Genomic DNA, 57070 nt, shown 5'->3' on the forward strand with positions numbered 1-57070 from the left:
TGGTAGGCAAGGATCAGGTCGCAGGTGCCTTCGCGCAGCGAATGCACCGCCTCACCGACGTTGGTCGCCACCAGCCGGGTGGTCAGCGGCAGGCCGTCACGACGCAGGCGGGCGATCCACTCCGGGAAGAAGCCGAACACCAGGGAGTGGGCGGCGGCGATCTGCAGGGCCTCGCCCTGCTGCCCCTCGAGATGATGCAGGTGGCGCACCACCTCCCCCAGCTGCTCGACCATGCTGCGCGCGGTGAGCAGGAACAGCTGGCCGGACTCGGTCAGCTCGACCGGTGTGCGCGAGCGGTTGACCAGGGTCAGGCCAAGCGCCGCCTCGAGACTCTGGATGCGGCGGCTGAACGCCGGCTGGGTCACGAAACGCTTTTGCGCCGCGGCCGAAAAGCTGCGGGTGGCGGCCAGGGTGACGAAGTCTTCCAGCCATTTGGTTTCCAGGTTCATGGGCGTCCTCGACTCGCACAGCGCGATGCACACGCTTGGTGCAAAGGATTGGTCACGACCACATTATGCCGATTATGCATAGGCCAGCAAACAACAGCATTGGCCGCCACAGTCCTCCAGCCCTTACCATTTGGCCCATCGCGGCATCTTCCGCGCCTTTACGAGAATCCAGACATCATGTCCGCTGCTGCATCGTTCCGCGTCGAAAAAGACCTGCTCGGCACCCTCGAAGTCCCGGCAGAAGCCTATTACGGCATCCAGACACTGCGTGCGCTGAACAACTTCCGCCTCTCCGGCGTGCCCCTGGCCCACTACCCGAAACTGGTGGTGGCCCTGGCCATGGTCAAGCAGGCCGCCGCCGACGCCAACCGTGAGCTGGGCCACCTGCCCGCTGCAAAACACGCGGCGATCAGCGAAGCCTGTGCGCGCATCATCCGCGGCGATTTCCACGAGCAGTTCGTGGTGGACATGATTCAGGGTGGTGCCGGCACCTCGACCAACATGAACGCCAACGAGGTGATCGCCAACATCGCCCTGGAAGCCATGGGCCATGCCAAGGGTGAATACAAGCATCTGCATCCGAACAACGACGTGAACATGGCGCAGTCGACCAACGACGCCTACCCGACCGCCATTCGCCTGGGCCTGCTGCTCGGCCACGACACCCTGCTGGCCAGCCTCGACAGCCTGATCCAGTCGTTCGCGGCCAAGGGCGAAGAATTCGCCCACGTCCTGAAGATGGGCCGCACCCAGCTGCAGGACGCCGTGCCGATGACCCTCGGCCAGGAATTCCGCGCCTTCGCCACCACCCTCGGTGAAGACCTGGCACGCCTGCGCAGCCTGGCGCCGGAACTGCTCACCGAAGTGAACCTGGGCGGTACCGCCATCGGTACCGGCATCAACGCCGACCCCGGCTACCAGCACCTGGCCGTGCAGCGCCTGGCCCTGATCAGCGGCCAGCCGCTGGTGCCGGCTGCCGACCTGATCGAAGCCACCTCCGACATGGGCGCCTTCGTGCTGTTCTCCGGCATGCTCAAGCGCACCGCGGTCAAGCTGTCGAAGATCTGCAACGACCTGCGTCTGCTGTCCAGCGGCCCGCGCACCGGCATCAACGAGATCAACCTGCCGGCGCGTCAGCCGGGCAGCTCGATCATGCCCGGCAAGGTCAACCCGGTGATCCCGGAAGCGGTCAACCAGGTGGCCTTCGAGATCATCGGCAACGACCTGGCGCTGACCATGGCAGCCGAAGGCGGCCAGCTGCAGCTCAACGTGATGGAGCCGCTGATCGCCTACAAGATCTTCGACTCGATCCGCCTGCTGCAGCGCGCCATGGACATGCTGCGCGAGCATTGCATCAACGGCATCACCGCCAACGAAGCCCACTGCCGCGCGTTGATGGAAAACTCCATCGGCCTGATCACCGCGCTGAACCCCTACATCGGCTACGAGAACTCCACCCGTATCGCCAAGGACGCCCTGGTCAGCGGCCGCGGCGTGCTGGAACTGGTACGTGAAGAGCAGCTGCTGGACGACAGCACCCTGGCCGAGATCCTGCGCCCGGAAAACATGATCGCCCCCCACCAGCTCAAGCCCCTCACCCCACCGGTCAAAGAGGCCGTCGAGCAGCAGCGCTAAGCGCCTACAGACCCGAAGCCCCGTACCGCTCAGCGCTACGGGGCTTGGCTTTATCCAAGGACCGATTGCCGTTTGCCTGCGCGCAGGCTAAAAGGGCAGCAGTCCTAATAAAGAGAAGTCGCCCCATGACCGTCAAAACCGCATGGCTGCTGTGCTTGCTGTCCCTTACAGGTGCCGTCGCACTCCCCGCCCAGGCCGAATTGCCGGCCGGCTACCAGGTTGTGTTACAAACGGAAAACTTTCCGCCGTTCAACATGGCCGACAACGACAAGAACTTCGCCCGTGACGCCAACATCCAGGGCGTCAGCACCACCATCGTGCGCGAGATGTTCAAGCGCGCCGGCATCGACTACACCCTGACCCTGCGTTTCCCCTGGAGCCGGGTCTACGATGCCACCCTGGCCAACGCCAACCATGGCCTGTTCTCCACCTCGATGAACGAGGCGCGGCGCCCGCTGTTCAAGTGGGTCGGCCCGATCGCCAAGGTCGAGCGCGTGCTGCTCGCTGCGCCCGGCTCCGCCATTCCCAACCTGACGAGCCTCGAGCAGGCGCGCCAGTACCGCATCGGCAGCTACAAGGACAGCGCCGCCGCCCAGGCCCTGGAAAAGGCCGGGCTGCAGCCGAACAACGCCCTGCGCGACCAGGAGAACATCGCCAAGCTCACCGGTGGCAAGATCGACCTGTGGGGCACCACCGACCCGGTGTGGCGCTACCAGGCTCGCCAGGCAGGCGTCACCGGCCTGCGCAACGTGTTGACCTTCGACCGCGCCGACCTCTACCTGGCGCTCAACCTCGATACCCCGGACGAAGTCGTCTCGCGCCTGCAACAGGCGCTGGACCAGATGAAGACCGAGGGCTACGGCACCTGCAACAAGCATCCGGAACTGTGCTGAGCCGCGAACGCCTCGGCCCGCACTCTGGAACGGCCGCGGCCTGCAAAAGCCCCAGACCGGTTCACAGTCTGGGGCTCTGCTCATCACGACTCATTGCCGTTTACGCGGCGGCACGCTAAAAGGGCAGCGGCCTAACAAGGAGTCGTTCCAATGAGTGTCAACGCCGCATGGTTTGCCGGCCTGCTTGCCGTTTCCAGCCTGTTCGCCCTGCCTGCCCAGGCCGAGTTGCCGCCTGACTACAAGGTGGTGCTGCAGACCGAAAACTTCCCGCCCTTCAACATGGCCGAGCAGAACAAGAATTTCGCCCGCGATGCCAATATCCAGGGCGTCAGCACCACCATCGTGCGCGAGATGTTCAAGCGCGCCGGCATCGACTACACCATGACCCTGCGCTTCCCGTGGAGCCGCGTGTACGACGACACCCTGGCCCATGCCAACTACGGCCTGTTCTCCACGTCCATGAGCGAGGCGCGCCGGCCACTGTTCAAGTGGGTGGGCCCGATCGCCAAGGTCGAGGGCGTGCTGGTGGCGGCCGACCCGAAGATCGGCAACCTGGCGAGCCTCGATCAGGCGCGCCAGTACCGCATCGGCAGCTACAAGGACGGCGCGGTCAGCCAGGCCCTGGAGCGGGCGGGTCTGCAACCGAGCAATGCCCTGCGTGACCAGGAGAATATCGCCAAGCTCACCGGCGGCAAGATCGACCTGTGGGCCACCACCGACCCGGTGTGGCGCTATCACGCCAACCAGGCCGGCGTCAGCGGGCTGCGCACGGTGCTGATCGTCGATCGCTCGGACATGTACCTGGCGCTCAACCTCGAGACCCCGGACGAAGTGGTCAGCCGCCTGCAACAGGCGCTGGAGCAGATGAAGAACGAAGGCTACGGCACCTGCGGCAAACACCCGGAGCTGTGCTGATAGCGGCAGCACGGCCATGCCTTTACAGATGAAGGCTATGAGCAGCCGTTCGCCGATCCACTGTGGGAGCGCGCCGTGCGCGCGAAAATTCGCGGGCATGGCCTGGGCGTCCCCGCCCGCTCCCACAGGTAATGCACCAACGACCGCTCTTGCCTTGAAGCAGCCGTCCATTAGGTCGTCACACTCTACTCACTCCACCTCGAACAACCCCTCACGAACCGGCGCCTGGGCCAGGCGCTGGCGGATGTCCTCGTCGATGCGCGGGTCGTCCGGCTGGTAGAGCATCACCTGGCGGTAGGTGCTGATGCGGTTGATCTCGGTACCGAGAAACTCCCATACCACCCGGGTGCAGGCCGGCGTACGGCGGTCGCCGCTGGACACCCCGGTCTTCAGGCCGTTGAGACGGGTGATGCGGCTCTTGAAGCTGGGAATCAGGATGGTCTGGCTCATCTCGTTGACGGTCAGCGACTCGTAGTCGATGAGAAACAAGCGGTCCTGCAACTGGAAGGCGGCGCCCAGGTAGCGACAGCGCGCCGAGTCCTCGGCCAGCCCGCCGGTGGACAGCACCTGACGCTCCTGGCGCTCGAACAGGAAATTGCCACCCTCCTCGCGCACATGCACCAGCGACAGCAGGATGGTGCCCGGCACCGACATGCAGTTGGCGTACTCGAAGTAATACCCGCAATAACGCGACAGGTCACCGGAGTTTTCACGCAGTGGCTGTAACAATGCGTGTAACGGATCCTGCTCGGCAGGCGCGCCGATCTGCGTGCCACGGGCGCCGATCAGCCGGGCGAACTGATCGCCCGGCAGGCCCAGTTCGTAACCCTCGACGCCGAAGAAATCCCCGATCCGCTTGAGGTTATAGGCCGTGGGCTGGCTCTCTCCCGCCAGATACTTGTTGAACTGGGCGCGATTGATGCCGACCTTGCGGCACACCTCCGCAATCGAGCGGTAGTGGCTGCACAGCAGCCGGAGATTCTCACCGAGGTGACTGGACATGAGCGGCTCAGATGATGCGAGTGACGCCAGTATAGCATCAGGTCGCGTCACCTAGGATCGACCCGCGAAATTGTTCCGGTGGCCACCTTGCTCAAACATTAGCCACCGCATCTCGCGTCAGCGTTCGCCTGCGAACAATCACAATAAGAATCGAGGATTCTCATCATGCTCGAAGTATTGAACGACTTCCTTTCCGGGAAAGTGTTGATCGTGCTTATCGTCGGCCTGGGTAGTTACTTCACCCTGCGCTCGCGCTTCGTCCAGTTCCGCCATTTCATCCACATGTTCAGCGTATTCAAGGAATCGCTGCGCAGCAGTGGTGGCCAGCTCAGCTCGTTCCAGGCCCTGATGCTCAGCCTCGCCGGCCGGGTTGGCGCGGGTAACATCGCCGGTGTCGGCATCGCCGTGACCCTCGGCGGCCCGGGCGCCGTGTTCTGGATGTGGGTGACGGCCCTGTTCGGCATGTCCAGCAGCTTCTTCGAATGTACCCTGGCCCAGGTCTACAAGCGCAGCGACGGCGACGGCCTGTACCGCGGCGGCCCGGCCTACTACATCCAGCATGGCCTGAAGCTGCGCTGGATGGCGATGACCTTCGCCGTGCTGCTGCTGGTCACCTACGGCTTCGCCTTCAACGGCCTGCAGTCGTTCACCGTGACTCACTCGCTGCAAAACGCCTTCGACATCCCGGTGCAATACAGCGGCATCGCCCTGGCCGTGCTGCTGGGCCTGGTGTTCATCGGTGGCATCAAGCGCATCGCCTCGGTGTCCGACCTGCTGGTACCGGTCAAGACCCTGGCCTACATCGCCGTCACCGTGTACGTGATCATCAGCCAGATCGAGCTGGTGCCGGACATGCTGGCGACCATCGTCAAGAGCGCCTTCGGCCTCGAGCCCGCGTTCGCCGGCCTGCTGGGCAGCGCCATCGTGATGGGCGTGAAGCGTGGCGTGTTCGCCAACGAAGCCGGCCTGGGCAGCGCACCGAACGTGGCCGCCGTGGCCTCGGTCAGGCACCCGGCCGCCCAGGGCGTGGTGCAGGCGTTCAGCGTGTTCCTCGACACCTTCGTGATCTGCACCTGCACCGCGCTGCTGATTCTGCTGTCGGGCTTCTACACCCCGGGCTTCGAGGGTGACGGCATCGTCCTGACCCAGAACTCCCTGGCCGCCGTGGTCGGTGACTGGGGTCGCACCTTCATCAGCGTCGCCCTGAGCCTGTTCGTGTTCACCTGCATCCTCTACAACTACTACCTTGGCGAGAACGCCCTGCAGTTCCTGGTCGGCCGCAGCAAGGTCGCCCTGCTGACCTACCGTGGCCTGGTGCTGGCGCTGATCTGCTGGGGCTCGATGCAGAACCTGGGCACCGTGTTCGCCTTCGCCGACATCACCATGACCTGCCTGGCGTTCGTCAACCTGACGGCCCTGGCCATGCTGATCAAGGTCGGCCTGCGGGTCATGAAGGACTACGACGAACAGCGCAAGGCCGGCATCGCTCAGCCGGTGTTCGACGGCTCCAAGTTCGCTGACCTGGATCTCGATCGCGCCTCCTGGCCGACCGCCAAGGCGACCGCTGACGCTCAACCGCAGAGCGCGCCGGACCTGCTGCCGACTCAGCGCTGAGTCGTCCTGCCTGATCGGGTGACGCGCCTGGCGTCACCCGATCCCGCCGCCCGCTGGCGGCTCCCCTTTGCTGCCGCTGCCCTTGCCCGATGACGAGCGAGCCGGGATCGGCTTGGCCTGGGGATTGCTTCGCAGTCTTCATGAGCGGCGATCGGATGTATCCTGCCCCCTTTCCATACCCATTCTTTCAATAAGGAAAAAGGCATGCCTGCCGTACAAAAACTCCTCGTGCTGTATACCGGCGGCACCATCGGTATGCAGGCCAGCGCCAGCGGCCTGGCCCCTGCCTCCGGTTTCGAGGCACGCCTGCGTGCGCAGCAGACCGAGCAGCGCGAACAGGTGCCGACCTGGGTATTCCGCGAGCTGCTGCCGCCCATCGACAGCGCCAACATGAGCCAGGCCAACTGGCTGGCGATGGTCGCGGCGATCCGCCAGGGCATTCAGGACGGCTGCGACGGCGTGCTGGTGCTGCACGGCACCGACACCCTGGCCTACAGCGCCGCCGCCCTGAGCTTCCTGTTGCTGGGTCTGCCGGCGCCGGTGGTGCTGACCGGCTCGATGCTGCCGGCAGGCGCCGAGAACAGCGACGCCTGGCCCAACCTGTTCGGTGCCATGCAGGCCCTGCACGACGGCGTGGTGGCGGGCGTACACCTGTACTTCAACGGTGCCCTGATGCATGGCGCCCGGGTCAGCAAGCTGAGCAGCGACGCCTTCGATGCCTTCCAGGTGGTGCCCCGCCTGCGTCAGGGCGAGCGCCTGGCCGAACTGCCCGCGCACATCGACTTCCGCCAGAGCCGCCAGGCGGTCAACCTGCTCGCCCTGCCGCTGGTGCCGGGCCTGCGCGCCAGCCACCTGCGCGCCCTGCTGGACAGCGGCGTGCAGGGCCTGGTGCTGGAATGCTACGGCAGCGGCACCGGGCCGTCGGACAACGCCGAACTGCTCGACGTGCTGCGCGAGGCCCACGGCCGCGGCGTGGTGCTGGCGGCGATCAGCCAGTGCGCACGCGGGCACGTGGAGTTCGGCGTCTACGCCGCCGGCAGCCAGCTGGCTTCGGCAGGGCTGATCTCGGCGGGCGGCATGACCCGCGAGGCAGCCCTGGGCAAGCTGTTCGCCCTGCTCGGGGCCGGCCTGGCGCAGGACGAGGTGGAGCGTCTGTTCAGCCTCGACCTGTGTGGTGAGCGTGTGGAGTAATACCCGCCGGGATCGAAGTGTGCTTCGATCCCGCTCGCTCAGAACACCGACCAGCCGATCCGCTCGCTGAGCACTTCCAGGGCCGCCATTCCCGCCAGGGAATTGCCCGCCTTGTTGAGCTCCGGCGACCACACGCAGATGGTGTACTGCCCCGGCACGATGGCGACGATGCCGCCACCGACGCCGCTCTTGCCCGGCAGGCCGACGCGGTAGGCGAAGTTGCCGGCCTCGTCGTACAGCCCGCTGGTGGCCATGATCGAGTTGACCTGCTGGGTCTGCCGGGCGCTGAGGATCTGCTCGCCGCTGTGCTTGCAGAATCCGTCGCGAGCCAGGAAGCAGAACGCCTTGACCAGGTCCACGCAACTCATGCTCAGGGCGCAGTAGCTGAAGTAATTGCGCAGCACCATCTCGACATCGTTGTGAAAGTTGCCGAACGACTGCATCAGGTAGGCCATGGCCGCGTTGCGCGCGCGGTGCTGGTATTCGGAGTCGGCGATATGCCGGTCGATCAGCACGTGGGGGTTGCCCGACAAACGCCGCACGAAGTCGCGCATCGACAGCGCCGGGGCGGCGAAGCGCGACTGGTTGATGTCACTGATCACCAGCGCGCCGGCATTGATGAACGGGTTGCGTGGCCGGCCGTTTTCCAGCTCCAGCTGCAACAGGGAATTGAACGGTTGGCCCGACGGCTCGTGGCCCAGGCGCTCCCAGATGCTCTCGCCGGAATGCTGGATGGCCTGCACCAGGCTGAACACCTTGGAGATGCTCTGGATCGAGAACGGCGTATGCGCATCACCGGCGGTGAACAGCTCACCGTCGTTACCGTAGACGGCGATACCCAGCTGGTTCGCCGAGACCTCGGCCAGGGCCGGGATATAGCTGGCGACCTTGCCCTGACCAATCAGCGGGCGAACCTGGTCGAGGATTTCATTCAACAACGCTTGCATGGACACGCTCGCAATCCGGCCCGGCGGCTGCCGGGCTCAATCAGCCATAGACGCCACGACTGACCCGCAAAGCACAGCGACGTTCAGAGGCGCTGTGCCAGGATCGCGATATGCTCCGGGCCGATGCCGCAGCAACCGCCCAGGTGGCTGGCCCCGCGCGCGCGCCAGTCGGCGACCCAGCGCAGATAGCCGGGCGGGTCGAGGTCCTCGCGCAGCGGGTCGAGGCCATCGTTGGCGGTGGCTTCCTGCGGTTGCGGCGGGAAGGCGTTGGCGTAGGCGCCGATGGCCACATTCACACCCAGGCTGGCGAAGGTGTCGCGGGCCGCGTCGATGGCCGCGCCGATCACCTCCGGCTGGCTGCAGTTGAACAGCAGCACCTCGACGCCCAGCTCGGCGGCCGCGCGGGCCGCCTCGGCCACCGGCTCGCCGGAGCGCAGCCGTGGCACCTCGTCGACATCCTCGTCGCGCAGGGTGAAGGACAGCCAGAACGGCTTGCCGTCCTTTGGCAGGTGGGCGTGAATGGCCCGCGCCTCGGCGATGGCGCTCTGGGTTTCCGCCAGCCACAGGTCGACGTGGGGCGCCAGGCCATCGAGCAGCGGGGTCAGCACTTCGGCCACGCGCGCGGGCTGGAACAGGTCCGGTCGGTAGGAGCCGAACAGCGGCGGCAGCGAGCCGGCGACCCGGGCTCCACCGCCGGCCTTGTTCGCCGCACTGCGGGCCAATTGCCCGGCGCGTTCGGCCAGGGCGCGGCCTTCGGCGGCGAAGCGCTGTTCACCGATATGAAAGGGCACCACGGCGTAGCTGTTGCTGGTGATCACCTGGCTGCCGCTGGCGATATAGGCGGCGTGCACGGCTTCCACCTGCTCCGGCGCCTCGGTCAAGGCCAGGGCCGACCACTCCGGCTGGCGAAACGGCGCGCCGCGGCGCTGCAGCTCCCGGCCCATGCCGCCGTCCAGCAGAATCAGAGATCGCTCGCTCATATAAGCTCCAGTCATATCTATATGCATTCAATTCATTTGGATGCCGATGTTTATAACTATTTAATACGCCCGAATTGCCGCTCACAACCTTTTTCGCGCCCAAGGATTTCCGTGAAAGCCACCCTGCTCGCCGCCCTCGGCCTGACCCTCGCCGCCGTCTGCAACCTGGCCCTGGCCGGCCCCACCCTCGATCGCATCGAGAAGAATGGCGAGCTGGTCAACGTGCTGATGGAGAACTACCCGCCGTTCTCCTTTCTCAATGACCAGAACCAGCTCGACGGCTTCGACGTCGATGTCGCCAAGGCCGTGGCCGACAAGCTGGGCGTCAGGCTGCGCCTGGAAACGCCGTCCTGGGACGTGATCGCCGCCGGCCGCTGGAACGGCCGCTACGACATCTGCATCTGCTCGATGACGCCCAGCCAGGCGCGCGCCCAGGTGTTCGACTTCCCGGTGACCTATTACGCCTCCCCGGCGGTGATCGTGGTCAACGCCAGCGACGAGCGCATCCACTCGGCCAAGGACCTGTCCGGCCTCAAGGTCGGCGTCACCAGCGCCTCCTCCTACGAGGGCTACCTGAACAAGGACCTGGTCATCGAAGGCGCCGAAGACAAGCCGCTGGTCTACCCCTTCGACGCCGTACAGGTCGCGCCCTACGACAACGACACCGTGGCCTTCCATGACCTGGCCCTGGGTGCCGGCGTGCGCCTGGACGCGATCCTCACCAACCTGGTGACCGCCCAGCCGCGCATCGACCAGGACAAGCGCTTCAAGCTGGCCGGCGACGCGCTGTACGCCGAGCCGAACGCCGTGGCCATCGAGAAAGATGACGCCGAGTGGCGCGCCAAGGTCGAGCGCGTGTTCGCCGAGCTGCGCCAGGACGGTACCCTGGCGGCCATCTCCAAGAAGTGGATCGGTTCCGATATCAGCCAATGACGCCGCCACCTGAACCCCCTCGCCCGCCGCCCCAGGCGGGCGAGTCGTTGCTGCAGCGCCTGTTCGGCTTTCGCACTCGCCTGTACCTTACCTGGGCGACCCTGTTCGCCCTGTGCGTGGCGTTCTTCCTGAGCTTCGACCTGAAGTTCTCGATCATCCTCGACAAGCTGCCCAACCTGCTCGGCACCAGCCTGGCGCCCAATGGCTTCCTGCAGGGCGCGGCGCTGACCCTGTTCCTGTGCTTCTGCTCGATCTGGGCGTCCCTGGCGCTGGGCTTCGTCACCGCCCTGGCACGCCTGTCGAAAAGCGCCGTGGCCTTTGGCATCGCCAGCTTCTACGCCTCGTTCTTTCGCGGCACGCCGCTGCTGATCCAGATCCTGCTGATCTACCTGGGCCTGCCGCAGCTGGGCCTGGTACCCGGTGCGATCACCGCCGGGATCATCGCCCTGTCGCTGAACTACGGCGCCTACCTGAGCGAGATCTTCCGCGCCGGCCTGCTCGGCGTGCCGCCCGGCCAGCGCGAGGCGTCCCTGGCCCTGGGCCTCAAGCCGGTGGTGATCTTCTGGCGGGTGACCCTGCCCCAGGCGATGCGCACCATCATCCCACCGACCACCAGCCAGTTCATCTCGATGCTCAAGGACTCGTCGCTGATCTCGGTGATGGGCGTCTGGGAGGTGATGTTCCTGGCCCAGTCCTACGGCCGCTCGTCGTACCGCTACATCGAGATGCTGACCACCGCGGCGGTGATCTACTGGCTGCTGTCGATCGGCCTGGAGCTGATCCAGGCGCGCCTGGAGCGGCACTATGGCAAGGCCTACCTGAACGGACGATGAGCATGCAGATACCCGCCGCCGCCATCGAGCGCCTGCTGCGCATCGACTGGTTCGCCAACATCGGCAAAGCCTCATCGCTGCCTGGCGTGCGCCAGATCGACCGAGGCGAGCTGGGCTCGTCGCTGGCCAGCGACGCCTGGGAAGCCACCACGCTGGAGGCGCGCAACGCCATCACCGGGCGCCTGGCGCGGCTGCATCCGGGCCAGTATCAGCGCTGGAACGAACTGGCCGGCCAGGCCAAGGCGGCGCTGCAACCACTGTGGCAGAAATTGCCGGTCACCCTCGCCGATAACGCCACCCTCGCCGACCTGCAGTGGATCCTGCACGCCTACCTGATGGAGGCCGCCTACCGCGACGCGCTGCTGCAGCCGCTGTTCTTCGACAGCCTGGTCCAGGTCTACGAGGCCGGGCATGTCCCCTGCGGCTGGGACGGCGAATGGCCGAACGGGCAGTTGGTCATCTGCTGAGCCACGCGCTTGCGGTGAGCGGCGCCACCACGCAGGATGACCCTCGACCGACTTTCAGGAGACCTGCCGATGACCGTTCGCATTCCCGTGGACATCCGCGCTGTCAGCGCCGCCGACCATGCCGCCTGGCTGCCGCTCTGGCAGGGCTACCAGCGCTTCTACATGACCGAGATCGATACCGCGACCAGCGACCTGACCTGGCAGCGCTTTCTCGAACCAAGCGAGCCGATGTTCGCCGCCCTGGCCTGGCGCGACGGCGAGGCCATCGGCCTGGTGCACTGGATCTACCATCGCTCCTGCTGGACCACCGGCGACTACTGCTACCTGCAGGACCTGTTCATCGGCAAGGACGTGCGCGGCAACGGAATCGGCCGCCAGCTGATCGAACACGTCTACGCCGAGGCCGCACAAGCCGGCTGCTCACGGGTGCACTGGCTGACCCACGAAACCAACGCCAAGGCCAAGCTGCTCTACGAGCGCATCGGCGAACGCTCGGGCTTCGAGCAGTACCGCAAGCTGCTCTGAGCGACGGCTGGCACACAATCCGCATCTCTGTCGGCTCAACCACCGACAGAGTGAGCCATGAACAAACTCGACAATGCGCTGCTGAATATCCTGATCAAGGATTCACGCACCTCCTTCGCCGATATCGCCCGCCAGTTGAACATTTCCCGCGCCCACGCCCGTAGCCGGGTACAGGCGCTGGTGGAGACCGGGGTGATCGAGAAATTCACCGCGGTGGTCAACCCGGAGAAACTCGGCAAGGGCATCTCCACCTTCGTCGACCTGACCGTGGCCCCCCACGCCATCGAGGCGGTCGCCGAACGGCTCTCGGCCACCCGCGAAGTGGTCAGCCTGTACATCATGAGCGACCTGAAAAGCCTGCATATCCACACCCTGACCGACAGTTACGAGACCTTCGACGCCTTCGTGCGCCAGCACATCTTCAACCACCCGGAGATCCTCACGGTGGATTGCAAGGCGCTGATGACCCGGGTCAAGCATCGCCGTGGCGGTGCCCGGCTGTAAGCCGGAAACCGTCGTTCATCGAACCCTGTGGGAGCGGGCAGGTACGCCTAGCCCGAGCCCGTGATTTCACGCGCATCGCGCGCTCCCCCAAGAGCGGCTCGCTGCCGTTACGGCAGCGACGGTGGCTACCGTCAGCGGCTAAGGCTGCGTTAAAAGCGTGCCGGCGACGCGTTTTGGTGCACAACTGACATTCGGCCGCTCACCGCGCCCCGGCTTACCGCTATGAACCTGAGCAACCGCCGCGACCTGTCAAATGTTCAGTAATCAGGGTTCTGGTTGCCGTTTCGTCAGCGCTGCGCCTGCAGTCACGCTTGTTTTTTGTGCGCCGAGCCATCCCGGCGAAAACCTCAAGCTTGAATAAATATCTTCAAGATCAACGAGTTAAAAATAATTTCTCCTGGCATGGCAGTTGCTCAAGGCATCTGGCAGCGACTTTACATCCGGCAGGCGCAGGCCCGCCGCCATGGCCAGAGCGACAGGAGAATCCCATGAGCCTCAATCGACGCAATTTCATTGGCGCCGGCGCCCTTGCAGCCGGCGCGGGCCTGGCACTGGGTGCCAGCGGCGTGGCCAGTGCCGCGGTGAGCAGCAAGACCTTCAACTGGAAGATGACCAACGCCTACGCGCCGGGCTCGCCCTTCTACGTGCAGGGCCCGGGCAGCCCCACCGACTTCTGCAAACGTGTCGAGGACATGTCCGGCGGGCGCCTGAAGATCCAGCACTTCGCGGCTGGCGAGCTGATCCCGGCACTGGAGGGCTTCGACGCGGTGGCCAGCGGCATGGTGGAAATGAACGCCGCCAACGCCTTCTTCTGGGCCGGAAAGATTCCCGCCGCACAGTTCTTCACCGCCGTGCCGTTCGGCATGAACACCCAGGGCATGAACGCCTGGCTGTACAACGGTGGCGGCCTGAAGCTCTGGGAAGAACTCTACGAGCCCCATGGCCTGGTGCCGATGCCCATGGGCAACACCGGTACGCAGATGACCGGCTGGTTCCGCCAGCCCCTGGAGAACGCCGACAGCCTCAAGGGCCTGAAGATGCGTATCGCCGGCCTGGCCGGCAAGGTCTACAGCGAACTGGGCGTGGCCGTGCGCCTGCTGCCGGGCGGCGAGATCTTTCCGGCGCTGGAGCGTGGGGTGATCGACGCCGCCGAGTTCGTCGGCCCCTATCAGGATCGCCGCATGGGCCTGCACAAGGCGGCCAAGAACTACTACACCACCGGCTGGCACGAGCCGACCAACGTCACCGAGCTGATCATCAACAAGCAGGCCTGGGACAGCCTGCCCGCCGACCTGCAGGCCATCGTGAGGGTCTGCGCCCAGGCCTGCAACACCGACAGCTGGTCCTGGTGCGACGCGGTCAACGCCGAGGCCCTGCAGGATCTGGTGGGCAACCAGGGGGTGATCGCCCGGCCACTGCCAGGCGACATCATCAAGCGCCTGCATGAGGTCACCCGCGACACCCTGTCGAGCATGGCGGCGGGCGATCCAGCGACCAGGAAGATCTACGAGCATTTCTTCGTCTTCCGCAAGCAGTACATCTCCTGGGCCTCGGTCGGCGAGAAGGCGTTCATGGACATCGGGATGGACGCGTCATGATGGCCCTCGTCACTCGCATCGAAGGGCTGGTCGAGGCACTGGGCTCCCTTGCCCGGGCCTGCGTACTGCTGCTGGTGCTGCTGGTGTCGTTCGACGTGCTGATGCGCTACCTGTTCGACTTCAGCCCCGTCGCCTTGCAGGAACTGGAGTGGTACCTGATCTCGCCCATCGCCCTGCTCGGCATCGCCTACACCCTCAAGCACCGCCAGGACGTGCGCGTGGATTTTCTCTACGAGAAATTCAGCGTGAAGACCAAGGCTGCCGTCGACCTGTTCAGCGGCATCGCCACCGCGGCCATCGGTTTCTACATCGCCCACCTGGCGTTCAAGTACACCCTGCAGTCCTACCACATGGGTGAAGGCTCGCCTGACCCGGGCGGCCTGCCCTATCGCTTTCTGGTCAAGGCTTTCCTGCCCCTGGGTTTCGGCCTGTTCGGTTTGCAGGGGGTGGCCGATAGCCTGCGCGCGTTGTGCGTGCTGCTGCAGCCCGCCTCCGCTCGGGAGGTGCGCGCATGAGCCCCAACGAATGGCTGGCCATCGCCATGGTGTTCGGTTTCTTCGCCATGATGATGGCGGGGGTGCCGGTGGCCATTTCCCTGGCCGTGTCCGGCTTCGTCGCCGGCATGGTCGGCTTCGGCCCGATGCTCTTCGCTCTGCTGCCGGCGCGCATGTTCGGGGTGGTCAGCAACTACACGCTGCTGGCGATACCGCTGTTCACCTTCATGGGGGTGATGCTGGAGAAATCCCGGGTCGCCGAGGACATGCTCGACACCATCGGCCGCGCCATGGGCGGTCTGAACGGCGGCATGGGCCTGGCGATCATTCTGGTCGGCGTACTGCTGGGCGCCTCCACCGGTATCGTCGGCGCCACGGTGGTGACCATCGGTTTGCTGACCCTGCCCACGCTGCTGCGCCGTGGCTACAACAAGACCGTGGCCTGCGGCACCATCTGCGCCTCCGGCACCCTGGGGCAGATCATTCCGCCGAGCCTGGTGCTGATCCTGCTGGCCGACATCCTCGGCCAGTCGGTGGGTTCGATCTTCGCCGCGGCCTTCATTCCCAGCCTGGTGCTGGCGCTGATCTACGTCGCCTACATGCTGCTGCTCGGCTGGCTGCGCCCGGATTGGGTGCCGGCGATTCCCGCCGAGGAACGCGCCCTGACCAGCCGCAAGCAATTGCTCAAGGACATGGCACGCAGCGTGCTGCCACCGCTGCTGCTGGTGATGGCGGTGCTCGGCTCGATCATCGGCGGCGTCGCCGCGCCCACCGAGGCGGCCTCCATGGGTGCCCTCGGCGCCCTGCTGATCGCCGCGCTTTCAGGCCGGCTGAGCTGGTCGACGCTCAAGGCCACGCTGCACGGCACCCTGACCATCAGCGCGATGATCTTCCTGATCCTGCTCTGCTCGCAGCCCTTCTCCCTGGCCTTCCGTGGCCTGGGTGGCGAAGCCCTGGTACACGAGCTGTTCACCCTGCTGCCGGGTGGCGAGCTGGGGGCGATCCTGTTCCTGATGGCGGTGCTGTTCGTGCTCGGCTTCTTCCTCGAGTGGATCGAGATTTCCTATATCGCCCTGCCGATGTTCCTGCCGGTGTTCATCGCCTACGACACCGACCTGGTGTGGCTGGGCATTCTGGTCGCCCTGAACCTGCAGATGTCCTTCCTCACTCCACCCTTCGGCTGGGCGCTGTTCTTTCTCAAGGGCGTGGCGCCGCCGGGGATCACCACCAAGGACATCTACATCGGCGCGCTGCCTTACGTGTTCCTGCAGATGCTCGCCGTGGCGGTGGTGTTCTGCTTCCCGCAACTGGCCACCTGGCTGCCGGAGGCCATCGGTTGGTAGTACATCGAACCCGGGCCGCGCCGGCTATGATCGCGGCCTGACAACAACAAGGAATTCGCACCCATGCTCAAGAGCACCCACGCCACCGGCGGCCTGTTCGTCGCTCCCCACCATCTTGCCGCCCAGGCCGGGCGCGACGTGCTCAAGGCCGGCGGCAGCGCCGTGGAAGCGATGGTCGCCGCGGCGGCCACCATCGCCGTGGTCTACCCGCACATGAACGCCATTGGTAGCGACGGCTTCTGGCTGATCCACGAGCCGGGCAAGCGGCCCATCGCCATCGATGCCTGCGGCAGCAGTGCGGCGCTGGCCAACCGCGATTTCTACGCCGGCCATACGCAGATTCCCAGCCGCGGCCCCCTGGCCGCGCTGACCGTGGCCGGTACCGTCGGTGGCTGGGCCGAGGCGCTGACGCAGACCGCTCACTGGCAGCCGCAAAAGGCCCTGCCCGAGCTGCTCGCCGATGCCATTAGCCATGCCCGCCGCGGCATGGTGGTCAGCCGCAGCCAGGCGCAACTGACCCGGGGCAAACTGGCGGAACTGCAGGATGTGCCGGGCTTCGCCGAGGTTTATCTGCCCGGTGGCCAGCCGCCACGCGAAGGCGATCTGCTGCGCCAGCCGGCCCTGGCCGACACCCTGCAGCGCCTGGCCGACGCCGGCCTGGATGACTTCTACCGCGGTGAGCTGGCCGAACGCATGGCCGCCGATCTCGAACGCCTGGGCAGCCCGCTGCGCCTGGCCGACCTGCAGGGCTACCGGGCCCGCGCCGTCGCACCGCTGAGCGTGCGCCTGCACGACGCCACCCTCTACAACATGCCGCCGCCGACCCAGGGCCTGGCCTCGCTGCTGATCCTCGGCATCTTCGACAAGCTCGACGTCCAGCAGGCCGAAGGCTTCGCCCATGTGCACGGGCTGGTGGAGTCGACCAAGCAGGCCTTTCTGATTCGCGACCGCGTGGTGACCGACCCCGGCCGCGTGCCGGAGGACCCACAGGGCCTGCTGGCCGACGCCAACCTGCAGCGCCTGGCCGCCGCCATCGACCCGCAGCAGGCACTGGCCTGGCCGCGACCGGCGCAGCCGGGCGATACCATCTGGATGGGCTGCATCGACGATCAGGGCCGCGCCGTCAGCTTTATCCAGAGCGTCTACTGGGAGTTCGGCTCCGGCGTGGTGCTGCCGTCCACTGGCGTGGCCTGGCAGAACCGCGGGATCAGTTTCTCTCTGGACCCGACCGCGCTGCAGGCCCTGGAGCCGGGGCGCAAACCGTTCCACACCCTCAACCCGGCCCTGGCCCTGTTCGACGACGGTCGCACCCTGAGCTACGGCACCATGGGTGGCGAAGGCCAGCCGCAGACCCAGGCGGCGATTCTCAGCCGCTATCGCCTGGGCAGCGACCTGCAGGCCGCCGTCAGCGCGCCGCGCTGGCTGCTCGGCCGCACCTGGGGCGACGTGAGCACCACGCTCAAGCTGGAAAGCCGCTTCCCCAGCGAACTGGTCGAAGAGCTGCGTAAAGCGGGGCATATCGTCGAGCAACTGGACGAAGCCTTCAGCGACACCATGGGCCATGCCGGCGCGCTGCTGCGGCATCCCAACGGCGTGCTGGAAGGCGCCGCCGACCCGCGCAGCGACGGCAGCGTTTGCGGCTTGTAAACCTGAGCCGCAGAATGAAAACGCCCCGCTAGTGCGGGGCGTTTTCATTGGCGAGCGAGGTATCAGGTCTTGCAGCCTCGTAGGGTGGACGTCGCTTTTCACGTCCACCGCAACGGTGGATCGATGAAGCGTGATCCACCCTGCAGTCTGTGGGCGCGCGCCCGCACTGAATCGCGGAAGGCCGGCAGCGGCAGCTGATCAGTCCTCGGTCTTCCAGTTCTTGCGGCTCATGTAGTCGCGGGTTTCCTTGACCACGATACCGGAGAGCAGCAACAGGCCGATCAGGTTGGGCAGCGCCATCAGGCCGTTGGCGATATCGGAAAAGGTCCATACCACCTCCAGCGAGGTGACCGCACCGACAAACACCACCACCGAGAAGATCAGCCGGTACGGCATCACCGCCACCCGGCCCATCAGCCGCTCCATGCAGCGCTCGCCGTAGTACGACCAGCCGAGGATGGTGGTGAAGGCATACACCAGCACGCCGATGGTCACCGTATAGATGCCCCAGCCGCCGCCCAGGCCCTGCTCCAGCGCCCAGGCGGTCATGGGCGCGCCCTTCAGGCCTTCCTGGGTCCAGGCGCCGGTGACGATGATCGCCAGCGCGGTGAAGGTGACCATCACCAGGGTGTCGAGAAAGGTCTGGGTCATCGACACCATGGCCTGGCGCACCGGCTTGTCGGTCTTCGCCGCGGCCGCCGCGATCGCGCCGGTACCCAGGCCCGACTCGTTGGAGAAGATGCCGCGGGCCACGCCCATCTGCACCGCCAGGATGATGCTCGAACCGAGGAAACCACCGGCTGCCGCGCTGCCGCTGAAGGCATCGGTGAAGATCAGGGTGATGGCGTCCGGCAGGCGGTCGGCGAACACCACCAGCACCGCGACGTTGCTGATGATGTACAGCACGATCATCACCGGCACCACGCCAGCGGCGAAACGGCCGATGCTTTTGATGCCGCCGATGATCACCACCGCCGTGCCGACCGCCAGCACCAGGCCGCTGAGCGTTGGCGAGATGCCCCAGGTGTCCTGCAACTGATGGGCGGCGGTGTTGGCCTGCACCATGTTGCCGATGCCGAAGGAGGCCACCGCGCCGAAGATCGCGAAGGCGATGCCCAGGGTCTTGCCCAAGGTGCCGCCGACGCCGTTGGTGAGGTAGTACATCGGCCCGCCGCTCTGCTCGCCTTTGGCGTCGGTGACCCGGTACTTCACGCCCAGCAGCGCTTCGGAATACTTGGTGGCCATGCCCACCAGGCCGGTCATCCACATCCAGAACAGCGCACCGGGCCCGCCGATGCCGATGGCGGTGGCCACCCCGGCGATATTGCCGACGCCGATGGTCGCCGCCAGCGCGGTGGCCAGGGCCTGGTAGTGGGAGACGTCACCGGGCACATCGCCCTTTTCCGAACGCTTGATAAAGGCGAGCCAGAAGGCATGGCCAAGTACGCGAAACTGGATGCCACGCAGGCGGATGGTCAGGTACAGGCCGGTCAGCAACAGCAGGGGTATCAGCAGAAACGGCCCCCAGATAAAGCTGCTGATGGCCGTGAGCAAAGCGAGAAATTGGTCCATGGCGGTATCCTTGTCTTGCTGTCCAGTGCGGCTCGTGGCCGGCAGGAACGGCGCCCAGGCCGGTAGAGCCGAAGTGCCGAGCGAGTGAACGCAAACGCGTCCGTGCAAACATCGGAGGTCTGTCGCAGGCCCCAAGGGCGTAACAAAATGTCAGGCGAATCAATCGATTGCAACGCGGGCGATTGGTGCCAGGAGGGCAAGGCTATAACAACTTGGCCGTCAATGGCCGGAAAAAACGTGCCATTCAGTTGCCTGGATGAATCGAGTCAGGTGTTCGGCGCGCCAGGGCGCCAGCCAGCGGGGCGATCAGTTACCGCACTGAAGCGGCCGAGACTGCCAGTGTGCCCATGCCTGCCCCCAGCCTGCGTGGTGCGATACCTGCGGCAGCTGGACCACCTGCACGCAGCGCGCTTCGCCGAGGCCGCCCAGGTAGTGATGCAACACCGCGACCGGCACCACGCCATCCCCGTCGCCGGCCAGGTGACGCTGGGTAACGCTCCGCAGCCGCTCGCGGTAATCCAGCGGCTCCAGTGAGCCCTCGAGCGGGCTCAGTTGCAGCAGGCCCGCCCAGTAACGGGGGCTGAGATTGCCGGCGAGGGTCTGCACGCTGGTGACGTCATCGCGCCGCGCGGCCAGCAACAACGCCAGTGCGGCGCCGCCGGAATAGCCAACCAGTTCGAACGTCTGGTTGCCATAGCGCGCCTTGATCAGGTCGAGGGCCCCGTCGAGGCTGGCCAGCACTTCGCTGCCGAAGCGCCGACTTGTCCACAGGCTGTTGGTACAACCAGGGGCCGTGACGAACTGACAGGGCCGCGCCAGGTACAGGCTGGGTGTCGGGTCGCCGAACGCCAGGCGCGCCACCAGCAGATCACGCGGGGACGGGTCCAGGCTGGGCTGCAAGGGTGTCGCCCAGGCATGGCCGTCGCCTTCCAGATAAACGCGCAGGTGCGCCGCGGCCGGTGCATGGGCCGGTGCACCGAGCAGCAACGGGAAAGGCGTGCTGTCGAGAATCTGCAGTCGCTGGTCGTGCTGGCCAGCCAGTTCGCCGAGCCGCTGTTGCGGTGACTGGCAGCCGCCCAGTGCAAGGGTCAGCAGCGCGCCGAGAAGCAGCGCTGCCGGCCTTGCACGGCGGGCGATCAGCATCCGCTCAGCTTCGCCTCGCGGCGTTCACCAGGGAAAAAGAACGGCCGCAGGCGCACGCCCACACCGTTACCGACGAATGCAGCGACCAGCCACAACCAGCCGTGCAGGCTGCCGGAGGCGATACCGCTGAAGTAGGCGCCGATGTTGCAACCGTAGGCCAGGCGCGAGCCGTAGCCGAGCAGCAGGCCACCGATCACCGCGGCCACCAGCGAACGCAGCGGGATGTTCAGGTTTGGCGCAAAGCGCCCGGCCAGGCCAGCGGCCAGCAGCGCGCCGATGACGATGCCGATGTCCATCACCGTGGTGATGTCTTCCCACAGCGGCGCAGCGAGCGCCTGGGCATTGCCCGGCTGCTGCCAGAACGCCCAGCTGGAAACGTCGACACCGGTGCCCTGCAGCACCTTGGCGCCCCACAGCGCGAACGCCGAGGTGATGCCCCAGGGACGACCGGCCAGGGCCAGGGTGGCGAAGTTGAGCAGCGCCAGCAGCACTGCACCCCAGATCAGCGGCCAGGGGCCACGCAGAAACCGCTGCCAGCCCTGGTGTTCACTGGGCGCCGCGCGTTCCAGGCTGCCATGGCGGCGCAGCTCCAGGCGCGCGCTGATGGCCGCGATGGCGGCGAACAGCGCCAGGCTGACGATCAGTGCCGGCACCAGGCCCAGGCTGCTGACGATGGAGGTCGGCGGCAGGCTCGGCAACGCCGACCACCATTGCAGATGGTGAGTGGCGATCACCCCGCCGATGATGAAGAACAGCAACGTCACCAGCATCCGTGCGTTGCCGCCACCCACGGTGAACAGCGTGCCGGAAGCACAACCACCGCCCAGCTGCATGCCGATGCCGAAGATGAACGCGCCGACGATCACCGAGGTGCCCGCCGGCGCCACCAGGCCCCTGACCGGCTCACCGAACAGCGTGCCGGCCGACAACGCCGGGAAGAACAGCAGCACGGCGATGGCCAGCATCACCATCTGTGCCCGCAGGCCGGCGCCGCGGCGCTCGTTGAGCAGCACGCGCCAGGCCGACGTGAAGCCGAATGCCGCGTGATAGAGCACCAGGCCCAGCGCGCCACCGACGATGAATAACAGTGCCTGACGACCACTCACCGCAAAGGTCAGCGCCAGGGCGCCAGCCAGCAGCAGCGCCACGGCCATCAGCGGCGTACCCGAGCGATTGGCCGGCGCCGCAGCAGGGATGGAAAGATTCATATAGACCTTCGAATAACCAATTGAAACGGTCGGCTATTCTAGCCCGTCCCAGCTGTCCGGGTATGCCGCTGCTTAGAACGATTACTGAAAAGGTTATGCCATCAGGCGGCAGTGATCAGGACACGCAATCAGGCAATGGGCGGCGTGAGCATACCGGCCGAGATACGCTGAATGCATTGTGGGAGGGGGCCATGCGCCCGAAAAGATTCGCGGGCATAACTGGGCGCCCCCGCCCGCACCCACAGGGGAGCCTGGTCGGCGGGGCCGGGTTGTAGTGAGTCGTGAGCTGAGCCGGCCTTAAGCAACGCCAGGCAAAAAAAGGGGCCTTGCGGCCCCCAGAGGTTAATCGGTAACCGTCAGGCTTCGACTTCGATCAGCACTTCGCCCGGGTTGACCCGGTCGCCCTTGGCCACGTGCACGGCCTTGACGGTGCCGGCGATCGGCGCCTGCACTTCGGTTTCCATCTTCATGGCTTCGGTGATCAGCACCGCCTGGCCGGCCTTGACGGTGTCGCCCTCCTTGACCAGCACGTCGACGATATTGCCCGGCATGCTGGTGCTCACGTCACCCGGTGCGCTGGCGCTGCGACGCTTGCTGCCGCTGCCGCCGGCCACGTAATCGTTGAGCGCCTCGAACACCACTTCTTCGGGCATGCCGTCGATGGACAGGTAGAAGTGCCGCTTGCCCTCGCCCTTGACGCCGACGCCGGTGATGTCCACGCGGTAGCTCTCGCCGTGCACGTCGATGATGAACTCGGTCGGCACGCCCGCGCCGCCGACGGCTGCCACGCCAGTCCCATCCGGGATCGGCAGCAGCACTTCCGGTTGCAGGGTGCCGGCTTCGCGCTCTTCGAGGAACTTGCGGCCGATGTCCGGGAACATGGCGAAGGTCAGCACGTCCTCTTCGGACTTGGCCAGCTCGCCGATCTGCCCGCGCAGCTTGTCCATCTCCGGCTTGAGCAGGTCGGCCGGGCGCACGTCGATCGCATCGATGTTGCCGATGGCCTGCTTGCGCAGCTGCTCGTTGACCCTGCCCGGCGCCTGGCCGTAGCCACCCTGCAGGTAGAGCTTCACCTCGTTGGTGATGGTCTTGTAACGCTCACCGGCCAGCACGTTGAAGAACGCCTGGGTACCGACGATCTGCGAGGTCGGCGTGACCAGCGGCGGGAAGCCGAGGTCTTCGCGCACCCGCGGAATCTCCGCCAGCACTTCGTTCATGCGGTTCAGCGCGCCCTGCTCCTTGAGCTGGTTGGCCAGGTTGGAAATCATCCCGCCCGGCACCTGGTTGACCTGCACCCGGGTGTCGACGGCGGTGAATTCGCTTTCGAACTGGTGGTACTTCTTGCGCACCGCGTGGAAGTACATGCCGATCTCCTGGATCAGCGACAGATCCAGGCCGGTGTCGTATTCGCTGCCCTTGAGCGCGGCGACCATCGACTCGGTGCCCGGGTGGCTGGTACCCCAGGCGAAGCTGGAGATGGCCGTGTCGATATGGTCAGCGCCCGCCTCGACGGCCTTGAGCTGGCACATGGCGCCCAGGCCGGCGGTGTCGTGGCTGTGGATGAATACCGGCAGGTCGATCTCGGCCTTCAGCGCCTTGACCAGCTCGAAGGTGGCGTAGGGCGTGAGCAGGCCGGCCATGTCCTTGATGGCGATGGAGTCGATGCCCATGGCCTGCATGGCCTTGCCCTGGGCGACGAAGGCTTTGACGGTGTGCACCGGGCTGGTGGTGTAGGCGATGGTGCCCTGGGCATGCTTGCCGCTGGCCTTCACTGCCTCGATGGCCACCTGCAGGTTACGCACGTCGTTCATGGCGTCGAAGATGCGGAACACGTCGATGCCGTTTTCCGCCGCCTTGGCGACGAAGGCGCTGACCACGTCGTCGCTGTAGTGGCGGTAGCCGAGCAGGTTCTGGCCGCGCAGGAGCATCTGCAGGCGGGTGTTGGGCAGCGCCGCGCGCAGCTGGCGCAGGCGCTCCCACGGGTCCTCCTTGAGAAAGCGCACGCAGGCGTCGAAGGTCGCGCCGCCCCAGACTTCCAGCGACCAGTAGCCGACCTTGTCGAGCTTGTCGCAGATCGGCAGCATGTCCTCGGTGCGCATGCGCGTGGCCAGCAGGGACTGGTGGGCGTCGCGCAGGATGGTGTCGGTAACCGTGATCTTTCTTGTCATGGTGCGTTCCTCACAGGCCGGCATGGGCGGCGATGGCGGCGGCGATGGCCAGGGCCAGTTCGCCCGGCTTGCGTTTGATCGAGTAGTTCAACAGCTCGGGGTGGTTGTCGACGAAGCTGGTGTTGAAGCGCCCGCTGCGAAATTCGTCGTTGGCGAGAATCTGCTGGTAGTAGGTGGCCGTGGTCTTCACGCCCTGCACGCGCATGTCGTCCAGGGCGCGGGAGCCGCGGGCCAGGGCTTCTTCCCAGGTCAGCGCCCAGACGATCAGCTTCAGGCACATGGAGTCGTAGTACGGCGGAATGGTGTAGCCGGTGTAGATCGCCGTGTCGGTGCGCACCCCAGGGCCGCCGGGGGCGTAGTAGCGGGTGATCTTGCCGAACGAGGGCAGGAAGTTGTTGCGCGGGTCCTCGGCGTTGATGCGGAACTGCAGGGCGAAGCCGCGGTACTGGATGTCTTCCTGCTTGATCGACAGCGCCAGACCGGAGGCGATGCGGATCTGCTCGCGGACGATGTCGATACCGGTGATTTCCTCGGTGATGGTGTGCTCCACCTGCACCCGGGTGTTCATCTCCATGAAGTACACCTCGCCCTCGGCGAGCAGGAACTCCACGGTGCCGGCGTTCTCGTAGCCCACGGCCTGGGCGGCGCGCACCGCCAGGTCACCGATGTAGGCGCGCTGCTCGGGGGTGAGCTGCGGGCTCGGGGCGATCTCGATCAGCTTCTGGTTGCGGCGCTGGATCGAGCAGTCACGCTCGTACAGGTGCACGGTGTTGCCGAAGCTGTCGGCGAGAATCTGCGCCTCGATGTGCTTGGGGTTGACGATGCATTTTTCCAGGAACACTTCCGCACTGCCGAAGGCCTTGGTGGCTTCGGAGATCACCCGCGGGAACGCCTGCTCCAGCTCGGAGCGCGAGTTGCAGCGGCGAATGCCGCGGCCGCCACCACCGGAGGTGGCCTTGAGCATCACCGGGTAGCCGATGCGGTCGCCTTCGCGCAGCGCCTCGGCGATGTCCGCGACGTTGCCCTCGGTGCCCGGCGTCACCGGTACACCGGCCTTGATCATGCTGCGCCGGGCTTCGGTCTTGTCGCCCATGCGACGGATGACCTCGGCGCTCGGGCCGATGAACTTGATGCCGCGCTCGGCACAGATGTCCGCCAGCTCGGCATTCTCGGAGAGAAAGCCATAGCCGGGGTGCAGGGCGTCGCAACCGGTTTCCACGGCCAGGTTCACCAGCTTGCGCGGATTGAGATAGCCGGCCAGGGGGTCGTCACCGATGCCGTAGGCTTCATCGGCACGCTTGACGTGCAGCGCCTGGCGGTCGGCATCCGAATAGATGGCCACTGAACGGATGTTCATTTCGGCACAGGCCCGCACGATGCGCACCGCAATCTCGCCACGGTTGGCGATCAGGATTTTCTTGATCACGAGCCAGCATCCTCGATCACGTGAACAGGCAACCCTTGGAGGGTCGAGATATGACCGGATATGTCCGCCCGGCCTTATGAGCAACCCTACGCCGCTGTAACAATTAACCAAAATCAATATTTGTTGGGTTCTGCATAAGTAAAAACTTATGCTTCGCGAACAAGAAACCACCAGAGTGGTGAATGAAATTCGCAAGTCATTGTTACGCATGACCTTTCGGCAACTGCAGGTGTTTCGCTCGGTGTGCGACCAGCGCTCCTACAGCCGCGCCGCCGAGGAAATGGCCCTGACCCAGCCGGCGGTGAGCCTGCAGATCCGCCAGCTCGAGGAGCTGCTCGGCCAGCCGCTGTTCGACTACGTGGGCAAGAAGCTCTACCTGACCGAGGCCGCCGAAGCGCTGCAGGTGGCCAGCGAGGATATCTTCGGGCGCCTGGAGAGCCTCGACATGCAGCTCGCCGACCTCAAGGGCGCGCTGCAGGGGCAGTTGAGCCTGGCCATCGAATCCAGCGCCAAGTACTTCGTTCCCCACCTGTTCGCCGCCTTCCGCCGCGAACACCCGGAAGTCAGCCTGCAACTCACGGTGGTCAACCACACCCAGGCGGTCAGGCGGCTGAGCGCCAACCGCGACGACCTGTTGATCATGTCCCAGGTGCCATCGGACATGGCCCTGGAATTTCTGCCCTTTCTGAACAACCCGATCATCGCCGTGGCGCCCCCGGACCACCCACTTAGCCGGGCCGAGACCCTGCAATTGCAGGACCTGTGCGACTGGCCGCTGCTGGTGCGCGAGCCGGGCTCGGGTACGCGGCGCGCCTGCGAGGAGTACTGCCACCAGAAGCGCGCGCACTTCGCGCAGATCCAGGAAGTCGGCTCCATGGAGGGCCAGCGCGAGGGCGTGCTGGCCGGCCTGGGCCTGGCGCTGATCCCGCGCCACGCGGTGCGCCGCGAGCTGCAACTGGGCCTGCTGCGCGAGCTGCCGGTGGCCGAGCTGCCGCTGCTGCGCAGCTGGTGCGTGATGCACCCGCGCGGCAAATACCTGTCGCCCGTGGCCCAGGCGTTCTTCAACTTCGTGCGCGACCAGCGCAAGCAGATCGGTGCGCTGGCCGAGCAGTTCAGTGGCGTGGGCAATTCGCTGTAGGGCTTTCGTATATGATGGCCAGAGCTATTGTTTGGCAGGTGCCAATTGCCCTTATCCCCTGAAAATGCGCCCAATCTGGGTATCGTGCCGTCCACGTCGGAGGTGATCACCCGGCACCTGCGCGACGCCATCGTCGCCGGGCGTTTCGCCGAGGACGAGCCGATCCGCCAGGACGAGATCGCCCGGCTGTTCAACGTCAGCAAGATTCCCGTGCGCGAGGCGCTCAAGCGCCTGGAAGCCGAGGGCCTGGTGGTGTTCCAGCGCAACCGCGGGGCGATGGTCACGCGTATCGCCGAGGCCGAGCTGGCGCAGATGTTCGAGGTGCGCATCCTGCTCGAGGACAAGGCGCTGCGCCTGGCGATCCCCAATATGACCGACGTGACCTTCGCCGAAGCCGAGCGCATCTGCACGGCGTTCATCGGCGAGCACGACGTCGGCCGCTGGGCTGCACTCAACTGGGCGCTGCACGCCTGCCTTTACGAGCCGGCGCAGCGGCCCTATCTGGTCAACCTGATCCGCTCGATCCACGACAAGCTGGAGCGCTACCTGCGCCTGCAGATGAGCCTGTCCGAGGGCAAGGATCGCGCCGATCTCGAACACCGCGAGATCATCGCCGCCTGCCAGGCCGGGAACGTGGAACGCGCCGCGGCGCTACTGGAGCAGCACATTACCGGCGTGTGCCGGAGCTTGTTCGAGCATTTGCCTGGGCGGCGGTGAGTCGGCAGCCCGTAAGGCAGAGCCATATTTTGTGGGAGCGGGCCATGCCCGCGAAAGAATCGCGGGCATGGCCTGGGCGTCCCCGCCCGCTCCCACAGGATCATTCGCTAAATCCGATTCGACGCCTCCAGCGCCTTGAGCAAGCGCGCGTCGTGCCCGTAGATGTCCGGGCGGAACTGCACCGTCCCGTCAGCGCCGACCTGGGCCGTCCAGTAGGCCATCAGGATCGGCACCGGCTGCGGCAGGTCGGCGCGCAGGGTGCGGCCGCTGTCCCACTGCTTGGTAATCCGCGCCCGCTCGCCGGGCGAGGCGCTGGCGAGCAGTTGGTCGACCAGCTCGGTGACCCGCTCGACCCGCACGCAACCCGAGCTGAACAAGCGCGGCAGGTTGTCGAACAGGCGCTGGCTCGGGGTGTCGTGCAGGTACACCGAGAACGGGTTGGGGAAGCGGATCGCCACCTTGCCCAGCGGGCTGTGGGCGCCTGCCGACTGACGCACCATCACCCGCCCGGGGCGCTCCCAGTCGACGCCCCGCGGGTCCACCGGATTGCCTTCGTAGTCGATCACCTGCATATGGTTGGCGGCCAGGTAGCCGGCGGCGTCACGGCGCAGCTCGGGCAGCTTGTCCTCCTTCAGGATGGTCGGCGGAATGGTCCAGGTCGGGTTGAGCGTCAGGTGGGTGATGCGCGAGCGCAGCAGCGGCGTCGGCCGGGCCGGGCGACCGACCTGGGTGCGCGCCTGCCAGGTGACGGCGTGGTCACGCAGGAACATCACCTCGGCACCCGCCACGTCGATCAGCACGCTGGTTGGCTCGATCTCGTGGGACAGCCAGCGCAGGCGCTCCAGGTTGATGCGGATCTGGTCCATGCGCTCGCTGGCCGACCGGTTCAGCTCGGCCAGGGTCCCGGGGCCGACCACGCCGTCGGGCTTGAGCAGGTGGTTGCGCTGGAAGGCCTTGACCGCCTCCACCAACGCCGTGGAATACACCGAGGTTTCCTCGACGACCAGCGCCGGCGCGCCCTGGGACAGATCACCATGCAGTTGCAGGCGCTGCTCCAGCAAGGGCACCCGGCCATCCACGGCGCCAGGCTTGAGCAGCGTACCGCCGGGAATCGCCAGCCACTGCGGCAGCTCCTGGCGGCGTAGTTCGGCGTAGCGCTGGCGCAATTGCTGGTAGGGACCGAAGTCCGGCCGCGCCTGGGCAAAGGCCTGCGCCGGATCACCCAGCCCCGCCTGGGCGACGGCCAGCAGCGGCGCCTGGCTCTGCTGGACGGCCATGCTCTCGGGCTCCCACAGCGGCTCGACCTTGGCCTGCTCCAGGCGCCCGTAGGCCAGGTCCCGCAGGGCCTGCAGATACGCCGTGGTGGCGAGCACCTCGACACAGGCCGCGAGGCGTGGCGACGGGTCGCCGACCGCCGCCAGCTCGCGCAGCGGCTCCAGGTGATAGGCACGGGGCTCCAGGCCATCGTCGGCCAATGCCTCCAGCTGGATGAACAACAGGGGCAGATTGTCCCTGTTCCACACCGGCTGGGCGCCACGTAGCAGGTAGAACGGCTCCAGCCACTCGCGATCCTTGGCGGACAGCTGGAGCATGGGCGTCACACAGCTCAGCCCAGGCTCGGCAAGCTGCTCCTGAAGCGGGCTGGGCGGCGGCGCATCGGCCAGCGCCAGGGGTGCCGTCAGGGCCAGGGCCCAGGCAGCGGTTACAGAGGGAGAAAACAAGGCGCCGCTCCAATTTACGACAGAGTGAATGACAGCCCGTCGGAACGGCCCACGGGACAAGGGAACTCGGCTGCTAGAATCGCGGGCTTTGTTGTGCCCGCATCGCCTGGCGAAGGCGCGTCCCCTCGATGGCCGAAGCGTCCATCGAGGGCTGAAGCTCTGAGACTTGAAATGATGACCACGATTCAGCGAATTTGCTTAGCCTTTCTTTGCCTGGCGTTGCCCGTTCCATCGGTGATCGCCGCTACCCTGGCGCCGGATCCCCTGCTCGAGGGGCTGTCGGCTCAGGCCCCGGCGCTCGACCGTAAGGTCCTCAATCACGCCCTCGATGCGATGCGCTGCGCCATCAACAATGGTGCCGTGCCGGCCCAGCGTCTGGCCGTGATCGACTTCTCCAAACCCTCCAGCGACCGCCGCCTGTGGATCTTCGACCTGTCTAGCAAGCGCGTGCTGCTCCACGACTTGGTCGCCCACGGCCAGCAGTCCGGCGACAACTTCGCCACGCGTTTCTCCAACCGCGAAGGCAGCCATCAGTCCAGCATCGGCCTGTTCCGCACCAGCGAAAGCTACACCGGCAAACACGGCTACTCGCTGCGCATGGATGGCCTGGAGCCCGGCTTCAACGACCTGGCCCGTCAACGCGCCATCGTCATCCACCCCGCCGACTACGTGAACCCCGCCTGGATCAAGACCCAGGGCCGCATCGGCCGCAGCCAGGGCTGCCCGGCGGTACGCCCGGAAGTGGCGCGCATGGTGGTAGACAGCCTCAAGGGTGGGCAATTCATGTTTTCGTATTACCCGGACAAGCGTTGGCTAAAGGGCTCGGCGTTCATCAACTGCAAGCCGGCCCTGGTCGCCGGGATCGTCAGCGCCAAAGAGGGCTGAAATTCGATAGCGCGACCGAATTGGTGGGCTAGAGCCCACCTTACGGGGCGCAATAGATGTTTCCACCCAAGCGTGACGAAAGGCCTGGATCACTATGCCGATTTCGTCATCGCACCCGCGCAAATCCTTCAAGCCGGATGGCCCGCCTCGCGTCACCCTGTAGCCATTCAATCGGCATACAGGCGCAGCGCCCATGAAACGCATCGAAGTGATCGACTCCCACACCGGCGGCGAGCCGACGCGGCTGGTGATAAACGGCTTTCCTGACCTGGGCTCCGGCAGCATGGCCGAGCGCAAACAGCTGCTGGCCAGCGAGCATGATCACTGGCGCGCCGCGGCGGTGCTCGAGCCGCGGGGCAGCGACGTGCTGGTCGGCGCCCTGCTCTGCGAGCCGGTGGACCCTGCCGCCTGTGCCGGGGTGATCTTCTTCAACAACACCGGCTACCTCGGCATGTGCGGCCACGGCACCATCGGCCTGGTGGTGTCGCTGGCCCATATGGGCCGCATCGGGCCCGGTGTGCACCGGATCGAAACGCCGGTGGGCACCGTGGAGGCGACCCTGCATGGGGACCGCTCGGTGAGCGTGCGCAACGTGCCGTCCTACCGCTATCGCCAGGCCGTCGAGCTGCAGGTGCCGGGCTACGGCCTGGTGCGCGGCGATATCGCCTGGGGCGGCAATTGGTTCTTCCTGATCGCCGACCACGGCCAACGCATCGCCGGCGACAACGTCGAAGCGCTGACCGCCTACACCCACGCGGTGCAGAAAGCGCTGCAAGACCAGGGCATTGGCGGTGAAGACGGCGGCCTGATCGACCATATCGAGCTGTTTGCCGAAAATGAACAGCCGGAAGGCTCGCAGCCAAGCGTCGCGAGCGAAGAGGAGGCAAGGCGGGAGCTGGCGAAAAAGCGCAGTTTACTGGCCGTAAATGAGCATTTTTCGCCAGTTCCCAACGCCGCATCATCGAGCGCAGCAGCTTCGCTGCGAGCCCACAGCAGGAATTTCGTGCTGTGTCCGGGCAAGGCTTACGACCGTTCTCCGTGTGGCACCGGCACCAGTGCCAAGCTGGCCTGCCTGGCCGCCGATGGCAAGCTGCAGCCCGGCGAAATCTGGCGCCAGGCCAGCGTGATCGGCAGCCTGTTCGAAGGCTCGTACCAGTGGCTGGGCGACAAGGTGATTCCGACCATCCGCGGTCGCGCCCATATCAGCGCCGAGGCCACCCTGCTGCTCGAACAGGACGACCCGTTCGCCTGGGGCATCCGCCCGTGACGCCGACGCGGGTCGCCGATGTGATCGTCATCGGCGCCGGCATCATCGGCGCCGCCTGCGCCCGCGAACTGGCCTGCCGCGGCCAGCAGGTGCTGGTGATCGACGCCGGCCTGCACGGCGCCACCGCCGCCGGCATGGGCCACCTGCTGGTGCTCGACGACAACCAGGCCGAACTGGACATCAGCCGCTACTCGGTGCGCCGCTGGCGCGAGCTGGGCCCGCAACTGCCCGACGACTGCGCGTATCGCAACAACGGCACGCTGTGGCTGGCCGCCAACGAAGAAGAACTGGCGAGCGCGCAAGCCAAGTGCATCAACCTGCGCGGTGAAGGTATCCGCTGCGAGATGGTGCCCGGCCACGCGCTGCAGGCGCTGGAGCCGATCCTGCGCGAAGGCCTGCATGGCGCCCTGCGCCTGCCGGACGACGGCATTCTCTACGCGCCGAATACCGCGCGCTGGCTGCTCGACGAGCCGCGCATACGCCAGCGCCGCGCACGGGTGGTCGAGCTGGCCGGCAACCGCGTGCGCCTGGAAGACGGCCACTGGCTGGGCGCCGATGCCGTGCTGCTGGCCAACGGCATCCAGGCCGTGGAGCTATGCCCGGCGCTGCCCATCACGGCGAAGAAAGGCCACCTGCTGATCACCGACCGCTACCCGCACCCGGTCACCCACACCATTACCGAGCTGAGCTACCTGACCAGTGTGCACAACAGCAGTGGCGCCTCGGTGGCCTGCAATATCCAGCCTCGGCCGACCGGCCAGCTGTTCATCGGCACCTCACGGCAGTTCGACAACCAGGACCCCGAGGTGGATGGCTGGCTGCTGGCGCGCATGCTCAAGCACGCCGCGAGCTACGCGCCGGGGCTGGCACGACTCAATGGCATCCGCGCCTGGGCGGGCTTTCGCGCCGCCACGCCCGACGGCATGCCGCTGATCGGCGAGCACCCGGCGCAGCCTGGCCTGTGGCTGGCGGTCGGCCACGAAGGGCTGGGTGTTACCGCTGCGCCGGGTACTGCCGATCTGCTCGCCGCCCTGCTGTTCAACGAGGCCACGCCGATACCCGCGGCCGCCTATTCACCGCTGCGTTACCTCGGAGCACCCGCCCATGCCTGACCTGCATCTCGACGGCCGACCGCTCAGGGTGGCGCCCGGTACCACGGTGGCCGCCGCCCTGGCGCTGGGCGGCGATGGCAGTGCGCGCACCTCGGTGAGCGGCGGGCGGCGGGCGCCGCTGTGCGGCATGGGCGTGTGCCAGGAATGCCGGGTGACCATCGACGGCCTGCGTCGCCTGGCCTGCCAGACCCTGTGCCGCGACGGCATGCAAGTGGAGACCCGGCCATGAACCGCAGCACCGAGGTGCTGATCATCGGTGCGGGCCCGGCCGGCCTGTCCGCCGCCCTGGCCGCGGCCAGGGATGGCGCCCGGGTGGTGCTGATCGACGACAACCCACTGCCCGGCGGGCAGATCTGGCGTCAGGGCGCTGGGGCCAGGGTGCCCGCCCAGGCGCACCGGCTGCGCGACGCTGTGGATAACCACGCCACCATCGAGCGCCATGCCGCCACGCGCGTGGTGGCCAGAGCCGGCAGCGCCGCCTTGCTGGTCGAGGATGCCGGGCGCGGCTGGGTGATCGGCTACCAGCGGTTGATCCTGTGCACCGGCGCGCGGGAGTTGTTACTGCCCTTTCCCGGCTGGACGCTGCCCGGTGTTACCGGCGCCGGCGGCTTGCAGGCGCTGATCAAGGGCGGGTTGCCGGTGGCAGGCGAGCGCACCGTGATCGCCGGTAGCGGCCCGCTGCTGCTGGCCAGCGCAAGCAGCGCAAAACAGGCTGGCGGCCGCGTGCTGCGCATTGCCGAGCAGGCGCCCGCCGCTGCCGTCGCTGCCTTCGCCCTGCAACTGCCGCGCTGGCCGCACAAATGGCTGCAGTCCTTCGGCCTGTTCGATCGCGGCTATCGCCCCGGCACGCGAGTCATCGCTGCGCTGGGCACGGAGCGCCTGGAAGGCGTGCGCCTGCAGCGTGGCAGCCAGGTCGAGGAGTTGGCATGCGAGCGGCTGGCCTGCGGCTTCGGCCTGATCGCCAACACCGAGCTGGGACAGGCCCTTGGCTGTGCACTGGGTAACAACGCCATTGCCGTGGATACCTGGCAGGCGACCAGCGTGGCGGGCATCCATGCAGCCGGCGAATGCACCGGCTTCGGTGGCAGCGAGCTGGCGCTGGTCGAGGGGCGCATCGCCGGGCATGTCGCGGCCGGCAACCGCGAGGCCGCGCGGCGGCTGTGGCCGGCCCGCGCCCGCTGGCAGCGTTTTGCCGCTGCGTTGCTGCGCTACTTCGCCCTCGATCCGGCCATCAAGCGCCTGGCCGAACCGAACACCCTGCTCTGTCGCTGCGAAGACGTGCCCTATGGTGCCGTGCACACGCATGGCAGCTGGCGCGAGGCGAAACTGGCAACCCGCTGCGGCATGGGCGCCTGCCAGGGCCGGGTATGCGGTGCCGCTGCCCAACATCTGTTCGGCTGGCAGCCAACGGCGCCCCGGCCGCCCTACAGCCCGGCACGCATCGACACCCTCATCAGGCTGGAAGAAGCGTCCCAGAGCGGCTGAGATGGGAATGAATCCTGTTTTCTCCCCTTCCGCCCGGGCAGCACACATCAAACGGTAACAAAACGGGTAGTGCGGTAACGCTTTTGTGCTCCGAAGCCCATTCTGAAAAACGCAGAAAACACTAAGTGATTGATAAATATAGATATTCTAAAACTGGCACAGGTTATGCTCTATGTCTCGCACAACAAAAATAACAAGACACATCTGATAACAAGAACAAGACAACGGCTCTAGCATAAGAAAGACAAGAACGCAGAGACGCAGCTAACTGATTTCTTTGGAGAGGACCGCCCTCGGGCTTGTACCGCAACCGGGTCGAGAACAATAAAACTGCTTTGCAAGGCAGCGACAGACGGGTTGGATCTCAGGATCACGGCAACATCAGCGTCCAAACAAATCCGTTCGCTCTTGGCCTCCTTTGGAGGCCTCGGCTAAAACAAGAACAACAGGCCGGTAGCACTAATAAGAACGATGATTCGAACAAGATTTGGGGGAGCTTCGGCTCCCCCTTCTGCTATCTGGCGTTCAGCCTTTCTTCCCGTTGCCCTTCATCCCATTTCGCCTCGAATCATCCACAGGATGCTGCTCTCCGGCACCCGGCTGGCGGTGACGCGCAGCTGCTGGTCAACCTGCATCGCAGCGCGTGCCTGGCAATCGCTGATCTGACGCGATCCTGCAGAAGCCGCGACCTTGCGGCAAATGGCCCGCGCCGAGGTTTTGCCGGGTAACCACCGTCGCTTCGCCCGGGATCAGGGCTCCCGCCGGGTGTGGATAACCCGATTGCCTGTGCTTAGGGGCAGAGCACCCGACCTTACCCGCCCATGAAGCGCCGACATGAAAAAGGCCGCATCCCGTCAGGGATGCGGCCTCTGTTAACACGCCGGCGAACTTACGGCAGCGCGTAGGCGATCACGTAGTCGCCGCGGTCCGGCGACTGGCGGGCGCCGCCGGCGGTCACCACGATGAACTGCTTGCCGGTCCTGGGTGAGACATAGGTCATCGGCGTGCCCTGGCTGCCCACCGGCAGGCGCTGTTTCCAGACTTCCTTGCCGGTGCCGCTATCGAAGGCGCGCAGGTAGTAATCCTGGGTGCCGGCGAAGAACACCAGGCCCGACTGGGTGGCCAGGGAGCCGCCCAGGGTCGGCATGCCGACCGGCATGGGCAGGCGCATCTTGATGCCCAGCGGACCGGTGTCCTCGACGGTGCCGACCGGTACCTGCCAGGCGATCTTGCGGGTCTTCATGTCGATGGCGGTCAGGGTGCCGAACGGCGGCGCCTGGCAGGGAATACCGGCCAGCGACAGGAAGCGGTTCTTGTTGACTGCATAGGGCGTGCCCTTGAGCGGTACCGCGCCCATACCGGTGTTCACCGCCTCGCCGCCGGACGAGGCCGGGCCACGGTTCTCTGCCGGGATCATCTGCACCCAAAGGCCCAGGCGCATGTCGTTGACGAAGATGTAGTCATTGACCGGGTCGGTGGACAGGCTGCCCCAGTTCATTCCGCCCAGGGAGCCGGGGAAGCTCAGCGACACGTCGGTACCCGGCGCGGTGTACAGGCCCTCGTAACGCATCTGCTTGAAGCTGATGCGGCAGAGCATCAGGTCGAAGGGCGTGGCGCCCCACATGTCCGATTCGGTCAGGGTCTGCGCGCCGATCTGCGGCATGCCCACCGACAGCGGCTGCTCCAGCGCGTACTGCTCGCCCTTGATGTCCGCCGCCTTGACGGGCACGTTGCGCACCTCGGTCAGCGGCTGGCCAGTGGCGCGGTCGAGCACGTAGATCTGCCCGGCCTTGGTGCCGATCACCACGGCCGGCACCTTGCTGCCGTCGGCCTGGGGGAAGTCGATCAGGCTGGGCTGCATCGGCAGGTCGAAGTCCCAGAGGTCGTTGTGCACGGTCTGGTAGACCCACTTCTCCGCGCCGGTGGTGGCGTCCAGCGCGAGGATGGACGCGCCGTACCTGTGGTTCAGCTCGGTACGCTCGGCGCCATAGAGGTCGGTCGAGGAACTGCCCATGGGCAGGAATACGGTGTTCATCGCCGGATCGTAGGACATCGGCGCCCAGGCGTTCGGCGTGCTGCGCACGTAGCTCTGGCCGTCGGCCGGTGCCTGGCGATCCTCGGGATTGCCAGGGTCGAATGCCCAGCGCATGGCGCCGGTCACCACGTCGAAACCGCGGATCACGCCGCCCGGCATGTCGGTCTGCACGTTGTCGGCCACGCGGCCACCCACCACCACGGTGGTACCGGCCAGCAGCGGTGGCGAGGTGAGCTGGTAATGCGGATCCGGCGCAGCGCCCAGGCCGGCCTTGAGGTCGACCTGGCCGTTGTCGCCAAAGCCTTCGCACAGCGCGCCGGTGTCGGCATCCACTGCGATCAGGCGGGCATCGATGGTATTGGTCAGCAGACGACGGCGGCAGTTGGCACCCTCCGCGATAGCCACGCTCGGCACCGCGGCGGCACCGGCAGCGCTGGGCTGCTGCAGCGGCGCGTCGGCATCGAAGTAGGCCAGGCCACGGCAACGCTGCCACACCGAGGACTGGGCGTTGATATCGTTGCGCCACAACTCGCGACCACTGTCGGCATCCAGGGCGATGAGGTTGTTGTGCGGGGTGCAGATGAACACCTTGTCGCCGACCTGCAGCGGGGTCAGCTGGTCCTCGGCACCATTGCCGTTGCTCTCGGCCACGTCACCGGTATGGTAGGTCCAGGCGACCTGCAGATCCTTCACGTTGGCTCGGGTGATCTGGTCGAGCGCGGCGAAACGGCTGCCACCCGCGGTATTGCCGTAGTGCTCCCAGTTCTTCTGCGCCTGGTCCGGGTCGACCGGCTGCACGGCCGGGCCGTCACCACTGGCCGCCACGCTGGGATGAGGCACGAAGGTCGCACCGAACCCGGCGACCAGCGCCACCGCCAGCACGGCTGCCAGGGCATAGGCGCCACGGCCGCCGTGATCGCCGGCGGCCTTTTTCAGCGTCGGGTAGATCAGCGCGACGACCAGGGCGATCACCCCAAAGGTGAACAGGCGCGAGAACAACGGCCAGAACACCAGGCCGACATCCACCAGCGCCCACACGACAGTGGCGAGCATGGCCAGCGCGACCACCCAGGCGCCTATCGGTTTGCGCACGGCGATCAGCGCACCGCCGGCTGCCAGGGCCACGCCCATGAATAGAAAGTACGGGCTGCCACCCAGGCTGGCCAGATACCCGCCGCCGCCAAGCAGGACGACGCCGACCAGCGCGATCAAAACGCCGATGATCAGCAACAGCGCCCGTGTGCCGCCTGCGGCACCCTTACCCTTCTCCATCGTTGAATCCCATTTCACAAAAGCACGAAGACACAACATCGGCGCGGTTATCAGACGATAGCCGACGATGCTGACGGTAATATTTTGTATGGTTTTTAGTGTGCACCGAAAAGAGCCACATGGCACGCAAAAATTAACCAAACGGTACATTTTTCCATGCCGGTAGGACGCGCTAGGCTCAGCGCCTTCCGGTCAATCCGCAGACGCCATGCAAAGCCCGCTGCCCACCGCCCTTCACGACGATTTGCCCGCATTGCTGGGTAGCCTGCGGCAGATCGAACCGCTGCTCGATGTGATGCCCGACCTGGTGTTCTTCATCAAGGACACCGCGACCCGCTATGCGCTGGTCAACCAGACCCTGGTGCAACGCCTGGGCGCCAGGAGCAAGCAAGGCCTGCTGGGCCGGACCGCCGAACAGGTGTTTCCGGCGAGCTTCGGCCCCTCCTACACGGCGCAGGACCGGCGGGTGCTGGAGGATGGCAGCCAGCTCGACGACCAGTTGGAACTGCACCTCTATTACGGCAACCAGCCGGTCTGGTGCCTGACCCACAAGCTGGCCCTGCGCAACCCGGCAGGCGCGATCATCGGCCTGGCCGGTATCTCCCGCGACGTGCAGCTGCCGCAGTCTAGCCACCCGGCATACCCGAAACTGGCGGCGGTGGACGCCCATATCCGCGAACACTTCGCCCGGCCGATCAGCCTGGCCGAGCTCACTGCATTGGCGGGGCTTTCGGTGGCGCAGCTGGAGCGGCACTGCAAGCGCATCTTCCAGCTTACCCCGCGGCAGATGATCCACAAGGCGCGCCTGGGCGAGGCCAGCCGCCTGCTGCTGCAGGACCTGCCGATCACCGAGATCGCCCTGCGCTGCGGGTACACGGATCACAGCGCGTTCAGCCGCCAGTTCCGCGCGCTCACCGGGCTGACACCAAGCCAGTTTCGCCTTTCCCACCCACGCTAGCGCACCACCTGGGCGCAACACCGTGGCAACCGCTCCCTTGCGTAACAGGCTCACGGCAGCCAGCCGCACCGGTCGAGATGACAAAGGCTCAAGCACCTGGCTTGCAGCGGACCACGCGGGCCGGCACGGGCATTGCTTCATAAATCGTATACGAAATACTCACCATTGCCCCATCAGCCGTCCATTCCTGGAGCCAAGCATGAGCAGAGCAGTCAACTGGAGCGGTGTTTTCCCCGCCGTTACCACCCAATTCAACGACGATTTCTCCCTCAACCTGGAAGAAACCCACAAGGTCATCTCCAACGTGATTCGCGATGGCGTATCGGGCTTGGTGGTATGTGGCTCGGTGGGCGAGAACACCTCGCTCAGCGCCGAGGAAAAGATCGCCGTTACCGAGGTCGCGGTGGACGCCGCCAAAGGCCGCGTGCCGGTGATCTGCGGGGTCGCCGAATTCACCAGCGTCAGCGCCGCGAAGACCGCCAACCTGGTGCGCCAGGCCGGCGTCGACGGGGTGATGCTGATGCCCGCCCTGGTCTACGGCGCCAAGCCCCATGAGACCGCCGAGCACTTTCGCTACGTGGCCCGGCATGCCGACGTGCCGCTGATGGTTTACAACAATCCGCCCATCTACAAGAACGACGTGACGCCGGACATCCTCATCTCCCTGGCCGACTGCGACAACGTGGTGTGCTTCAAGGACAGCTCCGGCGATACCCGTCGCTTCATCGACGTGCGCAACGAGGTCGGCGACCGCTTCGTGCTGTTCGCCGGCCTCGACGACGTGGTGCTGGAAAGCCTGGCCGTCGGTGCCGAAGGCTGGGTGTCGGGGATGAGCAACGTGTTCCCCAGGGAAGGCGAAACCATCTTTCGCCTGTGCAAGGCCGGCCGCTTCGCCGAAGCCATGCCGATCTACGAGTGGCTGATGCCGATCCTGCACCTCGATGCACGGGCCGATCTGGTGCAGTGCATCAAGCTCTGCGAGGCCATCGCCGGCCGTGGCCGCGAACTCACCCGCCCACCGCGCCTGCCGCTGCGCGGCGAGGATCGCGCCCATGTCGAAGCCATCATGGCCAAGGCACTGGCCAACCGGCCGCCGTTGCCGGACGTAGGCCTGTAAAGGCGGCAAACGCGGTTGCCGGCATTGCCGGTAACCGGATCCTGGGCAGATGCGAGTGCACCGCTAGGCGAACGTCGAGTGCGCATCCGTTGCGCATCGAGGGTCAAGTTGCGCGCCACACTTGCGCAACTGATCAGACATCGTACAATCAAAGCCTTTCGCACGTGTTCATACGTCCTCAACAGGAGCTAACAATGCCCGCTACCATCGGCCACAACATCATCGGCGGCGCGTTCAGCGCAGCCGGCTCCGTCGTTCACAAGAGTCATGACGCTACCACCGGTGAAGCCCTGCCCTACGACTTCATCCAGGCCACACCTGAAGAAGTCGACGGCGCCGCCAAGGCAGCCGCTGCTGCCTACCCGACTTACCGCAGCCTGTCGGCCGAGAAGCGCGCCGCGTTCCTCGACGCCATCGCCGACGAGCTGGACGCCCTGGGTGACGAATTCGTCGCCACCGTAACCCGCGAGACCGCCCTGCCGACCGCCCGTATCCAGGGCGAGCGCGGCCGTACCAGCGGCCAGATGCGCCTGTTCGCCAAGGTGCTGCGCCGCGGTGACTTCTACGGCGCGCGTATCGATCGCGCCCTGCCGGATCGCCAGCCGCTGCCGCGCCCGGATCTGCGCCAGTACCGCATCGGCCTGGGCCCGGTCGCCGTGTTCGGCGCCAGCAACTTCCCCCTGGCCTTCTCCACCGCCGGTGGTGACACCGCCGCCGCCCTGGCCGCCGGTTGCCCGGTGGTGTTCAAGGCCCACAGCGGCCACATGACCACCGCCGCCCACGTGGGTGAAGCCATTCTGCGCGCCGCCGAGAAAACCGGCATGCCCAAAGGCGTGTTCAACATGATCTACGGCTCGGGCGTTGGCGAGGCGCTGGTCAAGCACCCGGCCATCCAGGCGGTCGGCTTCACCGGCTCGCTGAAAGGCGGTCGCGCCCTCTGCGACATGGCCGCGGCACGCCCGCAGCCGATCCCGGTGTTCGCCGAGATGAGCAGCATCAACCCGGTCATCCTGCTGCCCGAAGCCGCCAAGGCCCGTGGCGAGAAGATCGCCGGCGAGCTGGCCGGTTCCGTGGTGATGGGCTGTGGCCAGTTCTGCACCAATCCGGGCCTGGTGATCGGTATCCGTTCGCCGGAATTCAGCGCCTTCCTGGAAAGCTTCACCGCCAAGATGGCCGAGCAGCAGCCGCAGACCATGCTCAACGCCGGCACCCTGAAGAGCTACGTGAAAGGCCTGGAAGCGCTGAATGCGCATTCCGGCATCACCCACCTGACCGGCGCCAAGCAGGAAGGCAACCAGGCGCGCCCGCAGCTGTTCAAGGCTGACGTCAGCCTGCTGCTGAACGGCGACGAACTGCTGCAGGAAGAAGTCTTCGGCCCGACCACCATCGTCGTCGAAGTGGCCGACAAGGCCGAGCTGCTGAAAGCCATCGACGGCCTGCACGGTCAACTGACCGCGACCCTGCTCACCGAGCCGGGCGACCTGGCCGGCAGCGAAGAGTTGTTCGCGCTGCTCGAGCAGAAAGTCGGCCGCGTGCTGTTCAACGGCTACCCGACCGGCGTGGAAGTCTGCGACTCCATGGTCCACGGCGGCCCGTACCCGGCGACCTCCGATGCTCGCGGCACCTCCGTCGGCACCCTGGCCATCGACCGCTTCCTGCGCCCGGTGTGCTACCAGAACTGCCCGGACGCCCTGCTGCCGGACGCCTTGAAGAACGCCAACCCGCTGCAGATCGCCCGCCTGGTCGATGGCGCCAGCAGCCGCGACGCGCTGTAAGCTTCACGGCAATGCAAAAGAGCCGACTTTAGGGTCGGCTTTTTTGTGGGTGATGTCCCGGGTGTCGCTGCGCTCGACCCGAACTCCGGCAGAGGAATTGCGCCGTTCTTTTGTGGGAGCGGGCCATGCCCGCGATGCGCGGGCATGGCCCGCTCCCACAAGATGGCGGTGCCAGCTCGTAGGGTGGATAACGCGAAGCTTATCCACCAGCGATCACGCCGCGAGATCGGTGATTCGGCAGCCCTAAAGCGCTTACGCACAAACCCTGTCGCTCACGACTACTCCCAGGTCGCACTCGAATCCCGCCGTGCCCGGCGAGCCACGTAGGTTATCCACAGATGGACGCCAAGGTCCGAGCCAGGCGCGTCCGCACGTTGGAGTAATCGCGCGGAGGCCGCCATGAGCGTCACGACTTATCCACAGCCGGCCAAGCCGGTCGATCTCGGCACCTTGCGCAAGGTGATCGCCGCCTCGGCCATCGGCAACTTCGTCGAATGGTTCGACTTCGCGGTCTATGGCTTTCTCGCCGTGACCATCGCCTCGCTGTTCTTCCCGCCGGGCAACCCGACCCTGGCGCTGCTGCAGACCTTTGCGGTGTTCGCCGTGTCCTTCGCCCTGCGCCCCCTGGGCGGCATCGTGTTCGGCATTCTTGGCGACCGTATCGGCCGCAAACGCGTGCTGTCGATCACCGTACTGCTGATGGCCGGCGCCACCACCCTGATCGGCCTGCTGCCCACCTACGCCAGCATCGGCCTGGTCGCGCCGCTGCTGCTGGCCCTGGCGCGCTGCCTGCAGGGCTTCTCAGCGGGCGGCGAATACGCCGGCGCCTGCGCCTTCGTGATGGAGCATGCGCCCACCGAGCAGAAGGCCCGCTACGGCAGCTTCGTGCCGGTCTCCACCTTCGCCGCCTTCGCCTGCGCGGCCGGGCTGGTGTTCGGCATGGGCATCTGGCTGGACGAGGCGCAGATGCAAGCCTGGGGCTGGCGCGTGCCGTTCCTGATCGCCGCGCCCCTGGGCCTGGTCGGCCTGTACATGCGCCTGCGCCTGGACGAGTCGCCGGCCTTCCAGGCCCTGGCGGCGCAACCTCATCCCGAGCATTCGCCGCTGCGCGAAACCCTGCGCGAGCACGGCGCCACCGTGCTGTGCCTGTCGGCGTTCATCTCCGCCACGGCGCTGTCGTTCTACATGTTCACCACCTACCTGACCACCTACATGCAGGTGGTCGGTGGCGCGGCGCGGCCGACGGCACTGCTCGCCAGCCTGATGGCGCTGTTCTTCGCCGCGTTGCTGTGCCCATTCGTGGGCCGCTACTCGGATCGCGTCGGCCGTCGACGTACCATCCTCACCGCCGGTATCGCGCTGATCGTCGCGGTGTACCCTGCCTTCACCCTGGCCGCCTCCGGCGCCCTGTGGGCATCGGCCATTGGCGCCATGCTGCTGGCCGTCGGCGCGGTAATCTGCGGTGTGGTCACTGCGGTGCTGCTTTCCGAACAATTTCCCACCCGGGTGCGCTACACCGCCTCGGCCTTCACCTACAACCTGGCCTATACGGTGTTCGGTGGCACTGCGCCGCTGGTAGCCACCTGGCTGATCGAGGCGACCGGCAACCGCATGTCGCCGGCCTTCTACCTGATCGCCATCGCCCTGCTTGCCCTGGCCGGCGGCCTGGCGCTGCCGGAGTCGTCGAAGCGTTCGCTGGATGAGCCGATGACGTAACGGCCACGCTATGATGCAAGCCACTCAATCTCGGTGGGCCTGCCATGCGACTCGAACTCGATCCCCAAGCCGACGACAGCCTGCTCGGCCAGTGCTACCGGGCTCACGGCCCGCCAGGCTGAACTGCTCAGGGCGTACGACGAGGCGCCAGCCGGCCATCAGCACCTGTTTACCCTGGAAGATCTCGGCCAGGCGCTCTACACCTCGATGCACGCCAGCCACTACCACGACCTCGACAGCGGCGACTGGCTGGAGTCCGCCGGTATCGAGCCGGGCTGGCTGGAAGACGGCTATCCGCGGGAAGACCTGACCGTGGCGCAACGTCTGCATATTCGCCGCCTGGGCTTTCTGCGCCTGCTTCCGCAAACCTCGTTCGACAGCATCTTCGCCAAGGATCTGCGCCTGAACGAAGAGAGCCTGTCAGAACTGCAGGCCGCCAATAAGGATCTGGCCTCGCAACTCGACAGCGAATGTTACCTGCTGCGTATTCCGGCGCAGCGCGCTTGCGAGTCGCTCTATGGGTTTGCCAACGGCTACTTCTCCTGTGACCTGTCGCCGATGGAAAACTTCCGCCTGGCCGAGCACCTGGAAGATAACTACGGCTACCGGCTGTTCGGCCTTGGCGCCAGCCTGATCGCCTTCCGACGCACGCACGCGCTTGACGCGCAGCAGGGCTCGACCCTGCTCGACCTGCTGGTACGCCTGTATGCCGGCGAGGAAAACATCTCTCAGGTTCGCGAGCTGTTCAAAGACAGCCTCGGCCGCGAATTACTGGTGCTGCGCTATACCGAGTAACTCAAGCTTGGTGTCCGTGCAGATCTGCCAGCGCCCCATCAATCTCGACGAAGTCTGGGCGGGCGCCGACCTCCGGTTGCTGGCAGCGCCGAATCAGCTTGGCCAACTGCGCCCCATGCTCAACCGGCACGTCGCAGCGCTGCAGCAGTTCCTCGAGCAGAATGCCGAACGCCCGCACCTCGATGCGCTGCAGCAACGCCTGTTTTGCCGACGCCGCGGCAGGCAGCAAAGACGCCGCGCCAAAATCACCGAGCAGCGCGTTACCGGCCTCATCGATCAGGATGTTATGGCCATAGAGATCGCCATGGGTGACGCCCCGCTCGTGTAGGTGTCGCAGCGCCGAGGCGATGCCGCAGGCCACCCGCAGCGCCTTCATGAATGGCACGCGCCAGTCGCTCGGATAAACATCGCGGCTGCAGCTTTCCAGGCTCGGCGGCCCGGCGAGGATGCGGAAACGCGGCTCGACCAGGCTCAGCAACAAGCCCTGCTCGCCCTGTGGGTGCTGGACGACGCGGCCGATCGCGCCGATCAGATTGGCATGCTGGCCGACCGTGAGGCACGCGGCCATTTCGCTCTGCGGCGTGCCATCGCTGGTCATCTGCCCCTTGAACAGCTTCAGGGCCACGGCCTGGCGCTGGCCATCGGCCCGCTGCCAGTCGGCGCGGTGGATGATGCCCGACGCGCCCTGGCCCAGTACCTCGCCCAGCTGCAAGTCGGCCCAGCGCACATCGGGCGTGTGGGATTCGGCTGCGCCCGCGCCATCGAAGGGGTTTCCGGCATGGGCCAGCCAGGCCAGGCTGGGCAGTTGCAGCAGGAAATCCGGCAACGCGGGCAGCTGGTTGGCAGCGATGCGCAACAGCTCCAGCTTGCGCAGCCGCGCCAGGCTCGCCGGTAATTCACGCAGGCGATTACCAGCCAGCATCAGCTTCTGCAGCTCGCTGCAGTCGCCCAGCTCGGCGGGCAGGGTTTCCAGGCAGTTGTCGGTCAGGATCAACCAGCGCAGGCGCGACGGCAGCGCCCTGGCGGACAGCTCGCGGATACGGTTGGACTTGAAGCCGACCATGCGCAGCGACGGGCAGCGCCCCACCGACTCGGGCACATGCTCGAAGCGGTTGTTCGAGCAGAACAGCACCTGCAGGCGATGCAACCGGTGCAGATCCTCGGGCAGGTCACTGAGCTGGTTATCGCTCAGGTTAAGCACTTCCAGGCTGTCGGCCAGGGTGAAGATTTCCTCGGGAAACTGCGTGAGCGCCGCGGACAGATCCAGGCGGCAAATGCCCTTGAGCTGGCCGGAACGCAATTGGTCGAGGGTGTGCATCGAGGAAAGGCCCTGTCGCTGAATTAGCGCGCCAGTCTACGTCAACGCCGTGCCGGCCAGGAACGCTCAGAACCGTGATAGCTGGGGCAGCCCTTCGATATGCAGGTAGTCCGCCCCCAGCTCACCCGCCAGTTGCACGGCTCGCCCCAGGCGGATCGGCGCGCATTCGATATCCACCAGGGTGGCGGGACAAGGGCTGATGGACAGCGCCGGCCACTCACGCAGGCGCCCATCGGTAATCACCAGCAGGCGTTGCTGCTCGCCGGGCTTGAGGCGTTGCCGGCGCTGCAGCCAGTCGTGGGCCTGCTGCAGGGCCGGGATCAGCGGGCTGCCGCCGCCGGCACCGAGCTCGCTCAACCACTGCTGCAGAGCACTAGAGGCTTTCTGACCCTGCCAGTGCCACTGCGGCTGGGCGCCATGGGCGTCGAGTACGGCAATTCGCGCGCGCTCCCGGTAAGCACGCTCGAACAGTTCGGCCAGCAAGCCCTTGGCCTTGCTCAGAGCGCCGTGGCGCCGGGTCGAGGCCGAGGCATCGACGACGATCAGCCATAGCTGCGTAGGGGCGGCGCTGCGCGGTCGGCGCTGCAGATCGGCACGACGCCTGGGCTTGCCTTGCAGCAATGTGGCGAGCCAGTCGATAGGGCCGCTATCACCGCGCCGTTTGGCACCGCTGCGCCCGCCTGCCTGCTTGCCCGGTGTCGGTCTGGCATCCGTCCCCGCCCTGGCACGCGGGGGAATGCCTAGGGCTTTTTTGCCCAGCGCGGCGGCTCACGGCGCTCGCCGGTACGTTGCGCCTGCGCCGGCAGCTCGCCCCAATTGCCCTCGCCGGCTGCTGGCTGTTCGCTCGACGCCTGGGTTGGCGGGCTGGCCGGTGGCTGAGCCTGCTGCTGGGGCGGCGTGTGGCGCCGACGATGACGCAGCACGAAATCGGCCACGGCCTCGATATCTTCCTCGCTGATGGCATCGGCGCCGCGCCAGGCCGCATGGGCACGGGCGGCGCGCAGCCAGACCAGATCGGCACGCATACCGTCGACGCCGTCGGCGAAACAGCGTTCGGTGATGGCGTCGAGCGCCCTGTCATCGAGGGGAATACCCGCCACGTGCCGGCGCGCCCGCTCACAACGCTCGACCAGCGCCTGCTGTTGCTCGGCCCACCTGGCGATAAAGGCCTGGGGGTCGGCATCGAAAGCCAGGCGACGGCGGACGATCTCGGCCCGCGCAGCCGGCTGCGGCTGGCCATCCAGGGCCAGGTTGAGGCCGAAGCGGTCGAGCAGTTGCGGGCGCAGCTCGCCCTCTTCGGCGTTCATGGTGCCGATCAGGACGAAGCGCGCGCTATGCCGGTGAGAGATGCCGTCGCGCTCGACATGGTTGACGCCGCTGGCCGCCGCATCGAGCAGCAGGTCGACCAGATGATCGGGCAGCAGGTTGACCTCATCGACGTACAGCACGCCGCCATCGGCCTTGCTCAGCAGCCCCGGCGAGAACTGCGCGCGGCCTTCGCCCAGGGCCGCGTCCAGGTCGAGGGTACCGACGATGCGCTCTTCGCTGGCGCCCAGCGGTAGGGTGACGAACACGCCGCTTTCCAGAAGCGCGGCCAGGCCACGGGCCAGGGTCGACTTGGCCATGCCCCGCGGCCCTTCGATCAGCACGCCGCCAATCGCCGGGTCGACCGCCACCAGGCACAGCGCCAGCTTCAGGGAGTCGGCACCGACCACGGCGGCGAGGGGGAAATGGACGGTGTCGGTCATGGGGCAGTCCGGCTGGGCAAAGGCGCCATTGTAACAGCGGGTGGTCGAAGGACACGCGGCTGATCTGCTATGGTCGGCGGCTTCGTTCGCGCTTTATTCAGGGAGATACAGATGCGCCTGTGCATTTTCTGCGGTTCCAATGCGGGCACCAATCCCGTCTATCTCCAGGCGGCCACCCACCTCGGCCAGACCCTCGCCAAAGCCGGCATCGGCCTGGTGTACGGCGGCGCCTCGGTCGGCCTGATGGGCGCGGTGGCCAACGCGGCGCTCGAAGCCGGCGGCGAAGTGATCGGTGTGATCCCCCGTTCGCTGTGGGAAAAGGAGGTGGCCCATACCGGCCTCGATGACCTGCGCATCGTCGACTCCATGCACCAGCGCAAGGCGCTGATGGCCGAACTGTCGGACGGCTTCATCGCCCTGCCCGGCGGCGTCGGTACGCTGGAAGAGCTTTTCGAGGTGTGGACCTGGGCACAACTGGGCCACCACCAGAAACCTTGCGCACTGCTCAATATCAACGGTTACTACGACCGCCTCGCCGGGTTTCTCGATCATATGGTCGACGAGGCCTTCGTCAAGGCACCGCACCGCGAGATGCTGATCGTCGAGCAGGACATCGAGGCGCTGTTGGCGGCGATCGATAGCTACCAGGCACCCACCGTGGGCAAGTGGATCGGCAGGCAGGAAACCTGATACTCGCTCGATCAGCAGGCTTTATGTGGGAGCGGGTGGGGGCGCCTAGTCCATGCCCGCGATTTCGCGCGCATGGCGCGCTCCCACAAGAACCTTCTCCACCCGAATAACAGCGGCCAAGCGCTTCCAGCACTTGCATTCCCCCCGCTCCCTGGATTACTTTCGAGCCCATTCAACGGAGCCGCACATGTCCACAGCCCTGATCCTGAACGCCACCCGCCTCGATGCAGCCTGCATCGTGATCGCGCGTGCCCAGGCATCCGTGGTCGCTGCAGCCTCGTATTTTTATGGGTATTGGTTTAGCCACAGGCGCGCCTGATACCCCACAGGCGCCCTAGCAACTCAGGGTCGCCACCAGACAGTTTCTCGAAACCCCCGGTCGGCCTCCCGACCGGGGGTTTTGTTTTTTCCGGCACATCGATTGTTCACAGAGGATTTCACCATGACCACATACGCCACCTACCAGACCTATTACCGCTACAGCTGGCGATTTACCGGCGCTCACGCCGCTCAACCACTCAATCGAACATCCCATCGAGCCCGATAGTGCGCCGCGCGCGGTAACGCCCGCGCCGGCCGAGGAAATCACCATGTCCGTAGCCGTCAATTCCCGCTCCACCGCCAAAGCCGCCGACCTGCACCTGGTCGCCCAGCCGTCCCGCCGCCACACCTCGCCGCTGCCCAGCGCCACCCAGTTGCGCGAAGAACTGCCGCTCGCCGCGGCCCTCGCCCGCCAGGTACAGCAACAGCGCCAGTCGATCCGCGCGATTCTCGATGGTCACGACCCGCGTCTGTTGGTAGTGGTCGGCCCCTGCTCCCTGCACGACGATGCCGCCGTACTCGAATACGCCGAGCGCCTGGCCGCCCTCAGCCAGCGGGTGGGTGATCGCCTGCTGCTGGTGATGCGCGCCTACGTCGAGAAGCCGCGCACCACGGTGGGCTGGAAGGGCCTGGTCTACGATCCGGCGCTGGATGGCAGTGGCGACATGGCCGAAGGCCTGCGCCGCTCGCGCAAATTGATGCTCAAGCTGCTGGAGCTGGGCCTGCCGTTGGCCAGCGAGATCCTCCAGCCGCTGGTGGCCGGCTACTTCGACGACCTGCTCGGCTGGGCGGCGATTGGCGCGCGCACCAGTGAATCCCAGGTGCATCGCGAGCTGGTCAGCGGTTTGGAGATGCCGGTGGGCTTCAAGAACGGCACCGACGGCAGCCTCGGCATCGCCTGCGACGCCATGCGCTCGGCGGCCCATACCCACCAGCACTTCGGCATCGATGGCCACGGTCGCCCGGCGCTGGTGCACACCCACGGCAACCCGGACACCCACCTGGTACTGCGCGGCGGTCACGGCGGGCCGAACCACGATGCCGCCAGCGTCGCCACCGCGCGCGCCGAGCTGGAGCGCCAGGGCATCGCGCCGCGCATCATGGTCGACTGCAGCCACGCCAACAGCGGCAAGAACCCGCTGCGCCAGCCCGAGGTGCTGAGCAGCGTGCTCGACCAGCGCATGGCCGGCGACGGCGCCCTGCGAGCGGTGATGATCGAAAGCCATCTATTCGACGGCGCCCAGAGCCTCGGCGGCGAGCTACGCTACGGCGTGTCGATCACCGACGGCTGCCTCGGCTGGGCTGGCACCGAACGCATGCTGGTGGACGCCGCCATCCGCATGCGTCATCTGGTCTGACGCCGTAGCCTGGGTCGAGCGTAGCGATACCGGGGGCACCCCTCCCGGGTGTCGCTGCGCTCGACCTCGGGCTACAAAAGCCGCTGGTACTGCCAATCCTGCGCCGTCCACTGCAAGCGATCGGTAATCGCCAATGCCTCGATAAACGCGGCGTCGTGAGACACCAGAATCAGCGCCCCGCAACCGAAGGGGCTCGTAAAACTCCAAAAGCGCTGGAGGCCGCTTCAAGGCAAAAGCGGCCGGTCGTGCTGCGATTTCAAACCTGCTCATAGTGGTGGGCTGAAGCCCACCCTACGAGGCTGGCACGATCTGTAGGGTGGGCTTTAGCCCACCACTGCAAATGGCTGCTTGCGCCACCTTGCGGCCAACGCACCAACAGAACTCAGCTTTCTTCGCTGTCGAGCAACAGGTTTTCCAGCGCCTCGCGATACTCGCCCGGCTCCTGCCAGAGACCGCGTTGCTGGGCTTCGAGCAGACGCTCGATGATATCCTGCAGGGCGCCGGGGTTGTGTTGCTGGATGAAATCGCGGGTGCCCTTGTCCATCAGGTAGGCGTCGGTGAGCAGCGCGTACTGATGGTCGTCGACCAGCTCGCTGGTGGCGTCGAAGGCGAACAGGTAATCGATGGTCGCGGCCAGTTCGAAGGCGCCCTTGTAGCCGTGGCGCTTCATGCCCTCGATCCACTTCGGGTTGGCCGCACGAGCGCGCACCACGCGCCCCAGCTCCTGCTTGAGGGTGCGGATGCGCGGGGTGTCGGGCTGGCTGTTGTCACCGAAGTAGCTGGCCACCCTGGCGCCGCACAGGGTTTCCACCGCCGCCAGCATGCCGCCCTGGAATTGGTAGTAATCGTTGGAATCGAGGATGTCGTGTTCGCGGTTGTCCTGGTTATGCAGCACCGCCTGCATGCGCTCCAGGCGCTCGGCGAACTGCTCGCGGGCCGGCGCGCCCTCGACGCCCTTGCCATAGGCGTAGCCGCCCCAGTTCAGGTACACCTCGGCCAGATCCGCGCGGTTTTCCCACAGGCGCTCTTCGATGGCGTTCTGCACGCCCGCGCCATAGGCGCCCGGCTTGGAGCCGAAGATTCTCCAGCCGGCCTGACGCCGTGCCTCGAGTTCGTCCAGCCCGCCGTCCTGCAGCGCCAGGGCTTCCTGCCAGACCCGGGCAGACAGCGGGTTCATGTCCGGCGCCTCGTCCAGATCGGCGACCGCCTGCACGGCGTCGTCGAACAGGCGGATCAGGTTGGCGAAGGCATCACGGAAGAAGCCGGACACCCGCAGGGTCACGTCGACCCGCGGGCGGCCGAGCTGCTCCAGGGGCAGCACCTCGAAACGCTCGACCCGCCCACTGCCGGCCTGCCACACCGGGCGTACGCCCATCAGGGCCATGGCCTGGGCGATATCGTCGCCGCCGGTGCGCATGGTCGCGGTGCCCCACACCGACAGGCCGAGCTGGCGCAGGTGGTCGCCTTCATCCTGCAGGTGACGTTCGAGCAGGCGATCCGCCGCCTGCACGCCAAGGCGCCAGGCGGTCGGCGTGGGCAGGTTGCGTACGTCCACGGAATAGAAATTGCGCCCGGTCGGCAGTACGTCGAGGCGCCCACGACTCGGTGCACCACTCGGGCCGGAGGGCACGAAGCGGCCATCCAGGGCATCGAGCAGGCCGCGCATTTCGGCATCACCACAGGCGTCCAGCAGCGGGGCGATATGGCTGCGCAGGTTGTGCAATACGGCTGCGCTGAGCGGGCCGACTGATTCGCCACCGTCGATCAGCTGCAGGCCCAGCAGCTCAAGGCGCTCGCGGGTGTCACCGAAACTGCGCCAGGGCTCGTCGCTCAGCCCAGTCAGAACGTCAGGACGCGGGCCGCTCCACGGCGCCGCCATCTCGCAATCGAGGGGATCGAAATCGAGTGCCAAGTCGCTGGCCAAGGCACGCAGCAGGCTGGCATTGCCGCCCTGCCCGTCGCCACGTGGAATGCGCAGCAGCGCCAGCAGGGTGTCACGGCGCAGTTGCCCGGCTGGCGACTCGCCAAACACATGCAGGCCATCGCGAATCTGCGATTCCTTGAGGTCGCACAGGTAAGCGTCGAGCTGCGGCAGCCAGCTGGCAGGGTCGTCGTTGAGCTGCAGGCCCAGCTCACGGTCGAGGCTGGCCTCGCGCACCTTCTGCAGGATCTCGCCGCGCAGCTCGGCGGCGCGGCGCAGGTCGAGCTGGCTGGCGTCGTAGTATTCGTCGGCCAGGCGCTCCAGATCGCGCAGCGGGCCGTAGCTCTCGGCGCGGGTCAGCGGCGGCATCAGGTGGTCGATGATCACCGCCTGGGTGCGGCGCTTGGCCTGGGCACCTTCGCCGGGGTCGTTGACGATAAAGGGGTAGATATTCGGCAGCGCACCGAGGATCGCAGTCGGCCAGCAGCGTTCGGACAGCCCGACGCTCTTGCCCGGCAGCCATTCCAGGTTGCCGTGCTTGCCGACGTGGATCACCGCGTTGGCCCCGTATACGTGGCGCATCCAGCAATAGAAGGCCAGGTAGCCGTGGGGCGGCACCAGATCCGGGTCGTGGTAGACCGCTGCGGCATCGACCTGATAACCCCGTGCCGGCTGGATGCCGACGAAGGTCAGGCCGAAACGCAGGCCGGCGATCATCAGCCGGCCTGCGCGGAACATCGGGTCGTTCTCCGGCGCGCCCCAGCGTTCCAGCACCGCCTGGCGATTGGCCTCGGGCAGGGCGGCAAAGAAGCGCTGGTAGTCGTCCAGCGCCAGGCTCTGCGCACAGGCCCGCAGGTCGAGGTTGTCGAGGTCGTTGGTCACGCCACCGAGCAGCCCATGAATCAGCGCGGTGCCGCTGGCCGGCAGGCCCTCGACCGGGTAGCCCCGGGCTTGCAGGGCCCGGAGGATATTCAGCGCCGCCGCTGGCGTATCCAGACCGACGCCGTTGCCGATACGGCCATCACGGGTCGGATAGTTGGCCAGTACCAGGGCGATGCGTTTATCCACAGCCGGCAGGCGCTGCAGGTCAGCCTGACGGCGCGCCAGTTCGGCGACGAAATCCATGCCCGGCAGGTGCGCGCGGTAACAAACCACATCGCTCTGGCTGCGTTCGCTGCGCCAGGCCAGGCCCTTGAAGCTGATGGGCCGGGTGATCAGGCGGCCATCCAGCTCCGGCAGCGCGATATGCATGGCCAGGTCACGGGGGCCGAGGCCCTGGGCGTTGCCCTGCCATTGTTCTTCGCTGTCCAGCGCGCAGAGCGCCTGCAGCACTGGCACGTCACGGCGGAATGGCCGCGCCTGGGGCGACTCCGGGTTGGACTGGGCGAAGCCGGTGGTGTTGATGATCAGACTGGCGCCCGCGTCGTCGAGCCAGTCCTCGACCTGGGCCAGGCAGGCCGCCTCCTTGAGGCTGGCCACCGCGATGGGCAGCGGGTTGAGGCCCTGGGCCTGCAGGCGCTGGCAGAAGGTATCGACGAAGGCGGTGTTGGCCGCCTGCACATGGGTGCGATAGAACAGCAAGGCGGCAACCGGTGCATCCGCTCGCCAGTCGCCGCGCCAGTCCTGCAGCGAGGCATTGCCGATACGCGGGTGATAGAGGCCAACCCGCGGCAGCGGGTGCGGCGGCTGCCAGCCGTAGTCCCGGCCCAGGTAACGGTCGGCGATGCAGTTGAAGAACTGCCGCGCGTTATCCACACCGCCCTGGCGCAGGTACTGCCACAGGCGTTCGGCATCGTCGGCGGTCACGTTGCCCAGCGCCGTGAGCTCGGGGTCGGGGTTATCGCAACCCGGCACCAGGATCAGCGTCTTGCCCTGCCCTGCCAGCTCCACCAGCCGCTCGATGCCGTAGCGCCAGTAGCTGACGCCGCCGTGCACGGAAATCATGATCACCTTGGCGTGCCGGAGCACCTGCTCGACATAGAAGTCCACCGAGGCGTTGTTGCCCAGCTGCGCCGGGCTGGCCAGGCGCAGGCTGGGGTAATCCTCGGGCAGATGGCGGGCGACTTCGGCCAGCAACGACAGGTGCGAATCACCGGTGCACAGCACCACCAGCTCGGCGGGGGTCTGGCCGAGGTCGGCGATGCTGTCGGCCGGCAGCGACTGGCCGGGCTGGGTACGCAGCAGGTGCATGACGGGCGCCGGTTACGCCAGCGCCGCTTTCAGCTCGGCCGTGATGGCCGTGTGATCGAGTTCCTGGCCGATCACGATCAGGCGGGTCACCCGCGCTTCATCGGGCTTCCAGGCGCGGTCGAAGTGCTTGTCGAAGCGTTGACCAACGCCCTGCAGCAGCAATCGCATGGGCTTGTTCGGCACGGCGACGAAGCCTTTCACGCGCAGAATGCCGTGTTTGCCGACGACCTCTTTCAGGGCGTTCAACAGGCGCGCCTCGTGTGCTTCCGGTAGTTCCACGTGGAACGAGTCGAATTCGTCGTGATCGTGATCGTCGTCTTCATCGTCGTGGTGGGTGCGACGGCCCTCGATATGCAGCTCGGTCTCGCTGTTCAGGCCCAGCAGCACATCGAGCGGCAGCGAGCCGCCATGGGCCTCGACCACCTTGACCGCCGGCGGCAGCTCCTCGGCCACTTCGGCGCGCACCGCGGCCAGCGCCTCGGCATCGAGCAGGTCGGCCTTGTTGAGGATCACCAGGTCGGCGCTGGCCAGTTGGTCGGCGAACAGCTCGTGCAGCGGCGATTCGTGATCGAGGTTGGGGTCGAGCTTGCGCTGGGCATCGACCTGATCGGGGAAGGCGGCGAAGGTGCCGGTTGCCACGGCCGGGCTGTCGACCACGGTGATCACCGCATCGACGGTGCAGGCGTTGCGGATTTCCGGCCAGTTGAAGGCCTGCACCAGAGGCTTGGGCAGGGCCAGGCCGCTGGTTTCGATGAGGATATGGTCGAGATCGCCGCGGCGCTCCACCAGCTCGCGCATCACCGGGAAGAACTCTTCCTGCACGGTGCAGCACAGGCAGCCGTTGGCCAGTTCATAAACCCGGCCGTTGGCTTCTTCCTCGCTGCAGCCGATGGAGCACTGCTTGAGAATCTCACCGTCGATGCCCAGCTCGCCGAATTCGTTGACGATCACCGCGATGCGCCGGCCCTCGGCGTTTTCCAGCATGTGGCGCAGCAAGGTGGTCTTACCGGCACCGAGAAAGCCGGTGACGATGGTGACGGGAAGTTTGGCGAGCGTTTTCATGGTGGCCCCTGGCGTCTGCAGAAACGGCGAGCGGGCAATAGGATGGCAGGCACGAGCAGGGCTCACGCGAAGGCATCACCGGATCACCCCGCCCGGTTGTCGAAAGCGTTATCGAGGCAGGTCTCCTGGCTGGCAGGTCATGGCACGCGGCCGGCCTTCCCGGTCTCCCAGTGGCGATTGGCGACGCACTCGCTGCTTACAGTTGCGGGGGCAGCCACGGCGATCCGTGTTCCCTCTTGAACCTGTTAGAAGCCTTCTGAACAGGTTTCCTCTCCATGGCGACCCATGGAGAACCTCGAAGACCGCAAGGCTACGCAGAGCCTGGGTAACGGTCAATCGCGGCGCGACCTGCAGCATATTGACGCTCTGGCCGCTTCGTGGTGTTCTTGCCCGGTTGTTTCAGGTGTCTCACGCCGCCGCGCGTGAGGTGAAACGGGAAGCCGGTTAGAGTCCGGCGCTGCCCCCGCAACGGTAAGCGAATGCCAGGATCGTTTTGGCCACTGTGCACACGCATGGGAAGGCCGATCCCTATCGCCGCAAGGCGATCGTCGTGAGCCCGGAGACCGGCCTGAATCCTCTGTTTGGCAACCCGCGGTGGGCGGGCACGCGCCGATCGCTGCCTGCTCGTGCGGGCTGTCTCGCCGTGTCCTGCTGTGCCGTTTACCCCTGAGGTCTACGATCATGTCCAGCAGTGTCCTTTCTGATTCCAGCGCCTCTGCGCTCCCCCTGTCGCAACGTATCCTGCTCGCCGTTGGCAGCTGCGTGCTGGGCGCCGTGCTGATCTTCTTCGCCGGCTTCTCCGAGGTCGAAGCCCTGCACAACGCCGCTCACGATACCCGGCATAGCGCCGCGTTCCCCTGCCACTGAGGGCACCAGAATGATCAAGCGTATCGCCCGGACCGCCGGGTTCGCCGGCCTGCTCGCCGCCATCGTGCTGACCCTGCTGCAGAGCCTGTGGGTAACCCCTTTGATCCTGCAGGCGGAAGGCTTTGAGATCGCTGAGCCGGCAGTTATCGAACAGAGCCATGACGCCACCGCAGCCCACGACCATGGCGCGAGCGGCCATAGCCACGACGGCGAAGCCTGGGCCCCGGAAGACGGCTGGCAGCGCCTGTTATCCACAGGCCTGAGCAACCTGGTCGTCGCCGTCGGCTTCGCGCTGATGCTCGCCGGTCTGTTCACTCTGCGTGCCCCCGAGAAAACCTGGCATGGCCTGCTCTGGGGCCTGGCGGGTTTCGCCACCTTCGTACTGGCACCCTCCAGCGGCCTGCCGCCGGAACTGCCAGGCACTGCCGCGGCGGACCTGCTGCTGCGCCAGTACTGGTGGATCGGCACCGCGGCCTCGACCGCCGCCGGCCTGGCGCTGCTGGCATTCGGCGGCAACGGGATGCTGCGCATTCTCGGTGTGGCGATTCTCGCCCTGCCCCACCTGCTCGGCGCGCCGCAGCCTGAAGCCCATGAAAGCCTGGCGCCCGAAGCGCTGGAGCATCAGTTCATCCTCGCCTCGCTGCTGACCAACGCGGTTTTCTGGGCCGCCCTGGGCCTGACTGCCGCCTGGTTCCATGGCCCTGGGCGCCAGCCGCAGTGAATGAACGGCCCATCCTCGTCGCCGGCCTGGGTTGCCGGCGCGAGTGCTCGCGCGATGAGCTGCTGGCCTTGCTCGACAGCACCCTGGCCGAGCAGGGCTCGAGCACGGCCGAGCTGACGGCCCTGGCCAGCAGCGCCCACAAGGCGGCTGAACCTGGCCTGCAGCTGCTGGCCGCGCACCTGAACCTGCCGATCCACTTCCTGCCCGCCGAGGTGCTGGCGGGTTACCATGGGCGCCTGACCGAGACCTCGGCCAAGGCGTTGCAGCTGACCGGCACGCCAGGCGTCGCCGAAGCCAGCGCCCTGGCCCTGGCCGAGCAGCTGAGCGGCCGACCCGCTCGCCTGTGGATAACCAAGCGCAAGAGCGCTGCCGCCACCCTGGCCGTAGCCCGAGTCGATGGGTAGGGATCACGCCCTGTCGAGCCACCGGGATTTTCATCGGTCGATACAAGACGCCGCCACCCATATTCAGGAACCCCATGACCGTCTACTTCATTGGCGCCGGCCCCGGCGACCCCGAGCTGATCACCGTCAAGGGTCAGCGCCTGATCCGCAGCTGCCCGGTGATTCTCTACGCCGGCTCGCTGGTGCCCGGGGCGGTGCTCGACGGCCACCAGGCCCATCAGGTGATCAATACCGCCGAATTGTACCTGGATGAAATCGTCGCCCTGCTGCACGCCGCCCACGCCCGTGGCGAGGACGTGGCGCGGGTGCATTCCGGCGACCCGTCGCTGTATGGCGCCATCGGCGAGCAGATTCGTCACCTGCGCGCGCTGGGCATCCCCTTCGAGATCATTCCCGGCGTGACGGCCACGGCCGCCTGCGCGGCGCTGCTGGAAAGCGAGCTGACGCTGCCCGAGGTGTCACAGACGGTGATCCTCACCCGCTACGCCAGTAAGTCGCCGATGCCGGCCGGCGAGCAGCTGCAAGATCTCGCCCGCCACGGCGCGACCATGGCCATCCACCTGGGCGTTCAGCACCTGGCAAAGATCGTCACCGAGCTGCTGCCGCACTACGGCGCCAACTGCCCCATCGCGGTGGTGCACCGCGCCAGCTGGCCGGATCAGGACTGGGCGATCGGCACCCTGGCGGATATCGAGGCGAAGGTCAGCGCCAGGGGCTTCAAACGTACCGCGCTGATTCTCGTCGGCCAGGTACTGGGCGCGGAGGACTTCGCCGACTCGGCGCTCTACCGCGAAGGCCACCGCCACCTGTTCAGGACAGGCGCTGCAGACGATACAGGCTCTCGCTGACCTGGCCGCGGTTGTCGGCAATGGCGATCTGCGCGCCCTGACGGGCAAGGCGCTCATTAAGGTCGCTGGCGTACAGCTGCTTGAGGAAGGTCGGGTAATCGAGCGCCCCATGCTGGCCGAACAACCAGGCATGCAGTGCGGG

General features: G+C 66.4%; 50 protein-coding genes and 2 riboswitches (2 of these 52 running past the window's edge). Of the genes, 33 read left to right on the forward strand and 17 right to left on the reverse strand.

Going from position 1 to position 57070, the window contains the following annotated elements:
* Positions 1 to 449 carry the beginning of a LysR substrate-binding domain-containing protein gene (locus K8U54_RS09490; protein ID WP_249909889.1) on the reverse strand. 463 nt of this gene lie to the left of the window's left edge, so the window shows 449 of its 912 coding nt (coding positions 1-449); the start codon lies at positions 447 to 449; its stop codon lies off the left edge, out of view.
* 177 nt (positions 450 to 626) lie between these two features.
* On the opposite strand from K8U54_RS09490, the gene K8U54_RS09495 reads away from it, so the two are divergent.
* The 3 genes from K8U54_RS09495 to K8U54_RS09505 all read left to right on the forward strand — a co-directional run bounded on the left by K8U54_RS09495 (position 627) and on the right by K8U54_RS09505 (position 3892).
* A complete protein-coding gene (locus tag K8U54_RS09495; protein ID WP_249909890.1) occupies positions 627 to 2084 on the forward strand; it encodes an aspartate ammonia-lyase in 1458 nt (485 codons plus the stop codon).
* Between the two features lie 125 nt (positions 2085 to 2209).
* Positions 2210 to 2977 carry a substrate-binding periplasmic protein gene (locus K8U54_RS09500; protein WP_249909891.1) on the forward strand — a complete coding sequence of 256 codons (768 nt, stop codon included), beginning with the start codon at positions 2210 to 2212 and terminating at the stop codon, positions 2975 to 2977.
* 150 nt (positions 2978 to 3127) lie between these two features.
* A complete protein-coding gene (locus tag K8U54_RS09505; protein ID WP_249909892.1) occupies positions 3128 to 3892 on the forward strand; it encodes a substrate-binding periplasmic protein in 765 nt (254 codons plus the stop codon).
* Positions 3893 to 4081: 189 nt separating this feature from the next.
* On the opposite strand, the gene K8U54_RS09510 is transcribed toward K8U54_RS09505, so the two are convergent.
* Positions 4082 to 4894, reverse strand: a complete 813-nt coding sequence (locus K8U54_RS09510; RefSeq protein WP_249909893.1) for a helix-turn-helix domain-containing protein — start codon at positions 4892 to 4894, stop codon at positions 4082 to 4084.
* 165 nt (positions 4895 to 5059) lie between these two features.
* On the opposite strand from K8U54_RS09510, the gene K8U54_RS09515 reads away from it, so the two are divergent.
* Positions 5060 to 6508: an alanine/glycine:cation symporter family protein gene (locus K8U54_RS09515; protein ID WP_249909894.1), complete on the forward strand. Its 1449-nt coding sequence runs from the start codon at positions 5060 to 5062 to the stop codon at positions 6506 to 6508.
* 204 nt (positions 6509 to 6712) lie between these two features.
* Complete coding sequence (locus K8U54_RS09520) at positions 6713 to 7699, forward strand: asparaginase (protein ID WP_249909895.1); 987 nt, start codon at positions 6713 to 6715, stop codon at positions 7697 to 7699.
* A 38-nt stretch (positions 7700 to 7737) separates the two neighbouring features.
* Here K8U54_RS09520 and glsB read toward each other — a convergent pair whose 3' ends face one another.
* Both glsB and K8U54_RS09530 read right to left on the reverse strand, forming a co-directional pair.
* A complete protein-coding gene (glsB, locus tag K8U54_RS09525) occupies positions 7738 to 8646 on the reverse strand; it encodes a glutaminase B (protein ID WP_249909896.1) in 909 nt (302 codons plus the stop codon).
* 83 nt (positions 8647 to 8729) lie between these two features.
* On the reverse strand, positions 8730 to 9626 hold the full coding sequence (locus tag K8U54_RS09530; protein WP_249909897.1) for a homocysteine S-methyltransferase family protein: 897 nt from the start codon (positions 9624 to 9626) through the stop codon (positions 8730 to 8732).
* Positions 9627 to 9737: 111 nt separating this feature from the next.
* On the opposite strand from K8U54_RS09530, the gene K8U54_RS09535 reads away from it, so the two are divergent.
* From K8U54_RS09535 to K8U54_RS09575, 9 genes are all read left to right on the forward strand, one after another.
* Complete coding sequence (locus K8U54_RS09535; protein ID WP_249909898.1) at positions 9738 to 10559, forward strand: ABC transporter substrate-binding protein; 822 nt, start codon at positions 9738 to 9740, stop codon at positions 10557 to 10559.
* On the forward strand, positions 10556 to 11392 hold the full coding sequence (locus K8U54_RS09540) for an amino acid ABC transporter permease (RefSeq protein WP_249909899.1): 837 nt from the start codon (positions 10556 to 10558) through the stop codon (positions 11390 to 11392). Before K8U54_RS09535 ends, K8U54_RS09540 begins: the two co-directional genes overlap by 4 nt.
* A 2-nt stretch (positions 11393 to 11394) precedes the next feature.
* A complete protein-coding gene (locus K8U54_RS09545) occupies positions 11395 to 11859 on the forward strand; it encodes a hypothetical protein (RefSeq protein ID WP_249909900.1) in 465 nt (154 codons plus the stop codon).
* Positions 11860 to 11928: 69 nt separating this feature from the next.
* Positions 11929 to 12384 (forward strand): GNAT family N-acetyltransferase, encoded by a 456-nt coding sequence (locus K8U54_RS09550; RefSeq protein ID WP_249909901.1) that lies wholly within the window; start codon positions 11929 to 11931, stop codon positions 12382 to 12384.
* A 57-nt stretch (positions 12385 to 12441) separates the two neighbouring features.
* A complete protein-coding gene (locus K8U54_RS09555) occupies positions 12442 to 12888 on the forward strand; it encodes an Lrp/AsnC family transcriptional regulator (protein ID WP_249909902.1) in 447 nt (148 codons plus the stop codon).
* A 488-nt stretch (positions 12889 to 13376) separates the two neighbouring features.
* Positions 13377 to 14486 carry a TRAP transporter substrate-binding protein gene (locus tag K8U54_RS09560; RefSeq protein ID WP_249909903.1) on the forward strand — a complete coding sequence of 370 codons (1110 nt, stop codon included), beginning with the start codon at positions 13377 to 13379 and terminating at the stop codon, positions 14484 to 14486.
* A complete protein-coding gene (locus K8U54_RS09565; protein WP_249909904.1) occupies positions 14486 to 15001 on the forward strand; it encodes a TRAP transporter small permease subunit in 516 nt (171 codons plus the stop codon). The genes K8U54_RS09560 and K8U54_RS09565 overlap by 1 nt, the downstream gene beginning before the upstream one ends.
* Positions 14998 to 16323 carry a TRAP transporter large permease gene (locus K8U54_RS09570; RefSeq protein ID WP_249909905.1) on the forward strand — a complete coding sequence of 442 codons (1326 nt, stop codon included), beginning with the start codon at positions 14998 to 15000 and terminating at the stop codon, positions 16321 to 16323. Before K8U54_RS09565 ends, K8U54_RS09570 begins: the two co-directional genes overlap by 4 nt.
* Before the next feature lie 63 nt (positions 16324 to 16386).
* Positions 16387 to 17970, forward strand: a complete 1584-nt coding sequence (locus K8U54_RS09575) for a gamma-glutamyltransferase family protein (RefSeq protein ID WP_249909906.1) — start codon at positions 16387 to 16389, stop codon at positions 17968 to 17970.
* Positions 17971 to 18168: 198 nt separating this feature from the next.
* Here the strand turns inward: K8U54_RS09575 and K8U54_RS09580 are convergent, their stop codons facing one another.
* The 5 genes from K8U54_RS09580 to K8U54_RS09600 form a co-directional block, all read right to left on the reverse strand.
* Complete coding sequence (locus K8U54_RS09580) at positions 18169 to 19542, reverse strand: alanine/glycine:cation symporter family protein (RefSeq protein ID WP_249909907.1); 1374 nt, start codon at positions 19540 to 19542, stop codon at positions 18169 to 18171.
* A 306-nt stretch (positions 19543 to 19848) separates the two neighbouring features.
* On the reverse strand, positions 19849 to 20685 hold the full coding sequence (locus K8U54_RS09585; RefSeq protein ID WP_249909908.1) for an alpha/beta hydrolase: 837 nt from the start codon (positions 20683 to 20685) through the stop codon (positions 19849 to 19851).
* Positions 20679 to 21893 carry a YeeE/YedE family protein gene (locus K8U54_RS09590; protein WP_249909909.1) on the reverse strand — a complete coding sequence of 405 codons (1215 nt, stop codon included), beginning with the start codon at positions 21891 to 21893 and terminating at the stop codon, positions 20679 to 20681. The genes K8U54_RS09585 and K8U54_RS09590 overlap by 7 nt, the downstream gene beginning before the upstream one ends.
* Positions 21894 to 22249: 356 nt before the next feature.
* A complete protein-coding gene (oadA, locus tag K8U54_RS09595; RefSeq protein WP_249909910.1) occupies positions 22250 to 24061 on the reverse strand; it encodes a sodium-extruding oxaloacetate decarboxylase subunit alpha in 1812 nt (603 codons plus the stop codon).
* A 10-nt stretch (positions 24062 to 24071) separates the two neighbouring features.
* Positions 24072 to 25487: an acetyl-CoA carboxylase biotin carboxylase subunit gene (locus K8U54_RS09600; RefSeq protein WP_249909911.1), complete on the reverse strand. Its 1416-nt coding sequence runs from the start codon at positions 25485 to 25487 to the stop codon at positions 24072 to 24074.
* Between the two features lie 187 nt (positions 25488 to 25674).
* On the opposite strand from K8U54_RS09600, the gene K8U54_RS09605 reads away from it, so the two are divergent.
* Both K8U54_RS09605 and K8U54_RS09610 read left to right on the forward strand, forming a co-directional pair.
* Complete coding sequence (locus tag K8U54_RS09605) at positions 25675 to 26625, forward strand: LysR family transcriptional regulator (protein ID WP_283939411.1); 951 nt, start codon at positions 25675 to 25677, stop codon at positions 26623 to 26625.
* Positions 26626 to 26670: 45 nt separating this feature from the next.
* Positions 26671 to 27342: a GntR family transcriptional regulator gene (locus tag K8U54_RS09610; protein ID WP_249909913.1), complete on the forward strand. Its 672-nt coding sequence runs from the start codon at positions 26671 to 26673 to the stop codon at positions 27340 to 27342.
* A gap of 107 nt (positions 27343 to 27449) precedes the next feature.
* On the opposite strand, the gene K8U54_RS09615 is transcribed toward K8U54_RS09610, so the two are convergent.
* Positions 27450 to 29063: a L,D-transpeptidase family protein gene (locus K8U54_RS09615; protein WP_249909914.1), complete on the reverse strand. Its 1614-nt coding sequence runs from the start codon at positions 29061 to 29063 to the stop codon at positions 27450 to 27452.
* 171 nt (positions 29064 to 29234) lie between these two features.
* Between K8U54_RS09615 and K8U54_RS09620 the strand changes: the two genes are divergently transcribed.
* The 5 genes from K8U54_RS09620 (at position 29235) to K8U54_RS09640 (ending at position 33812) form a co-directional block, all read left to right on the forward strand.
* Positions 29235 to 29948 (forward strand): murein L,D-transpeptidase catalytic domain family protein, encoded by a 714-nt coding sequence (locus K8U54_RS09620; protein ID WP_249909915.1) that lies wholly within the window; start codon positions 29235 to 29237, stop codon positions 29946 to 29948.
* A gap of 193 nt (positions 29949 to 30141) precedes the next feature.
* Positions 30142 to 31215, forward strand: a complete 1074-nt coding sequence (locus tag K8U54_RS09625) for a proline racemase family protein (RefSeq protein ID WP_249909916.1) — start codon at positions 30142 to 30144, stop codon at positions 31213 to 31215.
* A complete protein-coding gene (locus K8U54_RS09630) occupies positions 31212 to 32327 on the forward strand; it encodes an NAD(P)/FAD-dependent oxidoreductase (protein ID WP_249909917.1) in 1116 nt (371 codons plus the stop codon). Before K8U54_RS09625 ends, K8U54_RS09630 begins: the two co-directional genes overlap by 4 nt.
* Complete coding sequence (locus tag K8U54_RS09635; protein WP_249909918.1) at positions 32320 to 32556, forward strand: (2Fe-2S)-binding protein; 237 nt, start codon at positions 32320 to 32322, stop codon at positions 32554 to 32556. The genes K8U54_RS09630 and K8U54_RS09635 overlap by 8 nt, the downstream gene beginning before the upstream one ends.
* A complete protein-coding gene (locus K8U54_RS09640; RefSeq protein WP_249909919.1) occupies positions 32553 to 33812 on the forward strand; it encodes an NAD(P)/FAD-dependent oxidoreductase in 1260 nt (419 codons plus the stop codon). The genes K8U54_RS09635 and K8U54_RS09640 overlap by 4 nt, the downstream gene beginning before the upstream one ends.
* A gap of 889 nt (positions 33813 to 34701) precedes the next feature.
* Here the strand turns inward: K8U54_RS09640 and K8U54_RS09645 are convergent.
* The gene (locus tag K8U54_RS09645) at positions 34702 to 37119 is read right to left on the reverse strand and encodes a membrane-bound PQQ-dependent dehydrogenase, glucose/quinate/shikimate family (protein WP_249909920.1); all 2418 of its coding nucleotides are present in this window, start codon (positions 37117 to 37119) and stop codon (positions 34702 to 34704) included.
* A 208-nt stretch (positions 37120 to 37327) separates the two neighbouring features.
* Between K8U54_RS09645 and K8U54_RS09650 the strand changes: the two genes are divergently transcribed.
* The 5 genes from K8U54_RS09650 (at position 37328) to K8U54_RS09670 (ending at position 43480) form a co-directional block, all read left to right on the forward strand.
* Positions 37328 to 38077, forward strand: coding sequence for an AraC family transcriptional regulator (locus K8U54_RS09650; RefSeq protein WP_249909921.1), 750 nt, complete (start codon positions 37328 to 37330; stop codon positions 38075 to 38077).
* Between the two features lie 199 nt (positions 38078 to 38276).
* Positions 38277 to 39194 (forward strand): dihydrodipicolinate synthase family protein, encoded by a 918-nt coding sequence (locus K8U54_RS09655; RefSeq protein ID WP_249909922.1) that lies wholly within the window; start codon positions 38277 to 38279, stop codon positions 39192 to 39194.
* A gap of 194 nt (positions 39195 to 39388) precedes the next feature.
* Entirely contained in the window at positions 39389 to 40969 is a 1581-nt protein-coding gene (locus K8U54_RS09660; protein ID WP_249909923.1) for an aldehyde dehydrogenase (NADP(+)), read from the forward strand.
* A gap of 399 nt (positions 40970 to 41368) precedes the next feature.
* Positions 41369 to 42685, forward strand: coding sequence for an MFS transporter (locus K8U54_RS09665; RefSeq protein ID WP_249909924.1), 1317 nt, complete (start codon positions 41369 to 41371; stop codon positions 42683 to 42685).
* Between the two features lie 33 nt (positions 42686 to 42718).
* Positions 42719 to 43480, forward strand: a complete 762-nt coding sequence (locus tag K8U54_RS09670; protein ID WP_249909925.1) for a hypothetical protein — start codon at positions 42719 to 42721, stop codon at positions 43478 to 43480.
* Between the two features lies 1 nt (position 43481).
* Here the strand turns inward: K8U54_RS09670 and K8U54_RS09675 are convergent, their stop codons facing one another.
* The 3 genes from K8U54_RS09675 to K8U54_RS09685 form a co-directional block, all read right to left on the reverse strand.
* A complete protein-coding gene (locus tag K8U54_RS09675) occupies positions 43482 to 44798 on the reverse strand; it encodes a leucine-rich repeat-containing protein kinase family protein (protein ID WP_249909926.1) in 1317 nt (438 codons plus the stop codon).
* Between the two features lie 66 nt (positions 44799 to 44864).
* Entirely contained in the window at positions 44865 to 45557 is a 693-nt protein-coding gene (locus tag K8U54_RS09680) for a vWA domain-containing protein (protein WP_249910426.1), read from the reverse strand.
* The gene (locus K8U54_RS09685) at positions 45539 to 46546 is read right to left on the reverse strand and encodes an ATP-binding protein (RefSeq protein ID WP_249909927.1); all 1008 of its coding nucleotides are present in this window, start codon (positions 46544 to 46546) and stop codon (positions 45539 to 45541) included. Before K8U54_RS09685 ends, K8U54_RS09680 begins: the two co-directional genes overlap by 19 nt.
* A gap of 111 nt (positions 46547 to 46657) precedes the next feature.
* Here K8U54_RS09685 and K8U54_RS09690 point away from each other — a divergent pair, with 111 nt between their 5' ends.
* The 3 genes from K8U54_RS09690 to K8U54_RS09695 all read left to right on the forward strand — a co-directional run bounded on the left by K8U54_RS09690 (position 46658) and on the right by K8U54_RS09695 (position 48915).
* Positions 46658 to 47236 (forward strand): TIGR00730 family Rossman fold protein, encoded by a 579-nt coding sequence (locus K8U54_RS09690; RefSeq protein WP_249909928.1) that lies wholly within the window; start codon positions 46658 to 46660, stop codon positions 47234 to 47236.
* Positions 47237 to 47423: 187 nt separating this feature from the next.
* Positions 47424 to 47555 carry a hypothetical protein gene (locus K8U54_RS25190; RefSeq protein WP_283939407.1) on the forward strand — a complete coding sequence of 44 codons (132 nt, stop codon included), beginning with the start codon at positions 47424 to 47426 and terminating at the stop codon, positions 47553 to 47555.
* A gap of 271 nt (positions 47556 to 47826) precedes the next feature.
* Positions 47827 to 48915, forward strand: coding sequence for a 3-deoxy-7-phosphoheptulonate synthase (locus K8U54_RS09695; protein WP_249909929.1), 1089 nt, complete (start codon positions 47827 to 47829; stop codon positions 48913 to 48915).
* Positions 48916 to 49297: 382 nt separating this feature from the next.
* Here the strand turns inward: K8U54_RS09695 and cobN are convergent, their stop codons facing one another.
* Complete coding sequence (cobN, locus tag K8U54_RS09700; RefSeq protein ID WP_249909930.1) at positions 49298 to 53026, reverse strand: cobaltochelatase subunit CobN; 3729 nt, start codon at positions 53024 to 53026, stop codon at positions 49298 to 49300.
* 12 nt (positions 53027 to 53038) lie between these two features.
* A complete protein-coding gene (cobW, locus tag K8U54_RS09705) occupies positions 53039 to 54088 on the reverse strand; it encodes a cobalamin biosynthesis protein CobW (protein ID WP_249909931.1) in 1050 nt (349 codons plus the stop codon).
* Between the two features lie 98 nt (positions 54089 to 54186).
* Positions 54187 to 54376, reverse strand: a riboswitch (cobalamin riboswitch).
* A gap of 96 nt (positions 54377 to 54472) precedes the next feature.
* Positions 54473 to 54674: riboswitch (cobalamin riboswitch) on the forward strand.
* A 95-nt stretch (positions 54675 to 54769) separates the two neighbouring features.
* On the opposite strand from cobW, the gene K8U54_RS09710 reads away from it, so the two are divergent.
* The 4 genes from K8U54_RS09710 to cobM all read left to right on the forward strand — a co-directional run bounded on the left by K8U54_RS09710 (position 54770) and on the right by cobM (position 56928).
* Positions 54770 to 54955, forward strand: coding sequence for a CbtB domain-containing protein (locus K8U54_RS09710; protein ID WP_249909932.1), 186 nt, complete (start codon positions 54770 to 54772; stop codon positions 54953 to 54955).
* 10 nt (positions 54956 to 54965) lie between these two features.
* Positions 54966 to 55676 (forward strand): CbtA family protein, encoded by a 711-nt coding sequence (locus K8U54_RS09715; RefSeq protein ID WP_249909933.1) that lies wholly within the window; start codon positions 54966 to 54968, stop codon positions 55674 to 55676.
* Positions 55673 to 56080 carry a cobalamin biosynthesis protein gene (locus K8U54_RS09720; protein WP_249909934.1) on the forward strand — a complete coding sequence of 136 codons (408 nt, stop codon included), beginning with the start codon at positions 55673 to 55675 and terminating at the stop codon, positions 56078 to 56080. Before K8U54_RS09715 ends, K8U54_RS09720 begins: the two co-directional genes overlap by 4 nt.
* A 74-nt stretch (positions 56081 to 56154) precedes the next feature.
* Positions 56155 to 56928 carry a precorrin-4 C(11)-methyltransferase gene (gene cobM / locus K8U54_RS09725; protein WP_249909935.1) on the forward strand — a complete coding sequence of 258 codons (774 nt, stop codon included), beginning with the start codon at positions 56155 to 56157 and terminating at the stop codon, positions 56926 to 56928.
* Here the strand turns inward: cobM and K8U54_RS09730 are convergent.
* Positions 56891 to 57070, reverse strand: the 3' portion of a protein-coding gene (locus tag K8U54_RS09730; RefSeq protein ID WP_249909936.1) for a hypothetical protein. Its footprint extends 126 nt past the window's final position; 180 of the gene's 306 nt are visible here — the last part of the coding sequence; the start codon falls outside the window, past its right edge; the stop codon is at positions 56891 to 56893. The two genes, cobM and K8U54_RS09730, sit on opposite strands and share 38 nt — an antisense overlap.

Origin of the sequence: Pseudomonas fulva (assembly GCF_023517795.1) — a bacterium.
In the GTDB taxonomy this organism is placed as follows: Bacteria; Pseudomonadota; Gammaproteobacteria; order Pseudomonadales; family Pseudomonadaceae; genus Aquipseudomonas; species Aquipseudomonas fulva_D.

Coding starts and splice junctions, on each gene's coding strand:
- K8U54_RS09495 (WP_249909890.1), top strand. CDS start 627: ATGTCCGCTGCTGCATCGTTCCGCGTCGAAAAAGACCTGCTCGGCACC.
- K8U54_RS09500 (WP_249909891.1), top strand. CDS start 2,210: ATGACCGTCAAAACCGCATGGCTGCTGTGCTTGCTGTCCCTTACAGGT.
- K8U54_RS09505 (WP_249909892.1), top strand. CDS start 3,128: ATGAGTGTCAACGCCGCATGGTTTGCCGGCCTGCTTGCCGTTTCCAGC.
- K8U54_RS09510 (WP_249909893.1), bottom strand. CDS start 4,894: ATGTCCAGTCACCTCGGTGAGAATCTCCGGCTGCTGTGCAGCCACTAC.
- K8U54_RS09515 (WP_249909894.1), top strand. CDS start 5,060: ATGCTCGAAGTATTGAACGACTTCCTTTCCGGGAAAGTGTTGATCGTG.
- K8U54_RS09520 (WP_249909895.1), top strand. CDS start 6,713: ATGCCTGCCGTACAAAAACTCCTCGTGCTGTATACCGGCGGCACCATC.
- glsB (WP_249909896.1), bottom strand. CDS start 8,646: ATGCAAGCGTTGTTGAATGAAATCCTCGACCAGGTTCGCCCGCTGATT.
- K8U54_RS09530 (WP_249909897.1), bottom strand. CDS start 9,626: ATGAGCGAGCGATCTCTGATTCTGCTGGACGGCGGCATGGGCCGGGAG.
- K8U54_RS09540 (WP_249909899.1), top strand. CDS start 10,556: ATGACGCCGCCACCTGAACCCCCTCGCCCGCCGCCCCAGGCGGGCGAG.
- K8U54_RS09545 (WP_249909900.1), top strand. CDS start 11,395: ATGCAGATACCCGCCGCCGCCATCGAGCGCCTGCTGCGCATCGACTGG.
- K8U54_RS09550 (WP_249909901.1), top strand. CDS start 11,929: ATGACCGTTCGCATTCCCGTGGACATCCGCGCTGTCAGCGCCGCCGAC.
- K8U54_RS09555 (WP_249909902.1), top strand. CDS start 12,442: ATGAACAAACTCGACAATGCGCTGCTGAATATCCTGATCAAGGATTCA.
- K8U54_RS09560 (WP_249909903.1), top strand. CDS start 13,377: ATGAGCCTCAATCGACGCAATTTCATTGGCGCCGGCGCCCTTGCAGCC.
- K8U54_RS09565 (WP_249909904.1), top strand. CDS start 14,486: ATGGCCCTCGTCACTCGCATCGAAGGGCTGGTCGAGGCACTGGGCTCC.
- K8U54_RS09570 (WP_249909905.1), top strand. CDS start 14,998: ATGAGCCCCAACGAATGGCTGGCCATCGCCATGGTGTTCGGTTTCTTC.
- K8U54_RS09575 (WP_249909906.1), top strand. CDS start 16,387: ATGCTCAAGAGCACCCACGCCACCGGCGGCCTGTTCGTCGCTCCCCAC.
- K8U54_RS09580 (WP_249909907.1), bottom strand. CDS start 19,542: ATGGACCAATTTCTCGCTTTGCTCACGGCCATCAGCAGCTTTATCTGG.
- K8U54_RS09585 (WP_249909908.1), bottom strand. CDS start 20,685: ATGCTGATCGCCCGCCGTGCAAGGCCGGCAGCGCTGCTTCTCGGCGCG.
- K8U54_RS09590 (WP_249909909.1), bottom strand. CDS start 21,893: ATGAATCTTTCCATCCCTGCTGCGGCGCCGGCCAATCGCTCGGGTACG.
- oadA (WP_249909910.1), bottom strand. CDS start 24,061: ATGACAAGAAAGATCACGGTTACCGACACCATCCTGCGCGACGCCCAC.
- K8U54_RS09620 (WP_249909915.1), top strand. CDS start 29,235: ATGATGACCACGATTCAGCGAATTTGCTTAGCCTTTCTTTGCCTGGCG.
- K8U54_RS09625 (WP_249909916.1), top strand. CDS start 30,142: ATGAAACGCATCGAAGTGATCGACTCCCACACCGGCGGCGAGCCGACG.
- K8U54_RS09635 (WP_249909918.1), top strand. CDS start 32,320: ATGCCTGACCTGCATCTCGACGGCCGACCGCTCAGGGTGGCGCCCGGT.
- K8U54_RS09640 (WP_249909919.1), top strand. CDS start 32,553: ATGAACCGCAGCACCGAGGTGCTGATCATCGGTGCGGGCCCGGCCGGC.
- K8U54_RS09645 (WP_249909920.1), bottom strand. CDS start 37,119: ATGGAGAAGGGTAAGGGTGCCGCAGGCGGCACACGGGCGCTGTTGCTG.
- K8U54_RS09650 (WP_249909921.1), top strand. CDS start 37,328: ATGCAAAGCCCGCTGCCCACCGCCCTTCACGACGATTTGCCCGCATTG.
- K8U54_RS09655 (WP_249909922.1), top strand. CDS start 38,277: ATGAGCAGAGCAGTCAACTGGAGCGGTGTTTTCCCCGCCGTTACCACC.
- K8U54_RS09660 (WP_249909923.1), top strand. CDS start 39,389: ATGCCCGCTACCATCGGCCACAACATCATCGGCGGCGCGTTCAGCGCA.
- K8U54_RS09665 (WP_249909924.1), top strand. CDS start 41,369: ATGAGCGTCACGACTTATCCACAGCCGGCCAAGCCGGTCGATCTCGGC.
- K8U54_RS09675 (WP_249909926.1), bottom strand. CDS start 44,798: ATGCACACCCTCGACCAATTGCGTTCCGGCCAGCTCAAGGGCATTTGC.
- K8U54_RS09685 (WP_249909927.1), bottom strand. CDS start 46,546: ATGACCGACACCGTCCATTTCCCCCTCGCCGCCGTGGTCGGTGCCGAC.
- K8U54_RS09690 (WP_249909928.1), top strand. CDS start 46,658: ATGCGCCTGTGCATTTTCTGCGGTTCCAATGCGGGCACCAATCCCGTC.
- K8U54_RS25190 (WP_283939407.1), top strand. CDS start 47,424: ATGTCCACAGCCCTGATCCTGAACGCCACCCGCCTCGATGCAGCCTGC.
- K8U54_RS09695 (WP_249909929.1), top strand. CDS start 47,827: ATGTCCGTAGCCGTCAATTCCCGCTCCACCGCCAAAGCCGCCGACCTG.
- cobN (WP_249909930.1), bottom strand. CDS start 53,026: ATGCACCTGCTGCGTACCCAGCCCGGCCAGTCGCTGCCGGCCGACAGC.
- cobW (WP_249909931.1), bottom strand. CDS start 54,088: ATGAAAACGCTCGCCAAACTTCCCGTCACCATCGTCACCGGCTTTCTC.
- K8U54_RS09710 (WP_249909932.1), top strand. CDS start 54,770: ATGTCCAGCAGTGTCCTTTCTGATTCCAGCGCCTCTGCGCTCCCCCTG.
- K8U54_RS09715 (WP_249909933.1), top strand. CDS start 54,966: ATGATCAAGCGTATCGCCCGGACCGCCGGGTTCGCCGGCCTGCTCGCC.
- cobM (WP_249909935.1), top strand. CDS start 56,155: ATGACCGTCTACTTCATTGGCGCCGGCCCCGGCGACCCCGAGCTGATC.